62 protein-coding genes and 1 tRNA gene (1 of these 63 cut by a window edge) are annotated in these 57484 nt (G+C 40.6%); 51 read left to right on the top strand and 12 right to left on the bottom strand.

The window, feature by feature from the left end:
• A protein-coding gene (murB, locus tag AC4J95_RS08930) for a UDP-N-acetylmuramate dehydrogenase (RefSeq protein ID WP_494549573.1) crosses the window boundary here: on the top strand, positions 1-893 show its 3' portion. The gene continues 13 nt to the left of window position 1, outside the view; 893 of the gene's 906 nt are visible here — the last part of the coding sequence; the start codon falls outside the window, past its left edge; the stop codon is at positions 891-893.
• A gap of 45 nt (positions 894-938) precedes the next feature.
• Here the strand turns inward: murB and AC4J95_RS08925 are convergent, their stop codons facing one another.
• Genes AC4J95_RS08925 through AC4J95_RS08910 form a run of 4 tightly spaced genes read right to left on the bottom strand, consistent with a single transcriptional unit; the run spans position 939 to position 3822 of the window.
• The gene (locus AC4J95_RS08925; protein WP_494549572.1) at positions 939-1562 is read right to left on the bottom strand and encodes an ECF transporter S component; all 624 of its coding nucleotides are present in this window, start codon (positions 1560-1562) and stop codon (positions 939-941) included.
• A gap of 3 nt (positions 1563-1565) precedes the next feature.
• The gene (gene coaC, locus AC4J95_RS08920) at positions 1566-2108 is read right to left on the bottom strand and encodes a phosphopantothenoylcysteine decarboxylase (RefSeq protein ID WP_494549571.1); all 543 of its coding nucleotides are present in this window, start codon (positions 2106-2108) and stop codon (positions 1566-1568) included.
• A complete protein-coding gene (locus AC4J95_RS08915; protein ID WP_494549570.1) occupies positions 2105-2830 on the bottom strand; it encodes a phosphopantothenate--cysteine ligase in 726 nt (241 codons plus the stop codon). The genes coaC and AC4J95_RS08915 overlap by 4 nt, the downstream gene beginning before the upstream one ends.
• Entirely contained in the window at positions 2827-3822 is a 996-nt protein-coding gene (locus AC4J95_RS08910) for a YhdH/YhfP family quinone oxidoreductase (RefSeq protein WP_494549569.1), read from the bottom strand. The genes AC4J95_RS08915 and AC4J95_RS08910 overlap by 4 nt, the downstream gene beginning before the upstream one ends.
• Positions 3823-4551: 729 nt before the next feature.
• On the opposite strand from AC4J95_RS08910, the gene AC4J95_RS08905 reads away from it, so the two are divergent.
• The 9 genes from AC4J95_RS08905 to AC4J95_RS08865 all read left to right on the top strand — a co-directional run bounded on the left by AC4J95_RS08905 (position 4552) and on the right by AC4J95_RS08865 (position 11919).
• Positions 4552-5094, top strand: a complete 543-nt coding sequence (locus AC4J95_RS08905; protein ID WP_494549568.1) for a helix-turn-helix domain-containing protein — start codon at positions 4552-4554, stop codon at positions 5092-5094.
• 17 nt (positions 5095-5111) lie between these two features.
• The gene (locus AC4J95_RS08900) at positions 5112-6200 is read left to right on the top strand and encodes an ABC transporter ATP-binding protein (protein WP_316403845.1); all 1089 of its coding nucleotides are present in this window, start codon (positions 5112-5114) and stop codon (positions 6198-6200) included.
• Between the two features lie 12 nt (positions 6201-6212).
• Positions 6213-7022 (top strand): ABC transporter permease, encoded by an 810-nt coding sequence (locus AC4J95_RS08895; protein ID WP_316403844.1) that lies wholly within the window; start codon positions 6213-6215, stop codon positions 7020-7022.
• Positions 7019-7864, top strand: coding sequence for an ABC transporter permease (locus tag AC4J95_RS08890; RefSeq protein WP_494549567.1), 846 nt, complete (start codon positions 7019-7021; stop codon positions 7862-7864). The genes AC4J95_RS08895 and AC4J95_RS08890 overlap by 4 nt, the downstream gene beginning before the upstream one ends.
• Positions 7861-8931 (top strand): ABC transporter substrate-binding protein, encoded by a 1071-nt coding sequence (locus AC4J95_RS08885; protein ID WP_494549566.1) that lies wholly within the window; start codon positions 7861-7863, stop codon positions 8929-8931. The genes AC4J95_RS08890 and AC4J95_RS08885 overlap by 4 nt, the downstream gene beginning before the upstream one ends.
• A gap of 190 nt (positions 8932-9121) precedes the next feature.
• On the top strand, positions 9122-9325 hold the full coding sequence (locus AC4J95_RS08880; RefSeq protein WP_316405599.1) for a hypothetical protein: 204 nt from the start codon (positions 9122-9124) through the stop codon (positions 9323-9325).
• A gap of 151 nt (positions 9326-9476) precedes the next feature.
• On the top strand, positions 9477-10766 hold the full coding sequence (locus AC4J95_RS08875; protein ID WP_494549565.1) for a GHKL domain-containing protein: 1290 nt from the start codon (positions 9477-9479) through the stop codon (positions 10764-10766).
• 2 nt (positions 10767-10768) lie between these two features.
• The gene (locus AC4J95_RS08870) at positions 10769-11512 is read left to right on the top strand and encodes a LytR/AlgR family response regulator transcription factor (RefSeq protein ID WP_494549564.1); all 744 of its coding nucleotides are present in this window, start codon (positions 10769-10771) and stop codon (positions 11510-11512) included.
• Positions 11513-11682: 170 nt separating this feature from the next.
• Positions 11683-11919, top strand: coding sequence for a hypothetical protein (locus tag AC4J95_RS08865; protein ID WP_494549563.1), 237 nt, complete (start codon positions 11683-11685; stop codon positions 11917-11919).
• 182 nt (positions 11920-12101) lie between these two features.
• Here the strand turns inward: AC4J95_RS08865 and AC4J95_RS08860 are convergent, their stop codons facing one another.
• Positions 12102-12794, bottom strand: coding sequence for a PRD domain-containing protein (locus tag AC4J95_RS08860; RefSeq protein ID WP_494549562.1), 693 nt, complete (start codon positions 12792-12794; stop codon positions 12102-12104).
• Positions 12795-12935: 141 nt separating this feature from the next.
• Here AC4J95_RS08860 and AC4J95_RS08855 point away from each other — a divergent pair, with 141 nt between their 5' ends.
• The 3 genes from AC4J95_RS08855 (at position 12936) to AC4J95_RS08845 (ending at position 15707) form a co-directional block, all read left to right on the top strand.
• Positions 12936-13748, top strand: a complete 813-nt coding sequence (locus AC4J95_RS08855) for a MerR family transcriptional regulator (RefSeq protein ID WP_494549561.1) — start codon at positions 12936-12938, stop codon at positions 13746-13748.
• Between the two features lie 280 nt (positions 13749-14028).
• Positions 14029-15183 (top strand): hypothetical protein, encoded by a 1155-nt coding sequence (locus AC4J95_RS08850; RefSeq protein WP_494549560.1) that lies wholly within the window; start codon positions 14029-14031, stop codon positions 15181-15183.
• A gap of 263 nt (positions 15184-15446) precedes the next feature.
• Positions 15447-15707: a hypothetical protein gene (locus AC4J95_RS08845; protein ID WP_494549559.1), complete on the top strand. Its 261-nt coding sequence runs from the start codon at positions 15447-15449 to the stop codon at positions 15705-15707.
• A gap of 24 nt (positions 15708-15731) precedes the next feature.
• Here the strand turns inward: AC4J95_RS08845 and hxlB (AC4J95_RS08840) are convergent, their stop codons facing one another.
• Positions 15732-16289 (bottom strand): 6-phospho-3-hexuloisomerase, encoded by a 558-nt coding sequence (gene hxlB / locus AC4J95_RS08840; RefSeq protein WP_494549558.1) that lies wholly within the window; start codon positions 16287-16289, stop codon positions 15732-15734.
• Positions 16290-16616: 327 nt separating this feature from the next.
• On the opposite strand from hxlB (AC4J95_RS08840), the gene AC4J95_RS08835 reads away from it, so the two are divergent.
• From AC4J95_RS08835 to trhA, 21 genes are all read left to right on the top strand, one after another.
• Positions 16617-18077, top strand: a complete 1461-nt coding sequence (locus tag AC4J95_RS08835; RefSeq protein WP_494549557.1) for a PTS transporter subunit EIIC — start codon at positions 16617-16619, stop codon at positions 18075-18077.
• Positions 18078-18145: 68 nt separating this feature from the next.
• The gene (locus AC4J95_RS08830) at positions 18146-20137 is read left to right on the top strand and encodes a BglG family transcription antiterminator (RefSeq protein WP_494549556.1); all 1992 of its coding nucleotides are present in this window, start codon (positions 18146-18148) and stop codon (positions 20135-20137) included.
• A 16-nt stretch (positions 20138-20153) separates the two neighbouring features.
• Complete coding sequence (locus AC4J95_RS08825; protein WP_494549555.1) at positions 20154-20585, top strand: PTS mannitol transporter subunit IIA; 432 nt, start codon at positions 20154-20156, stop codon at positions 20583-20585.
• Positions 20586-21746 carry a mannitol dehydrogenase family protein gene (locus AC4J95_RS08820; protein ID WP_494549554.1) on the top strand — a complete coding sequence of 387 codons (1161 nt, stop codon included), beginning with the start codon at positions 20586-20588 and terminating at the stop codon, positions 21744-21746.
• 6 nt (positions 21747-21752) lie between these two features.
• On the top strand, positions 21753-22403 hold the full coding sequence (gene dhaL, locus AC4J95_RS08815; RefSeq protein ID WP_494549553.1) for a dihydroxyacetone kinase subunit DhaL: 651 nt from the start codon (positions 21753-21755) through the stop codon (positions 22401-22403).
• A 5-nt stretch (positions 22404-22408) separates the two neighbouring features.
• The gene (locus AC4J95_RS08810; RefSeq protein WP_494549552.1) at positions 22409-23401 is read left to right on the top strand and encodes a dihydroxyacetone kinase subunit DhaK; all 993 of its coding nucleotides are present in this window, start codon (positions 22409-22411) and stop codon (positions 23399-23401) included.
• Positions 23402-23421: 20 nt separating this feature from the next.
• A complete protein-coding gene (hxlA, locus tag AC4J95_RS08805) occupies positions 23422-24057 on the top strand; it encodes a 3-hexulose-6-phosphate synthase (protein ID WP_494549551.1) in 636 nt (211 codons plus the stop codon).
• A 10-nt stretch (positions 24058-24067) separates the two neighbouring features.
• A complete protein-coding gene (gene hxlB / locus AC4J95_RS08800; RefSeq protein ID WP_494549550.1) occupies positions 24068-24628 on the top strand; it encodes a 6-phospho-3-hexuloisomerase in 561 nt (186 codons plus the stop codon).
• A 49-nt stretch (positions 24629-24677) separates the two neighbouring features.
• Entirely contained in the window at positions 24678-25322 is a 645-nt protein-coding gene (locus tag AC4J95_RS08795) for an HAD family hydrolase (RefSeq protein WP_494549549.1), read from the top strand.
• Between the two features lie 113 nt (positions 25323-25435).
• Entirely contained in the window at positions 25436-26557 is a 1122-nt protein-coding gene (locus AC4J95_RS08790) for an aminotransferase (protein ID WP_494549548.1), read from the top strand.
• Positions 26558-26714: 157 nt separating this feature from the next.
• Positions 26715-27794 carry a helix-turn-helix domain-containing protein gene (locus AC4J95_RS08785; RefSeq protein ID WP_494549547.1) on the top strand — a complete coding sequence of 360 codons (1080 nt, stop codon included), beginning with the start codon at positions 26715-26717 and terminating at the stop codon, positions 27792-27794.
• Positions 27795-28154: 360 nt separating this feature from the next.
• On the top strand, positions 28155-28460 hold the full coding sequence (locus AC4J95_RS08780; RefSeq protein ID WP_316405530.1) for a PTS sugar transporter subunit IIB: 306 nt from the start codon (positions 28155-28157) through the stop codon (positions 28458-28460).
• Between the two features lie 3 nt (positions 28461-28463).
• Positions 28464-29735 carry a PTS sugar transporter subunit IIC gene (locus AC4J95_RS08775; RefSeq protein ID WP_316405529.1) on the top strand — a complete coding sequence of 424 codons (1272 nt, stop codon included), beginning with the start codon at positions 28464-28466 and terminating at the stop codon, positions 29733-29735.
• A gap of 39 nt (positions 29736-29774) precedes the next feature.
• Positions 29775-30116 (top strand): PTS lactose/cellobiose transporter subunit IIA, encoded by a 342-nt coding sequence (locus AC4J95_RS08770; RefSeq protein WP_316405528.1) that lies wholly within the window; start codon positions 29775-29777, stop codon positions 30114-30116.
• Positions 30117-30157: 41 nt separating this feature from the next.
• On the top strand, positions 30158-31600 hold the full coding sequence (locus tag AC4J95_RS08765) for a glycoside hydrolase family 1 protein (protein ID WP_494549546.1): 1443 nt from the start codon (positions 30158-30160) through the stop codon (positions 31598-31600).
• Between the two features lie 54 nt (positions 31601-31654).
• The gene (locus AC4J95_RS08760; RefSeq protein WP_494549545.1) at positions 31655-33550 is read left to right on the top strand and encodes a BglG family transcription antiterminator; all 1896 of its coding nucleotides are present in this window, start codon (positions 31655-31657) and stop codon (positions 33548-33550) included.
• On the top strand, positions 33543-34181 hold the full coding sequence (locus tag AC4J95_RS08755; protein WP_494549544.1) for a YczE/YyaS/YitT family protein: 639 nt from the start codon (positions 33543-33545) through the stop codon (positions 34179-34181). Before AC4J95_RS08760 ends, AC4J95_RS08755 begins: the two co-directional genes overlap by 8 nt.
• A gap of 343 nt (positions 34182-34524) precedes the next feature.
• Positions 34525-35556, top strand: a complete 1032-nt coding sequence (locus AC4J95_RS08750) for a proline racemase family protein (RefSeq protein WP_494549543.1) — start codon at positions 34525-34527, stop codon at positions 35554-35556.
• Positions 35557-35800: 244 nt separating this feature from the next.
• Positions 35801-36466: a TetR/AcrR family transcriptional regulator gene (locus AC4J95_RS08745; RefSeq protein ID WP_494549542.1), complete on the top strand. Its 666-nt coding sequence runs from the start codon at positions 35801-35803 to the stop codon at positions 36464-36466.
• A 71-nt stretch (positions 36467-36537) separates the two neighbouring features.
• Positions 36538-37476, top strand: coding sequence for a DUF4097 family beta strand repeat-containing protein (locus AC4J95_RS08740; RefSeq protein WP_494549541.1), 939 nt, complete (start codon positions 36538-36540; stop codon positions 37474-37476).
• A 214-nt stretch (positions 37477-37690) separates the two neighbouring features.
• Positions 37691-38356, top strand: coding sequence for a PAQR family membrane homeostasis protein TrhA (gene trhA / locus AC4J95_RS08735; RefSeq protein WP_494549540.1), 666 nt, complete (start codon positions 37691-37693; stop codon positions 38354-38356).
• Between the two features lie 282 nt (positions 38357-38638).
• Here the strand turns inward: trhA and AC4J95_RS08730 are convergent, their stop codons facing one another.
• Entirely contained in the window at positions 38639-39487 is an 849-nt protein-coding gene (locus tag AC4J95_RS08730; RefSeq protein WP_494549539.1) for a MurR/RpiR family transcriptional regulator, read from the bottom strand.
• A gap of 293 nt (positions 39488-39780) precedes the next feature.
• Between AC4J95_RS08730 and AC4J95_RS08725 the strand changes: the two genes are divergently transcribed.
• The 9 genes from AC4J95_RS08725 to AC4J95_RS08685 all read left to right on the top strand — a co-directional run bounded on the left by AC4J95_RS08725 (position 39781) and on the right by AC4J95_RS08685 (position 47448).
• Positions 39781-40779, top strand: a complete 999-nt coding sequence (locus AC4J95_RS08725; RefSeq protein ID WP_494549538.1) for a D-isomer specific 2-hydroxyacid dehydrogenase family protein — start codon at positions 39781-39783, stop codon at positions 40777-40779.
• Between the two features lie 15 nt (positions 40780-40794).
• Positions 40795-41895 carry an iron-containing alcohol dehydrogenase family protein gene (locus AC4J95_RS08720; RefSeq protein ID WP_494549537.1) on the top strand — a complete coding sequence of 367 codons (1101 nt, stop codon included), beginning with the start codon at positions 40795-40797 and terminating at the stop codon, positions 41893-41895.
• A gap of 124 nt (positions 41896-42019) precedes the next feature.
• A complete protein-coding gene (locus AC4J95_RS08715; RefSeq protein ID WP_494549536.1) occupies positions 42020-42862 on the top strand; it encodes a PTS mannose/fructose/sorbose/N-acetylgalactosamine transporter subunit IIC in 843 nt (280 codons plus the stop codon).
• A 25-nt stretch (positions 42863-42887) separates the two neighbouring features.
• Positions 42888-43745 (top strand): PTS system mannose/fructose/sorbose family transporter subunit IID, encoded by an 858-nt coding sequence (locus tag AC4J95_RS08710; protein WP_316405516.1) that lies wholly within the window; start codon positions 42888-42890, stop codon positions 43743-43745.
• 22 nt (positions 43746-43767) lie between these two features.
• On the top strand, positions 43768-44274 hold the full coding sequence (locus AC4J95_RS08705; protein WP_316405515.1) for a PTS sugar transporter subunit IIB: 507 nt from the start codon (positions 43768-43770) through the stop codon (positions 44272-44274).
• Between the two features lie 34 nt (positions 44275-44308).
• A complete protein-coding gene (locus AC4J95_RS08700; RefSeq protein WP_494549535.1) occupies positions 44309-45181 on the top strand; it encodes a hypothetical protein in 873 nt (290 codons plus the stop codon).
• Between the two features lie 17 nt (positions 45182-45198).
• The gene (locus tag AC4J95_RS08695) at positions 45199-45642 is read left to right on the top strand and encodes a PTS sugar transporter subunit IIA (RefSeq protein WP_494549534.1); all 444 of its coding nucleotides are present in this window, start codon (positions 45199-45201) and stop codon (positions 45640-45642) included.
• Between the two features lie 72 nt (positions 45643-45714).
• Complete coding sequence (gene uxuA, locus AC4J95_RS08690) at positions 45715-46782, top strand: mannonate dehydratase (RefSeq protein ID WP_494549533.1); 1068 nt, start codon at positions 45715-45717, stop codon at positions 46780-46782.
• A gap of 27 nt (positions 46783-46809) precedes the next feature.
• Entirely contained in the window at positions 46810-47448 is a 639-nt protein-coding gene (locus tag AC4J95_RS08685) for a bifunctional 4-hydroxy-2-oxoglutarate aldolase/2-dehydro-3-deoxy-phosphogluconate aldolase (protein WP_494549532.1), read from the top strand.
• A gap of 234 nt (positions 47449-47682) precedes the next feature.
• On the opposite strand, the gene AC4J95_RS08680 is transcribed toward AC4J95_RS08685, so the two are convergent.
• On the bottom strand, positions 47683-48345 hold the full coding sequence (locus AC4J95_RS08680) for a C39 family peptidase (protein ID WP_494549531.1): 663 nt from the start codon (positions 48343-48345) through the stop codon (positions 47683-47685).
• Positions 48346-48412: 67 nt separating this feature from the next.
• Complete coding sequence (locus tag AC4J95_RS08675; RefSeq protein WP_494549530.1) at positions 48413-50332, bottom strand: ABC-F family ATP-binding cassette domain-containing protein; 1920 nt, start codon at positions 50330-50332, stop codon at positions 48413-48415.
• Positions 50333-50534: 202 nt separating this feature from the next.
• On the opposite strand from AC4J95_RS08675, the gene AC4J95_RS08670 reads away from it, so the two are divergent.
• Positions 50535-51173: a redox-sensing transcriptional repressor Rex gene (locus tag AC4J95_RS08670; RefSeq protein ID WP_316405508.1), complete on the top strand. Its 639-nt coding sequence runs from the start codon at positions 50535-50537 to the stop codon at positions 51171-51173.
• 26 nt (positions 51174-51199) lie between these two features.
• Here AC4J95_RS08670 and AC4J95_RS08665 read toward each other — a convergent pair whose 3' ends face one another.
• Both AC4J95_RS08665 and AC4J95_RS08660 read right to left on the bottom strand, forming a co-directional pair.
• Positions 51200-51538, bottom strand: coding sequence for a thioredoxin family protein (locus tag AC4J95_RS08665; RefSeq protein ID WP_494549529.1), 339 nt, complete (start codon positions 51536-51538; stop codon positions 51200-51202).
• 33 nt (positions 51539-51571) lie between these two features.
• Positions 51572-52246 (bottom strand): methyltransferase family protein, encoded by a 675-nt coding sequence (locus AC4J95_RS08660; protein ID WP_494549528.1) that lies wholly within the window; start codon positions 52244-52246, stop codon positions 51572-51574.
• A 185-nt stretch (positions 52247-52431) separates the two neighbouring features.
• On the opposite strand from AC4J95_RS08660, the gene AC4J95_RS08655 reads away from it, so the two are divergent.
• Both AC4J95_RS08655 and AC4J95_RS08650 read left to right on the top strand, forming a co-directional pair.
• Positions 52432-52502 (top strand) — tRNA-Gly (locus tag AC4J95_RS08655).
• A gap of 447 nt (positions 52503-52949) precedes the next feature.
• Positions 52950-53297, top strand: coding sequence for a DUF1648 domain-containing protein (locus AC4J95_RS08650; RefSeq protein ID WP_494549527.1), 348 nt, complete (start codon positions 52950-52952; stop codon positions 53295-53297).
• Positions 53298-53317: 20 nt separating this feature from the next.
• On the opposite strand, the gene AC4J95_RS08645 is transcribed toward AC4J95_RS08650, so the two are convergent.
• Positions 53318-54007 (bottom strand): CPBP family intramembrane glutamic endopeptidase, encoded by a 690-nt coding sequence (locus AC4J95_RS08645; protein ID WP_494549526.1) that lies wholly within the window; start codon positions 54005-54007, stop codon positions 53318-53320.
• A gap of 133 nt (positions 54008-54140) precedes the next feature.
• Here AC4J95_RS08645 and AC4J95_RS08640 point away from each other — a divergent pair, with 133 nt between their 5' ends.
• The 5 genes from AC4J95_RS08640 to AC4J95_RS08620 all read left to right on the top strand — a co-directional run bounded on the left by AC4J95_RS08640 (position 54141) and on the right by AC4J95_RS08620 (position 57452).
• The gene (locus AC4J95_RS08640) at positions 54141-54356 is read left to right on the top strand and encodes a hypothetical protein (RefSeq protein ID WP_494549604.1); all 216 of its coding nucleotides are present in this window, start codon (positions 54141-54143) and stop codon (positions 54354-54356) included.
• On the top strand, positions 54343-55287 hold the full coding sequence (locus AC4J95_RS08635) for an SPFH domain-containing protein (RefSeq protein ID WP_316405656.1): 945 nt from the start codon (positions 54343-54345) through the stop codon (positions 55285-55287). Before AC4J95_RS08640 ends, AC4J95_RS08635 begins: the two co-directional genes overlap by 14 nt.
• Before the next feature lie 43 nt (positions 55288-55330).
• Positions 55331-56038 (top strand): DNA/RNA non-specific endonuclease, encoded by a 708-nt coding sequence (locus AC4J95_RS08630; protein ID WP_494549603.1) that lies wholly within the window; start codon positions 55331-55333, stop codon positions 56036-56038.
• A 222-nt stretch (positions 56039-56260) separates the two neighbouring features.
• Positions 56261-56722: a DUF3788 domain-containing protein gene (locus tag AC4J95_RS08625; protein ID WP_494549525.1), complete on the top strand. Its 462-nt coding sequence runs from the start codon at positions 56261-56263 to the stop codon at positions 56720-56722.
• A gap of 88 nt (positions 56723-56810) precedes the next feature.
• The gene (locus tag AC4J95_RS08620) at positions 56811-57452 is read left to right on the top strand and encodes a lactate utilization protein (RefSeq protein WP_494549524.1); all 642 of its coding nucleotides are present in this window, start codon (positions 56811-56813) and stop codon (positions 57450-57452) included.
• The last annotated feature ends 32 nt before the right edge of the window (positions 57453-57484 follow it).

Raw genomic sequence — 57484 nt, 5'->3', positions numbered from 1 at the left:
AATTATCAAATGCACTACCAAACGTGAAAATCCTTTTGGATGAACCTTTAATGAATTATACTTTTACAAAAACCGGCGGACCTGTGGACGCTCTAGCATTTCCAAAAGACAATGAGGAAGTTAAGTCGTTAGTTGACTACTGTCGTGAAAATGACGTTCCATGGATCGTTTTAGGCAATGCCAGTAATCTCATTGTTCGTGATGGCGGAATTCGTGGTGTAGTAATCATGCTGACCGATATGACAACGATTCGCGTAGGAGAAGACACAATCACGGCTCAAGCAGGGGCGAAATTGATCGATACTACTTATGTAGCGTTAGATCATTCGCTGACGGGGGTTGAATTTGCCTGCGGCATTCCTGGCAGTATCGGCGGAGCGGTCTTCATGAATGCTGGAGCCTATGAAGGACAGCTTGAAGATGTTTTTGAATCGGTCGATGTATTGTTAGCTGACGGAACTTTCGAAACGTGGTATAAAGATCAGATGAATTTCTCTTACCGTCATTCGGCGGTCCAGGATCAACCCGCGATCGTATTGAGTGCCAGCTTCAAGCTAGTGCCGGGTGATCACGATCAAATCGAAAAACGCATGAAGGAATTAACGGAGTTGCGTGAGTTAAAGCAACCATTGGAATACCCATCATGCGGTAGCGTCTTCAAACGGCCAGTCGGACATTTTACCGGGAAGCTGATCCAAGATGCCGGCTTACAAGGCTTAGTATGGGGTGGAGCGCAAATTTCTGAAAAACATGCTGGCTTTATAGTTAACATCAATAATGCCACAGCAACCGACTATATCGAGTTGATTGCGCATATCCAAAAGACGATCAAAGAAAAATTTGATGTGACTCTAGAAACAGAAGTGCGGATTCTCGGAGAAGAACCGAAATAAAAAATGCTTGGTTGAAATCAATCTTGATTTCCGCCAAGCATTTTTCTATTTTTTCATCAATCGCAATAACACGGCACAGACACCCATAGTCGCAATACCAGCAACTGCCGCCTCAACTAATCCGCTGCCGAAAATAATTCCTAAAATGACCCCATACACAGCATCCGCTGTAACCTGCAGGACATTGGCATAGCTGTCTTTGAAGAAGAAGAAGATCAAATTCATTACTAGAATCGTATTGGTCATTGATCCGGCTAATCCAGCGATAAACAAGCTAACAGGACGCGCTTTTTGTTTCATGAATTTATGTAGCCCTTTGTAAACGAAGTAAGGGACGACACCAATCAAAATACGTGGAATAATTGCTACGATAACTGCACGCCAGTCGCCTTGATTCGTCAATGGATTTGCAATAAAGGGTGAAAAGACAAACGACATCGGAGTGATAACGACAGTAGCTCGTGCTAAACTGATTACACCGAAGACGGCTCCTAGTCCAGCCCCAATCCGCGGTCCTAACACGATCGATGCGATGATGACTGGGATATGCATCGTTGTTGCATTAATTGGACCAATCGGGATAAAGCCTAGGGGAGTGACCGCTAAGATAATCATGATGGCTAAAAACATCGCAGTCAAAGTAAAACTTTTAACATTTTTCTCTTTCATTTGTTACTCCTTTAATTTTGAATTTACGATATGCACGATTTCCGCGATATCTGCTAAAGCACCGCGACCATAATCACCGCAAGCTAACAAGGCTTCTCTTGGTTCGATTTTTTGATAGCCCACTTCCTTTAATGTAGCTAAGTTTCTTTGGACGATCGGGTTTTGATACATATAAGTATTCATTGCTGGTGCGATCACTTTTGGTGTATCTGGCAGCAATGCTAAAGCTACGGTTGATAATAGGTCATCAGCAATTCCGTTGGCTAATTTACCAATAATATTGGCTGAAGCAGGAGCGACTAGAAAAAGATCAGCTGCTTTCGCTAAGGCAATGTGATTGATCAAGGCGGCATCTGGTTCTTCGATCACATCAAGATGCACACGACGGTGGGATAATGATTGAATCGTCAATGGTGTGATAAATTCCGTACTGCTTTTGGTCATCACCACATCTAAGTTATAGCCCAGCTTTGTTAGTTGGTTAGTAATATCAGCTGCTTTATAGGCTGATATACTACCGCTGACACCTAAAAGGATATTTTTCATTTCGCTTCCTCCAGTTTCATGACTTCTTCTTTGATTAGCTCCGCGATTTCTGTTTTCGTGTGGGCTTCTTTGACTTTCTGCTGTTTATTGATCAGATAGCCATGATGCTTTTCCCCGCGAATCTCAGCTAAGTCATTGGCTAAGATGAAATCGGCTTGATTTTTTTCGAGACTGGCTTCTGCAACATTCAATAGTTCGATCATCGGCACATCAACTAATAGTTTAAACCCTACTAAGATTGTTTGGGGCTGCAATTTTTTGATCAAAGAAATAATTTTTGGATTTTTCTTTAGTACCACCACTAGATGATCGGTATCGGAAGAGATTTTTTTCTCTGTCCGTTCATTGGCTATACTAACTAATGCGTTTGGTAAATCAGCTGGTTGTGCAGCGATTGCTGATTCCAAATCTTCCAGCGTGACCGAGCTTTCTGGTGTGAAATCACTGACAGCCATACTGTGAATCACGGCGTCATAGGCATTTTCGGTCATTAATTCCTTCAAGGTTCTTTCTAAATCAGCTGTCGATTCAATCAGATAGTGATGGATTAATTTTCCTTCTGGTTTGACAGCGTGACGGGTAGTGATTATATCAATCACGACATCGTCTTTGGCAAAACTTTCCGCGATTGCTTTACCTAGTTTACCACTGGAATGATTCGTAATGGCACGTACATCATCGATTTTTTCTGAAGTACCGCCTGAAGTAATTAGGATTCTCACTGTTTTTTTCCTCCTAGAGCCACGATTGTGCGACCTACATGTTTCCCAGCTAGCAGGGCGTCCGCAGTTTCCTGCACTTGCCCCAATTCAATTTGTTGGACTTGGAAATTTGCTGGCAGTGACCATTCGTTTGCCATTTTTCTCCAAAGCTTTTGCCGTAGGTCCATCGACGCTTCTACCGAGTCGATGCCTAATAAATTAACACCTCGTAAAATAAAAGGCAAGACAGTTGTACTCAATTTGATGCCCCCCGCATTTCCACACAATGCAGCACTACCACCGTAATTAACAAAGGGAAGGATTTGAGCTAAGGTTTCTCCGCCAACGGTATCCACTACAAAATCAAAGAGCTGTTTATTTAATGGACGATTTTTTTCTGGAAATAGTTCGGCAGGGGATAAAACAGAGGTTGCACCTAACTGTTTCAAGTAATCCGTTTGATCCTCTTTGCGACTCAAAGCAGTGATTTCTTTACAGCCGATCTGTTTAAGAAAATGCAGCGCAAAACCGCCAACACCACCAGTTGCACCAGTAACGAGAACACGACTATCGGCATTTAGGCCATGGGCCTGTAAGGCATCAATTGATAAAGCAGCTGTAAAACCAGCCGTGCCAAAAGTCATTGCCTGTTTTGCAGATAAGGCTTCCGGTAGAGAAAGGACCCAAGCAGCTGGCACAACTTGGAGATCGCTCAATCCGCCATCTTGTTTGACACCTAAACCATAGCCAGTGACTAACACATCATCACCAACGTTGAATTTCTCATCTTTACTTTCAACGATCGTACCAGCTAAGTCAATGCCGGGGGTCATGGGATAATCTCGTAAGACACCCGTATTCGCTTTGGTTGCCAAGGCATCTTTATAATTGATGCCAGAATATGCTACTTTTATCAGAACTTCGTTTTCCTCAATTTCAGGTTTGGGAAAGGTCTCAATCTCCGTGTGAAGGGTTTCATCATTTATTACACGAAAGTGGCGATACTTGGTCATTGCTCGTTTCCTCCTATGTCTGTTGGGTTGTTTATTTTTAGTGGGTAGTCCCATGTTTTTGTATTTATCAAACTCGCAGCTAGCTCACGAGTATAGGAAGTATTTTTCCAAGAACGCGAAAAATACTCAGATCTTCGTACGCATACCATTCTGCTAAACTGCTCTTATTATTTATTGAAAAGAATTCATTGATCAATTTCGAACCTAACGAACTGCCAAAAGCAGAACTGGCAGCTAGCTCATAATAAGGAAAGAATTTTTCTAAGGACGTGAAAAATTCATTGATCTTCGCCGCGCATACGATCCAACTAAACATCTTGTTATCAAGAATGTTTCAAAAAATAAAATTCGCCTCAATCGAAGCTAACTGCGAAAAGTTGGACTCGCAGCTAGCTCATAGTAAAGGAAGTATTTTTCCAAGAACGTGAAAAATACGATTATTTTCGTACGCATACCATTCTGCTAAACTACTAGCTCTCTTTAATAATTAGAAACAATTTATCCAGTCCACGCTTAGTAAACTGCCAAAAGCAGAACTGGCAAATTCGGTTATATATATCTTAGCGGAAATGAAAGAAAAAGCAAATTTATTTTCTCCTCGATTTCCACAGAAAATAAGAAAAAATTTCTTTCAGAAAGCTTGATTTTTAAGCGAAAGTTCGTATACTAAAATGGTGCTATTAAACATCAAGTTTACTATTAGCAAACAACGAATGGAGGACTGAGAGTATGGAGATTGGTGAGAAGCTGCGAAATCTTAGAATCCAAAAGAATTTGACACAAGAAGAGTTAGGGGAACGAACGGATCTTACCAAAGGGTATATCTCTCAGCTAGAACGTGACCTAAGCTCTCCTTCAATGGAGACTTTTTTTGATATTTTGGAAGTTTTAGGCGTGACACCGGCAGAATTTTTCAAGCAAAAGACTGGTGATCAGAAGATCGTTTATACAGATGAAGACACAACTTTTTACAGCGATGAAGAACACGGTTATCATATTAAGTGGTTGATTCCTGAATCAAATGAAAAGGAAATGGAGCCGATTTTACTTACGTTGGACAAAAAAGGCCAATATAAACAATTTACGCCTTCACAATCGGAGACATTCATCTATGTATTAGAAGGAAAAGTTGCCTTACAATTCGGCGAATCATTATATGAAGCAGGAGCGGGCGAAAGTATTTATTACGAAGCGAGTAAACCTCATCGTTTACAAAATCAAGCGAATAGCATCAGCAAAGTGCTGATCGTCGCTACAGAATCTTATTTATAGAAGAAGGACGTGAAGTCATGGCAAATACAATTATTTCATTTAAAGATGTGATCAAACAATACGACGATGATGATCCCGTATTGAAAAAAATAAATTTTGATATTGAGGAAGGGCGTTTTTATACGTTATTAGGGCCTTCTGGCTGCGGGAAGACAACGATTTTAAGAATTATCGCCGGTTTCACAGACGTTAGTGAAGGCGATATTTTTTTTGAGGGAAAACGGATGAATGACATTCCCGCCAACAAACGTCAGGTTAACACGGTCTTTCAGGATTATGCCTTATTTCCGCATATGAATGTCTTTGACAATGTTGCTTTTGGCTTGAAGATCAAAAAGCTGTCAAAAAAAGAAATCGAGAAAAAAGTTCTTGAGGCTTTAAAGCTGGTTCAATTGCCTGGCTATGAAAACCGCGAGATCACTGAAATGTCTGGTGGCCAGCGTCAACGAGTGGCAATTGCACGGGCAATCGTCAACGAACCAAAAATTTTATTGTTGGATGAACCATTATCAGCTTTGGATTTGAAACTGCGTACGGATATGCAATATGAATTACGAGCGCTGCAAAAGCGTCTAGGTATCACCTTTATTTTCGTGACCCATGACCAGGAAGAAGCTTTGGCCATGAGTGATGAGATTTTTGTCATGAACAAAGGAAAGATCGTGCAAAGTGGCACGCCCGTTGATATATATGATGAACCGATCAATCATTTCGTGGCAGATTTCGTTGGCGAAAGTAATATCGTTGCGGGCGAAATGGTGGAGGATAATCTGGTGAAATTTGTCGGCAAAACCTTTGAATGTGTCGATGGTGGGATGCGTCCAAATGAACCAGTGGAAGTCGTTCTACGTCCAGAAGATTTGACATTGACCACACCTGAAAATGGCAAACTGGTGGTTACAGTGGATACGCAATTGTTCCGTGGGGTTCATTATGAAATGAATTGTATCGATGCGGATGGCAATGAATGGATGGTCCATTCGACCAAAAAGGCTAAAAAAGGCAGCAAGGTCGGGCTGTACTTTGAACCAGAAGATATCCATGTTATGCGCTTCAACGAAAGTGAAGAAGATTTCGAAGCGCGCTTGGAAAGCTACGAAGATTAGGGAGGGATTGTAATGAAAAATATGCGTCGCTTTTACTCGATTCCTTATTTCTTTTGGCTGCTGTTCTTTGTGATCGCGCCGGTGATTTTGATCGTCTATCAATCCTTCTTTGATATGCATGGTAATTTTACTTTCATGAATTATCACACGTATTTAACATCAAAGACCTATTTGATGATGACGGTCAACTCAGTACTGTTTGCTTTTCTGATTACCTTGATGACATTATTGATCAGTTATCCAACGGCGTACTTCCTGTCAAAATTGAAACATCGTCAGTTATTGCTTTTGCTAGTCGTCTTACCGACATGGATTAATTTATTACTGAAGGCTTACGCATTTATCGGGATTTTCAGTGCGAATGGTTCGGTCAACGATTTTCTGCGTTTTATCGGAATAGGTCAAAAGCAGCTGCTGTTCACGGATTTTAGCTTTATGTTTGTGGCGGCCTATATCGAGCTGCCCTTTATGATCATGCCGATCTTTAATGCATTGGAGGAAATCAATCCTTCCTTGATTAGCGCGAGTCGTGATCTGGGAGCGAATAACTTTGAGACGTTTCGTCGCGTGATTTTTCCGCTTTCATTAAACGGGGTAAAGAGTGGAGTACAGGCTGTTTTCATCCCATCACTATCCTTATTCATGCTGACTCGTTTAATTGGTGGAAATCGTGTGATTACTTTGGGGACGGCGATCGAAGAGCATTTCTTAGTCACGCAGAATTGGGGGATGGGCTCGACGATTGGAGTGATTTTGATTGTGGCGATGTTCATCGTAATGATGCTGACTGGCGAAAGACGTAAAGGAGGTCGGGTGAAGTGAGAAGAAGAAAATTTTCTTGGGCCAATGTTTATTTGATCTTTGTATTTGTCCTATTATATATTCCGATCTTTTATTTGATTTTCTATTCCTTTAATCAAGGCGGCAATATGAGTTCATTTACCGGATTTACTTGGGAGCATTACCAGAGCCTGTTCTCTGATCGACGATTGATCAGTATCGTAGTGCAGACCTTCGTTTTAGCCTTTTTGTCGGCATTGCTTGCGACGATTATTGGAACCTTTGGCGCGATGGGGATCTATTATACCCGTAAACGCAATTCACGCAATATCCTATTGGGGCTAAATAATATTTTGATGGTTTCGCCGGATGTTATTATCGGTGCCAGCTTTTTGATTTTATTTACGATGCTGGGCGGTGTCTTGAAGAACTTCCAACTGGGCTTTGTCAGTGTGCTGCTTTCCCATATTGCCTTCAGTATTCCTATTGTAGTACTGATGGTCTTGCCGAAGCTGAAGGAAATGAATGATTCTATGATCGATGCGGCTCGTGATTTAGGGGCCAATAATTTTCAAGTATTACGGAATATCATTCTGCCATATCTGACACCAGGCATTATTGCCGGCTATTTCATGGCATTCACCTATTCGTTGGATGATTTTGCGGTGACCTTCTTTGTCACAGGAAATGGCTTTACGACCATGTCAGTGGAAATTTATTCCCGGGCACGCCAAGGAATCAGTTTAGAGATTAATGCGCTGTCGACGTTAGTCTTCATTTTCTCTCTGATTTTAGTAGTAGGCTATTACTTTATTAGTCGTGATACCTCGAAGAAAGCGAAGAAACGGAAACGCGAATTTGAGGAGGTGGCAGTACTGAAATGAGAAAATTACAATCTCTTTTTATCGGTGTTGTGGCCATAATTCTGTTGTTAACATTTTGGGTAGTTCGCCTGAATCATTCATCTAACGCTAGTTCCAAGGTATTGAACATTTACAATTGGGGCGATTATATTGATCCAGAGCTGATTAAGCAATTCGAGAAAGAATACGGCTATAAGGTTAATTATGAGACCTTTGACTCGAATGAGGCGATGGAAGCCAAGATCAAACAAGGCGGAACGGCTTACGATATCGCCATTCCCAGTGAGTATATGATTCAGAAAATGAAAAAGGAAAAATTATTGCTGCCGTTGGATCATTCCAAGATTCATGGTTTAGAAAATATCGATCCGCGCTTTTTAGATTTGGATTTTGATAAGAATAATCAATATTCAATTCCTTACTTCTGGGGAACACTGGGAATCGTCTACAACGACAAATTTGTTTCCAGCGACAAGATCAAGCATTGGGATGATCTGTGGCGGCCTGAGTTGAAGAATAATATCATGCTGATCGACGGTGCCCGGGAAGTGATGGGCTTATCGTTAACGACATTGGGCTATTCTATAAATAGCAAAGATCAGGCGCATTTGCGTCAAGCGACAGATAAATTGGCAAAGCTGACGCCGAACGTCAAAGCGATCGTTGCCGATGAGATAAAAATGTATATGGCAAACGAAGAAAGCGCGGTGGCGGTAACTTTTTCTGGTGAAGCAGCCGATATGATGGCTGAAAACGAGCATCTTCATTATGTAATTCCGCCGGAAGGATCGAATCTGTGGTTCGACAATATCGTGATCCCTAAGACTTCCAAGAATCAGGAAGGCGCTTATGATTTTATCAACTTTATGCTGAAACCAGATTCAGCGAAGCAAAATGCCGAGTATATCGGCTACTCTACACCGAATAAAAAAGCGCTGGCGATGCTTCCGAAAAGCATCTCTGGTGACAAACAGTTTTATCCCGATGACGAGACAATCAGTCACTTGGAAGTATATAAAGATTTAGGCCCGAAGTATTTGGGGATCTATAATGATCTGTATTTGGAATTTAAGATGTATCGGAAGTAGTAGTAAAACTCAGTAAAAACGGCATAAGATCAATAAAAAGGCTGAAATAAAACCATTATTTTTACTCTTCATTTTCATTCGAAGGATTTTCTCCTCCGTAAGACTTAGAAAGAATCAATCTTCCGCTTGAAGTAAAAAAGGCAAGAAGTTGATAAACTAAGTTCATACAAAACAAGTGGAGGAATGAAAAATGAAAACGGGGTTTGAATTAGTAAAAACAATTTTTATGGGTATGTTGGCTGTGTTTGGCGCAGTGCTTTTGATTACGATCGCAGGACACATTATTTGGAGCTTGTTAAAAATAGCCTTGGCAATATTCTTGATTTGGCTGTTTGTTGATGCGGTAACTCCGCATAAAACTAGAAAAGTTCGGAATATGTATCGAGGAGTATAATTTAGAGTAGATGGTTAATAGAAAGCGGCTCAGGGTGAGCCGCTTTTTATTTTGATGTTTTTGATTGGTAAGAAGATTATTGAAATTTCAATTTTCATCCCTTTTTATTTTGGTATACTTGTTATAACTGAAAAAAGGAAGGGCAAATCAAATGCTGCCAATGATTAATTTTTTATCTTATTCACATTTATTATCGTTCGGAATCAACTATTTTATTTTGGACGATATCAAAAATAAAAAAAGGATCAACTATCTGTTGATCTCGTTGATTATATTCTTTGGAGTTATTATAGGCAGATATTACTCGTATATGGACACAGTAGTGACGTATATCTTTTTTCTGATTTTGTCATTAAAAAATGTGGAGGAAAGAAACGTCGTATTTTCGCTGTTAATCGTTTCTAGTGCATGTGCTATCGATTCAGTAGCCAGTCAAGTGACTAAACCGCTTCTTTACTTTGTTATAGAAAAACAAAGTAATCTGCTCTTTTTCATGTTTTTTTTGTTCTATTATGGTCTTTCGATTCTTAGTAGTGTCGTCTATAAAAAATGGGGATTGCCTTTGATCAAAAGAAAGAAAAAGGTAAATCTAATTGCGTATTTGTTAACGATCTCACTACTTGTCTACTTTTCGTATGGGACACTCTCTCTTTATGCGCCTACTTTTTTTTTAAAAGCATTTGTTGCTGTTTTTTTTCTAGTTTTTGCTATTTTTGGTGGAGTAATCATTCAATCCATCTCGAGTAATCAAGATTTAAAAATCGAGGCGGAGAAAAGGCAGCTGGAATATAATATTCACCAACGATATATCGAAGATCTAAAAAATCAATATCAGGGGATTCGCGAATTTCGGCATGATTACGTCAACCTGCTGACATCGATCGAATACTATATTGAAAATGATGAGTTTGAGGCGCTGAAGACATTTTTTAATACCAGTGTTAAAAAAACGAAGAACCTTACTGGCACTGATATCCTGCATGCGGATGAGTTGAACAAAATCGATTCATTAGATATCAAAAGTATTTTAACTATGAAATTGCTGGCTGCTCAAGAGAAAAATCTCAATGTGCAGATAGAAGCGGATGAGGGAATCAGACTCAATCAGAAAGTGGATTCAGTGCTGTTGATCCGCATACTAGGCATTTTATTAGACAACGCGATTGAAGAAGTCGAAACGATTGAAGGCGGAAAACTGCTGATCGGTATTTTCTCTGTCAAAGGTGACACGATTTTTGTAATAGAAAATACAGTGCGACAAAAGATCGAACCGATGCAAGTGTTGAAACAGAAAGGGTTTTCGACAAAGGGCGAAGGCAGAGGGCTTGGTCTTTCCAACATTGACGAGCTAACAGCGATGGAGCCGAATATTTTGCTGGAGACAATCATATCTGAGCAGCGCTTCATTCAAAAGGTGATTGTGATTGGTGAGGAGGGGTAGTTGTGTTAGGAGTTTTTATTTGTGAGGACAATGAGGTTCAGCGAAATCAAATAGAGTCTTTCATTAGAAAATATCTGCTGATTGAAGAGCTGGATATGGAGATCAGGGTTAGTACCGGCGATCCGAAACGGATTATAGACTATTTAGAGAGGCATCCTGACAGTCGAGGCATTTATTTCTTAGATGTTGATTTGAAATGTGAGATGAACGGTATTGAATTAGGAGCCAAAATTAGGGAAAAAGATATTCATGGCAAAATCATCTTCATTACCACTCACGATGAGCTGCTGTCTCTAACTTTTAAATACAAAGTCGAAGCGATGGACTATATTTTAAAAGAAGGGGAAATCGCGGATGTCCGAGAAAGAATTCAAGAAGCCTTAGATCAGGCTCAACGGCATTTCCTCAAGGAAGCCCAAAAAGCGGATGACTTTATTCAACTAAAGATCGGTAGTCAAATTCGAATATTAGATTTGCAACAGGTGATGTTTTTTGAAACGGCATCGACACCCCATAAGCTAATCCTGCATCTTACCAACAGCACATTGGAGTTTTACGGGAAAATCAATGATATCGCTGAATTGTCTCCTAAATTGGTTCGAATCCATAAATCCTATGTGATCAATTCTAAAAATATCCAGCTGATTGATAAGAAAAAAAGAGAGGTCACCATGACCAATGGAGAGAAATGTTTACTTTCTATCCGACTAATTAAGCAGTTAGAATCAGCGATTAAGACAAAATAATGTTCGTTTAGGATATTTTTCGAACAAAACCTAGATTAGCCTTTATAATTTGATTTATTGGATGTCAATTCAACTATTTGGAAAGAAAACTTTCTAGCAGGACAGTTAGTTGATTGTTCAAATACTTAGTTGAGTGATATACGGTATTCGAATAAGGAGGTTGATTAACGATGAAAAGAAAAATGATTGCAGTCTTTTTATTGACGGTATTGGCAACGACTCCAGTATCGGCGTTGGGAGCTGAAAACGACTATGTGGGTTCTGATAATCAAACAGGAGATATCGGAACTCGGGCGGTGACCATAAAGCAATGGTTTAAAGGAGTCCCGCCAAAAACCTATCGCGGAAAGCAAAGAATCAATTATTATAAAGCCTTTGGCGGTGGGTATATCGGCGTTTATCTATGAGAAAAAGGCTGTTCCTCGTTGCCTGCTGTTTAGGATTGCTGGTGATTTTCTTCATATTAAAGATCAGTATTCACATTCGAATAATCCTTGTACTGGCAACCATGCTCTATCTTTTGATAGACGGGACGCTATAGGGGAAAGATCACCGCATGATGAGCGGTGATTTTTTTGTTTAATTAGGCTTAACTTTGGTCTTCTTTATACTGTCGTCCAAGTTCACGAAAATGCATCGCGAGATAGCTGATTTCGTCATTCGATAGATCAAAGTCAAAGTTCTCCGTGATAAACACGCGCATCTGATTTGCGGTGTGAAATTCTTTAGAGTAATGTTCGGCAACATAGAAATAGAGGTCATTATCGGAATCGGCAGTGTCATACTTATTTTTCAAAATACGCAGGGATAAAAATTTAAGGTGGCGCACCAAACGGGCAGCTTCAACGAATAAATAGGAACGAGGCAATTGCAAGTTGGCTGTGATTTGCGATAGCAGACAATGAATCAACTGAATAAACTTCTCTTGTTCATGAGCATTGATATTTAATTGATAGTTAGCTGCGATCACAGCTTCTGCCAAGACCAAATAATCCGTCTTTTTCAACGGTCGTTGAATATACTCCTCGATTCGTCCAGCTGCTTCTTTTGAAAAATCAACCTCTGTTCTAAAAAGATTTTCCATGATCTCAATCGTGGTCAGTGGATAAGTATAAGTCATAGGAATATTTTCAGTGGCATTAAAGAGAAAATAGGACAAATTATTGGTTAATAAGAAATTGTCGGCAAGTGTGTACTTTTGCGTACCCAGCTCGATTAAAGATGCTATAAGCTGGCGATCTGATAGCGCTGAGTAGGACGCAGTTGTCTCTGTGTTGTTCATCAAAATTTCCCTCCTTAAATTGATGTATCTTCAAATAATCGTCTTTTTTTAGATAAACAAGTTTATTGGTATGATGCTATGATAAACTGTCTAGTAACTAGACAGTCAAGTAATTGGCTTGTTATAAAGGAGGTTTAAATTTTGGATATCAGTAAATACCTTTCAATCGGTGATTTCGCCAAGCTATCTGGGATTAAACGGAAGACATTAATTTATTATGATCAAATCGATCTATTAACCCCCGTGTATACAACTGAAAAAGGGTATCGTTATTATGATTATCCGCAGCTCTATAAGGTGAATATGATCAATCTGTTCAAAGAAATAAAAATGCCTTTAGCTGAAATCAAGAATCATCTACAAAATAGTACACCTGAGCAAGCAACCATTTTACTGAAACGTCAACGTGAATTGATTCGTCAGAAGCAGGAGTATTACAAGCAAATGGCTGGAATGGTGGACCGTCAGTTGTCTTCATTAGAAGAATACGCCACAGCGGATCGGTTGAAGTTTTCGGTTGTTCATTTGGAACAGCAGCCACTCTTTTTCAGTTCAACGGTTTATCAAGCATCGACATTTCGCGCATCGATTCCACTAAATGATATTTATCAGCAAAGCTTTGCCGCAGGATATGAGTTTATTTATCCGGCTGGATTTATGTTTGAAAATACGAGTTCATTATTAGATGCAGACGTACTCTATGCCGCAGATGTTCATCCCTACATCAAGGTTCCAGAAGCAGCTGAAGCACGGCCAGCTGGAGACTATTTAATTTGCTATTTTCATGGGAAAACCTATCGAGCGATTGTTTTTCAACAGATGATCGACTATATCAAGCAGCAGCATTTGAAAATTCAAGGAGATATTTACATTGATGTGATTTTGAACGGCCTGTCCGCTCAAAAATTTGACGAACTCTTAATGAAATTAGTTGTACGGATTTTGGATAAGTAAAAAATCTAAATTTTTAAAAAATTGAAAAAACCTGACCACAATTAATTATTTTTATAAAATTAATAATTGATTATGTTTGTAAAAAAACGGATATTGTTGGCTTTACTCGAGGGAAATTGAGGTAAGATTTGTAAAATTGTTTTTTATTAATTTTGATGATGATAAATAGTATAATTTATTAATTTCCTCCAAAAAATAGGGCTTTAAAAAAAATTATTCTTGTTGCAAAATAGAGATAGTTAATAAATTAGATGTACAACTAGAGAAGGGAAGAGTCAGCATGGAAGTATCAGCCTTGAATCAACGTCAAATTTTCGTAACTAAAAGATCTACCTTAGAATTGAAAGCGCTTAGTTATTTTGATGAAACAAAAAATTCAGCTAGCTTGATTGAATATGTCGTAGCAGTTTTGGTGAAAAACGCGATTGTTGTAGGAGATTATTCGTTGTTTTTATATGACTTGATTCGAGAGCTGTATCTTTCTGCTGAACCAAATGCCGCAATGCGGACGTACATGCCCTATTTCCAAAATTATTTCTCGAAAAAAGAATGGAACGGAATTATCAATCGCCTGTTTAAGAGCAAGAGCAATTATTTCCAGAACTCTAAAGCGGCACGTGATTCCTATGCGCAATTGATGAAGCCAACGACTGCTAGAGAGCTTCTTGAGGAAGAAAAGAATCGGAAAGTAAACATTGAATCAGTTTTTGAAGATGAAAACGGCAAGCGTCATAGATGGGTTTTAAGTGATGTCGATCCGTTAAAAGATAAGAAAGATTTTGGCCCAATCTTGGAGATTTTGACGACGCTATCAATTTTCGAAGATAATGGAACCCGAAAATTCACTAAACTTGTCAAGTCAAAACGGGTGTTTAGCGAAGATGAAGACTTGGTAGTGGAAGAACCAAAACCGAAAAAAACGAAAACTGAAAAAGCACAGCAGAAGTCTGCCCAAATGCCTTCTGTTCAATCGAAGAAAAATAATGTCAAACAAATTAGTAAAGCCAGTCTGCCCACAGATATTGATCCAAGAAGCTTGAGCAAGCAAGACATTGAGGAACTAGCCAGAGCAGTCATTCCGAAAGACGCCAATCTGAAGGATTATTACTTTGAAGTGACCGATCCGGAGACTGGCGAAGTGAGCAAGGTTCAGCTTGATGGTGAGAAAATAGGTTCGAATACTGAGGCAGATTCGATGGAATCGATTCAAAAAAAGACAAAGCAATCGAAGTCTGCCCAAAAAGCCGCAGTAGCCCCAACGGAAAAAACGAAAAGTAAGACATCAACTTTGGCGTCAGTTAGTAAAGAAGCAGAAAAACCAATCGCAGCAGCGGAAGAAGAAACGCCTGTACATGAACCTGTTAAGCCAATAGGCAGGTTGATCGGATTCTTCTCACGGAATAAAACTAAAGAAAAGAACACGATTGATTATTAGTGATGACTTGTATAAGTCGGATAAAAACAATTGATTCGAATTCTATAGTTGTGGGAATTTGTCCGTCATTTTTATAGTGATCAAAAATTAGGTTATACCCAATAAACTGATGATAAAGATAGTGAAATCCTTAATGCTAACCAGTATTGTAACAAAGTTGAGAGGGATTCCTATGTAAGAACATGCCCATGAAAATATTGTCTTGCGCAGTAATCTCGTGGGGTATCTTAGAATAACCAGCAATAATCTGCAATCAGTACTAGGTGCCGAATGCTTATTTAGCTGTGGCGTTAAGAGCACAGTCCGCAGATTATCAAACCGCGATTGAAAACGGCATCGCCAAAATCAATTATTATAATTATGCGAATCAGGCTGGTGCTGTTGCATTGAAGGATTACTTGAAACAAGATTATTTCTTAGAGGATTGCATTGATGTTGCAACAAATGCGTTGAAGGGAGACTATGTGAGGACACTAAAGATTTTAGCCGAAAATAAGAAAATGAAGCGGTGCGTAATCAGCTAGTAATGATTACGCACTGTTTTTTTACTATTCCAAATCTGTATGTCTCTCTAGCATACTCTCGCCAGTTTCTGCCAATCTCTCCATCAACTCTAGAATAATTCCGTCATAGGTCAGGAAACTAATTTGTTCAAAGGCGGAGCCCATCGGTTGGATTGAAGTTAAATTGTTTTCCTTCAATTTCGGTGATACGCCAGGGAGCACGACGACCACATCCGCTAGCTGAGCAATTTCGGACTCTTTATCCATCGTCATCAGAGCGAGGGTCACGTTGTTTCTTTTCGCCTTCTTAGCAAGGGCGACTAAGCTTGGGGTGGTACCAGAACCGGATCCGATAATCAATAGATCGCCCTCTGCCGTTCTTGGACAACTAATTTCACCCACAAGGCTAACCGCCAAACCTAAATGAAGTAGACGATTCGTAAATCCAGTGATGGCGACACCCGATCGGCCGGCACCGGAAAGAAAAATGTTGTTGGCACGTAAGATTGCCTCTACTAATTGATCAAGCTCCTCATCATTTTCGTAATCTACAAAGGCCAATAACTCTTCAATAATTTCCCGCGTGTGTTTTTTTACAGACATACAATTCCCTCCAATAATTATTAGTATCCAAAGTCTAATGAATATCGAAAAGGTCTACAAGAGTATTTTTGACAGAGGCAGCCTGACAAAGCTGTCCTTTCATCCGATAGCTTTTCTGAATAACGCCCCCTATAATGAATGTCAGAAGGCGCTTTCGAAAATGATCATTCTCAAGGATGTCCGTTCAACTTTGCCAGTTTTTCTTTAAGCTATAGCGAAATTAGAAGAATGGTATGCATGCACTTTAGTTGAATGATCGGACATTCGATTCAACCTAATTTATTCTTTTTGAAAAATGATTACTATTTATACGAGGAGGAATAGAAAATGGAGTTTCAGCAACCTGCAAATGCGAACAGCTGGCGAGCAAAGATTCAGCGGATGGGTGGATTTTTAAGTTCGATGGTTATGCCGAATATTGGTGTATTTATTGCTTGGGGTTTGATGGCAGCATTCTTCATCCCGACTGGATGGACGCCGAATGAGCACTTAAATGAGTTGGTTCCGCCGATTTTGAATTATTTATTACCTGTTCTGATTGGTTACACGGGCGGATACAACGTTTATGGGAAACGAGGCGGCGCAATCGGAGCTTTGGCAACTATGGGGGTAGTGGTCGGAGCGGATATCACGATGTTGATCGGCGGCATGATCATGGGACCGATCGGCGCGATCTTAATGAAGAAAATTGATGAACTGCTTAAAGGAAAAGTAAAACCCGGTCTGGAAATGCTGGTGGACAACTTCTCTCTCGGCTTTCTTGGCTTCGCGATTGCCTTAATCGGATTTGTCGCAGTTGAACCGATTTTTGCGGTGATTCTATCCTTCATCTCTGGTGGAGTGGATTGGTTAATGGCGCGGAACCTGATTCCTTTAACCAGTATCTTTGTTCAACCGGCACAGGTTTTATTCCTAAACAATGCCGTTAACCACGGAATCATGATTCCATTGGGTACGCAGCAAGTATTAGAAACAGGCAAATCGCTCTTATTCTTAGTTGAAGCAAATGGCGGCGCTTGGGTTGGTTTGTTGATTGCCTTTTCAATGTTTGGCACAGGCATGGCGAAAAAATCAGCACCGGCATCAATGTTGATCCAATTCTTGGGCGGGATCGGTGAGGTGGCCTTTCCTTATGCCATGATCAAGCCGATTACGATTTTGGCACCGATCGCTGGAAATATGACGGCCTTGGCCATTGGACAAATCTTTGGCGGTGGAACGGTCGGGGCGGTATCTCCCGGAAGCTTCTTAGCCTTACTCATGATGACACCGCGGGGCAACTTTATCGTAAATATCGCGATGTACGCGTCAGCGGTTCTAGTTTCCTTTATAGTCGGCGCGTTCTTCTTAAAACTAAGCTTGAAAAAGGATCTTGCGGCGGAAGCCGATGCGGAGGAATTAGCTTTGGAAGGAGCCGGAGTCACGACTACAGAAGCCTTTGAAACGGCCGTACCGGAACCGATCGTAGCGGGAAATGCAGTCCCAACAGGCAAGCTGATCAAGAATGTCATTATCGCCTGTGATGCCGGTATGGGTTCCAGCGCGATGGGGGCGTCCATGCTGAGCACCAAAGCACGTAAAAACATGCTGGAGGTTACGGTCAAAAATGTTTCCGTCGATAACATTCCCGATAATGCTGATTTGATCATTACGAATGAAATTTTACTGGAGCGAGTAAAAGGTCTGACAAGTGATAAGCAAGTTCCAATTTTGACAATCAAAAACTTCTTGGACAACAGTGAGTACGATCGCTTCATAAAATTTATCAGAGAAAATAATGGTGAATAAATCGTATCCGCTTTCATTTTAGTGTAGTATGATGAATTCTACTAATTAATAGTTGGGGAGGAAGCTAGATGTATTTATCTACCAGAGAGAGCTCTATCTTAACGATTTTGTTAAATAGTAGAAACAAGCATACAGCGCAAGAGATCAGTGAGCAGCTGAACATCAACGAACGGACCGTCTACAGAGAATTGAAGAATATCAAGGCGACGCTGAAGACCTTCCAGCTAGAGCTGGTGACGATTCCTTCAAAGGGCTTTGAAATCCAAGGAAAGTCTGAAAATCTAGCGGCGTTAAATCAGGCATTTCAAAAGCAGAACATTCATCAAATTTTAACTGTAACGGAACGGGTCGATCTGGTCACGCTGATTCTATTATTGGAGGAGGATTTCATTAAAATGCAGGCAATTGCCGCAGAATTGCAGGTCTCTCTTTCAACGATCAAGAAGGATGTTGCCTTTCTAACGGATAACCTGCCGGAAAAAGGCATTCGCATCATCTCGAAAAAAGGTGAAGGCATCATGCTGGAGGCGGATGTGATCAATCGTCATATCCTGACCTTGGATATCTTGACGAAGCACGTTACTTCTTCGGAATTTATTGCATGGTTTTTACTAAAAAATTCGAAGGACTCCTTTTATAAGAAGATTTGTTTTCAAAAAATCAGTGATCCGCTCCATTTTGTTTACGAGCAGCTAGGTCAGTTAAAGGTGGATATTGACGATAATGATCTGCAGGAATTAGTTATCTTACTAGCATTATGGCTCAATATCTGTCATCTGACTACGCTGCCTAATAATTCGATTGATACAATCGCGATCGAACTGAATCAGACGGGCAATCGGCTTTATCATCGAATGATTGAAAAGCAAAAGAGCATTCTGGCTGAAAAAACGCATCCTGAAGCATTTTTAGATTACTTAAAATGGATCATTCATTTGTATTTTCAACGAGATTATACAAATGAACTCGACCTGCCGCGTTTCGACAATGATATCGCGATATCTGTGAAGGAAATGGTGAACAATGTCGAAGCGCAGTTAGGTGTGAAGCTTCACGGGAATGAACGACAAGTCCGTGACCTGTCGACCCATTTGAGAAAAGCGGTCACGCGGATCAACAGCGGTCTATTTGTCAGAAATCCGATGAAGGATGAGATTAAGAAAAATTATCTCTTCATTTTTGAGATCGTGAGTCATGCGGCGGCGGAAGTTTTTGGAAAAGATTTTTTCCCAGAAGATGAGCTGTGTTTTCTAGTGCTGTACTTCGTCATGATGATCGATAAATTGTCGAATAAAGCTTTTCGCGTGCTGATCGTGTGCTCCAGCGGGATGGGCTCATCCAAAATGCTGACGAGCCGTCTGGAGTATGAAGTCCCAGAAGTCTATGTCAAGGACATTATTTCCCTCACCGATCTGCAAAATAAAGATGTCCATGACTACGAACTAGTCTTATCAACGATCCCGTTACCCTTAGCGCCGGAAGATTATTTGAAAGTATCTCCTTTGCTGAATGAGCAAGAATTGGCGTTAGTCCAGACGAAGATTAACAACCACAAGTACTCTGATCTAAAAACCATTCAACGGCAGAAGCAGATGAATGTGGCGGATTTTGAGCAGCATCTGATGCAGAAACTTTTCTACGCGAAAAAGATTTTAGAGCTGATGAAGCACTGCTGCTATACAGAAACACCGATATTTACGACAAAAATCAAGAAAAAGCGGGATGTATTCAAACGCTTAGCTGAATTTTTAGAGGTTGACGAGGCCAAGCTGACTAACAGTATTCAAACGACTGTGCAGCAGGAACAAACAGTGCTCTTCATTATCCGTAAAAATCCAGAACTTTCAGCAGATCGGATGCAGCTGATATCCGAGGCTTCCAAGCAATTGGGGAACTACTATTTAGTCGTCATAGACACTGGGGAAAATCTTTCAGGGATTAGCCAAAAATTTTATCGACAGGTCAAGGAAATCTTTTTTGACCATGTCTATGAATTGACCAAAATCGGATCAGCGGATGATTTGAAAACCTATTTAGTAAAAATGAATGAAATTGTATAGATTGCGAGATGGTAAAATGAAAATTTTTAAAGATGAGAACATTCAATTAAATCAGCACTATGAGAATAAGATCGAGGCCATTTTAGCTGCCGGAACGATTTTAGTTGAAAATGGCTACGTGGCTGAAAGTTATCTTCAAGACATGCTGGCGCGAGAAGAAGAAGTATCGACGTATATCGGCAACAATATCGCCATTCCCCACGGTATCGTGAAGTCGGTGGAAAAGATCCATTCTTCCGGTATTTCACTACTGCAAGTACCAGAAGGCGTCGACTTTGATGGCAATACCGCGTATTTAGTATTCGGGATCGCGGGAAAAAATAATGAGCATCTAGAGATTTTGGGGCAGATCGCGACAATTTGCTCCGAGATGGAAAATGTCGAGATTCTTCGTCAAGCAACATCAAAAGCAGAGATTCTGAAAATTTTTGAGGAGGTCGTCGTTTAAATGAAACAAGCATTGCACTTTGGCGGAGGAAGTATCGGGATCGGCTTTATCGCTGACCTGTTACATGATTCCGATTACGAAACTACGGTCGTAGATATAGATAGCGAGTTAGTTAAGCAAATCAACGAAACCGCAACTTTTGATCTCTATTTGATCAATGAAAACTACAAGAAAAAACAACTGACAGACATCCACGCATTGTCTTCGATCGAGGATCAGGCAGCGATTATTGAACAAATCAGCAGGACAGATTTGATCACGACCGCAGTCTGGGCTGAAAATTTACCGAAAATCGCGCCGGTTCTTTTACAAGGGTTGAAAAAACGTGCGGATATTGGCGGAAAGCGCGTAAACATCTTAGCCTGTGAAAACGCGATGTTTAACAGCGAGATTTTACGCAAAGCGATCCTTGCTTTAGATTCATCGGCGGAGCAGTGGCTGGACGCTATTGCGGCATTTCCGAATACCGCAGTTGATCGGATGGTCCTTGCATCTGAGCATGACGGGAAAAAGACCATCGACATCGGGCGTGACCATGAGCTAGTGATCGAAGAATCAAAACTCGTCGATCCGGAAGAGAAGCCGATCAGGGAAGCCATATATACCACCAATTTGAAAAAGTACATCGAACGCAAGCTCTACGTAGTGAATTGCGGTCATGCGTGGGCAGGTTATATTGGTTTTGTCCATGGCTATTCGATTATGTCTGACATTTTCCATAATGAAGAATTAGTGAAAATGATTCGTGAGACGATGTGGGAATCGGCACACTTATTGATGGAAAGATACGGCTTCACTGAACAGGATATGACTGATTACATTGATTTCATTATAGATCGTTATCAGACACCTGGCATCAAAGATATGATCACTCGGGTGTCCCGCTCGCCGATTCGCAAGCTGCAGCCGGAAGAACGCTTGGTTGGTCCATGTGTTCAATGCGAAGAATTAGGTTTGGAAAATAATCGCTTATTGGAAGGGATCGCGGCCGCTTTTCTCTTTGACAATCCAGAGGATGAACAATCCGTGGAACTCTTAGCATATGTGAATGAGCATGGGATCGATGAAGCGATCACTCATTTCACCAGCATACCGTCAGATCATCGGGTGCATCAGGTGATTAAAGAGAATTATCAGAAATTTCTGAAAATGAGAGGGTAAGCTGACATGATAACGGAATTTTCCAATCAAGCAGGAAGTCAAATTGTAGATGCGGTTATTACAACGATCCAAGCCAATAAAGAATATTTAAGCGAAGTCGATAGTCACGGCGGTGATGGCGATCACGGCATCAACATGAACAAAGGCTTCACCTTTGCCAGACAAGAGCTGGATGAGCTGACTAGCTACACTATGAGTGAGGGCTTCAAGGTGATCAGTCAGGTGCTGGTTAATAAGATCGGCGGCTCGATGGGACCTTTATATGGCAGCTTTTTCAGGGGACTTAGTGTAGCATCCAGAAAGAACGAAACAATCAACAAGGAAGTAGTATTAAGTATGCTGACGAAAGCCTATCAAAATCTTTCTGATTTAACTGATGCCAAAGTCGGTGATAAAAGCCTGCTGGATGTGCTGGTGCCAACAGTTGAAGCCTATGAAGGCGCTCTTGCTGATGACAGCTCCTTCGAAGACTGCCTGACGAAATCATTAAGTGCCGCCAAAGTAGGGCTGGAATCAACTAAGATGATTCCAGCAAAGATCGGACGAGCCAGTCGGATCGGTGATCGTTCGATCGGGCATCAGGATGCTGGAGCGACGTCCTGTTATTTGATTATTGAAGCGCTGGTAACCACGATAAAAGAATTGTTGGAGGAATAAAAGCGATGCAAATTTTTGTGAATGATCCAGATTTTATTGTTGAAGATATGCTGAAGGGCTTTACTGCGGCGCACCCTGAAATTATGATCTCACCATTGAATGATCGGGTAGTCGCCCTCAAAGATAAGAAGGAAAAAGTCGGCGTCATTACTGGCGGCGGCAGCGGACACGAACCAGCTTTTCTCGGTTATGTGGGTGAGGGCATGCTGGATGCGGTAGCGATTGGTGAAGTTTTTGCCTCGCCGCCTGCCCAAGCATTTTTAGATGCCATGATCGAGGCTGATAACGGTCAGGGTGTCGCGTGTCTTTTCGGCAACTATGCTGGAGATACTATGAATGTCAAAATGGCGATCCAAATGGCCGAAGATGAGGACATTGAAGTGAAGTATGTGGTCGCGACAGACGATATTGCCTCTTCGCCTAAAGAAACTCGTGAAAAACGTCACGGAATCGCCGGTGGCTATTTCATGTGGAAGGTTGGCGGAGCCAAAGCAGCGGCCGGCGGAACATTGGATGAAGTCATCGCGGTGGCACAGAAAGTGGTCGATCGAACGAGAAGCATTTGTGTTGGGGTCAAGCCTTGTACGATTCCAGCTGTAGGGAAGCCGAATTTCTTGATTGATTCGGGAACGCTGGAGTTTGGGATCGGTCATCATGGTGAGACGGGAATTGAAAAGCAACAACTAGGCAGTGCCAATGAAATTGCGATTGAAATGACAGACGCGATTTTAACTGATTTTGTTTTTGATGGAAATAAGAAATTAGCCGTGATGATCTCAGGTTTAGGCTCGACCATGCTGATGGAACAATATGTGGTGTGCGGACAAGTTCTGGAAACATTGAAGGAAAAAGGTCACAGCGTCGAAAAAGTCTATGTCGGTAATTTTGTCACCTCGCTGGATATGGGCGGTATGTCGTTGACAGTCGTCGATTTAGATGATGAAATCACGGAATTAATGGAAGCTGAGGCACAAGCAGCAGGGTTGAAAAACTATTAAAGGATAGGGTGGACGAAAAAATGAAATTACAACTAGCTTTGGATGAGTTAAAATTAGAGGAAGCACTGGTTTTTGCAGAAAAGGTCCAAGAACACGTCGATATTATTGAGATCGGCACACCGTTTGTGATCGATTCTGGGATGGAGGCTGTGCGCCGCTTTAAAGAAAAATTTCCCAATAAAGAAATTTTATCTGATGAAAAGATTATGGACGGCGGTTATTACGAATCGCAGTTAGGCTTTGAGGCTGGCGCTGAGTATGTAACGGTTTTAGGAGTAACCGATGTGGCGACGATTAAACAATGTGTCAAAGCTGGTACTGACTTTGAAAAACAAGTCGTGGTTGATATGATCTGTGTCGCAAATCTTGAAGAAAAAGTCGCTGAGATGGAAGAACTGGGTGTGGATGTATTAGCGGTTCACACAGGGGCAGATCAGCAAGCCTGCGGACGGACGCCACTTGATGATTTGAAGATCATGACTTCTTGTGCGAAGAAAACTAAGATTGCTGTAGCAGGCGGCATCAGCAGCAAGACGATCGATAAATATGTCGCGTTGAATCCAGATATTATTATCGTTGGCAGCAGTATTACTCACGCGCCGGATCCTGTAGAAGAAGCACGCTTGATCAAAGAAGCGATGCTGGCGAAAGCGTAGGTGATAGCTGATGACACCATCAAAAAACTTATCGGCTATCTTAACCGAATTGACAGAAGATGCACAGCAGATTGATCAAGCCCAATTGGAAAAGGTGCAGGCGTTGATCTTACGAGCAAAAAGGATTTTTATCGCGGGCGCCGGACGTTCTGGTTTTGCCGCGCGGGCGTTTTCTAACCGCTTGATGCACTTAGGCTTTACTGTATATTTTGTAGGTGAGCCAACCACTCCTTCCTTGCGTGAGAACGATTTGATCATTATCGGCTCAGGTTCAGGTCGAACCTCTGGATTGGTAAATATGGCGGAAAAGGCTAAGAGTGAGAAAGCACAGTTAGCGACGATCACGATTCATCCAAAGAATCCGATCGGAACAATGGCGGATGCGGTGATTCAAATTCCCGGTATCTCAACAGGGGACAAAGCGACTGAAAAGGCGCCATCAATTCAGCCCAACGGTTCGTCCTTTGAGCAGTTATCTTGGTTGGTTTATGATTCAATAATCGTTGATTTGAAAAAGGAGTTAAATCAAGATCAGACGGATATGGATTACCGTCATGCAAATCTTGAATAAAAATCGGCATCGAGCTTCGGCTCGGTGCTCTTTGGGTAGGGAGGACATAATGAAAATCGCATTGTTTGATTTGGATGGAACATTGATTGATTCTGAGCGCTATTATTTTTCTATTTGGCAAGAATTGATGGCTCAAGAAGGGTATTGTTTACAAAAGGATTTTTATCAAAGTGTGGTCGGTTCGCCAACATCGATCTTGAAGGAGAAGTTTCAACAGCATTTCGGGGAGCTTCCGATGTTTGATCGCTTGTTCGAGGAATTTATGGACAGACGGAAACAGGCACAGAAGAATGCAGTTTTTCCCATAACCGAAGGCTGTCATGAGTATCTGGATTATCTAGCAAAAGTGAATATCACCTGTGGAATCGTTACTTCCAGCTATCAAAAGGAGGCGGAGGGAATTCTGGAAAGTATGGCACTTGCCTCCTACTTCTCTTTTGGTGTTTATGGCGATCAGGTGAACAAGGGAAAACCTGATCCGGAAATCTATCAAAAAGCGATCGAAATCGCGCAGCAACCAATCGATGAGATAGTGGTCTACGAAGATTCTCCCAATGGGATGCTATCCGCAGTCAATGCTGGTTTGACTTGTGTTCATATCAAAAATTTTGTTGACCCAACACCTGAGATCGAAGGTCTGGTCCAAAACAGCTATTCTAACTTTTTTGAGGTCATGGAGCTATCAAAGATTTGATTATTTAAAACCTAAAATCCAGCTAGCTACCGGGAATGTTATCCTCTATAATAAAAAGACGATGAAATTTTGCTAATAAAAACTTCATCGAGTATGGGTAGAGGAGCGATAGGATGAAGATAGAACCATTTAAAGTAGAATTGTGGATGAACGAACATGAGGATAAAGCGATTTATAATACAGGAGAGACCTGCGTTGACTCCATCAGTATGGACGAGCTGTTTGAGATCGCTGGACTGGATAAGCAGGAAACACTGAATGAACTAACGCAAAAACGTCTGACTTACGGACATATTTTTGGCAATCCGAAGTTCAAAAAGGGGATCGCGTCTTTATACGAAACAATCCAAGAAGAGGATATCACAACGACTCATGGAGCGATCGGAGCGAATCATTTAGTCTTATATTCATTGGTTGAACCAGAGGATGAAGTCGTTGCCGTACTGCCGACCTATCAGCAATTGTATTCCATTCCGGCATCCTTCCGTGCAACTGTGAAGCAGCATGTTTTAGCACCGGAAAATAACTTTCTGCCTGACTTAACAGAACTGAAAAAACAGGTCAGCCAAAAAACGAAAGTAATCATCATCAATAATCCTAACAATCCATCTGGTTCATTAATGGATCATAAAATGTTGACGGAAATCGTTGCGATTGCCAAAGACGCTGATGCTTATATTCTTTCAGATGAAACCTATCGCGGGCTGACGCAAGCTGATATCGAGAGCCCGTCCATTGCCGATCTGTATGAAAAAGGAATCAGTGTCAGCAGTATGTCTAAGGTTTGGTCACTGGCTGGTCTGCGATTAGGCTGGATTGCCACGAAAAATCAAAAAGCTTTACAACAATGTCTGCTACATCGTGATCACAACACCATCAGCTGCGGCATGATTGATGAAGAACTAGCGTCGATTGCCCTACTAAACAAAGAGAAGCTATTGGCGCGGAGTCAAAAAATCATTCGCGAAAATCTAAAAATCTTAGACGAGTGGGTAGCAAAAGAACCTCATATTTCTTATGTGAAACCACAGGCTGGGACTGTGACCTTACTGTATTACGATTTCGATCGATCGAGCCGACAGCTTTGTCTTGATTTGATCGATAATCACGGACTGCTGTTCACTCCTGGTGATTGTTTCGAGTTTGAGAACTGTGTTCGAATCGGCTATGGCTGCCGAACAGAAGCGTTGATCGCCGGCTTGAATAAATTCTCTGAGTACTTAGCGAAAATATAAATGTAAGAGCGTAATGATCTTATCGGGTCATTACGCTTAATTTGTATCAAAAAGTATCTTGCTGGTTAATAAAATCCTACTATTCGTTAACAACTGCTCCATTATCATTCTCGCGCAACGATGGTACACTAAAGGTGATCAGAGAGGGGCGATTAAAATGACATTATTGATGGGAAAGACGATCAAAAAGCTCAGAAAAGAACAGGATTTGACCCAAGAACAAGTTGCAGCGGCTTTGGGAGTGACTACTGCGGCTGTTTCCAAGTGGGAGACCGACAGCACCTATCCCGATATTTCACTGTTAAGTCCGTTAGCCCGTATGTTAAGGACCAATGTGGATCGGCTGGTAAGTTTTGAAGAGAAGCTAAGTGATATAGAGGTTGCCAATTTTGAGAAAAAAGCCCGAGTGATCTTTGAAACAGGGGATAGCCGAAAAGCGATGGATTATTGCAATGAGTTATTGAAGGAATATCCCACTGATGATTTGTTAAGATTTCGTTTGGCTTCTACGTCCTTTTTCTATATAGGTGCTTCTGGTGATGAGGAAGAGGCAGCGCAGCAGCTTGCAGAAACGATCAGACTTTTTGAAACCATCCGTTCGTCAGAGAATCTTGAACTTCGCCATGCGTCACTTCATGTATTGGCGAGCCTCTATACTATGAGCGATGATCTGGACAAAGCTGAAGAAGCGATAGAAGAACTGCCTACTGCCGATTATGATACTCGAATGATGAAAACCAATATTCTTTATATGAAGAAAGAGTACGAAGAATCGCGGAAGCTGACACAAATTTGCTTGTTCCAGCAGCTCCGTGATATCGGACTTCATCTATACACTCTTGCAAAAATCGCTTGTAAATATGAACAGTACGAGAAGGCGATGACAATCGCAGACGTTGGTATTAAACTTGACAAGCTGCTTCATGTTGATCAAATCACCGGCACGAATGCCAATTACTATTTATTCAAAGCCGAGATTTTAGCCAGAGTTGGAGAAAAGCAATCTGCACTGATGGAGCTAGAGAATTTCATCCCTGCGTTGCAGGCTGCATTCGCGATAAAAGAAACCAGTGGTGACTTGCTGTTTGATACCATCCAATTAAAAGATTCATCTGTTTCAACCCAGTATATCGCTGAGCGTATGGCTGATCTGATTGAGCAATCGGATGAGTTTCAGCCGCTGTTGGCGGAAGAACGATTTATTGCGTTATTGGAGAAATTAAGAAGTTTAGAATAGAACTGGAATAGAAAGGATCATGAAAAATCTGTCCTTTCTATTTTAGTCAGTCAATTGAAAAAGCTGCAAAATGACTAGTGGCTTAGATTGCTTCTTATGTGGTCAACACGATTTCAACAAAACTTTATTCAAGTTTCCTATTTTTTGTATCTACTGAAATAGATAGATGACTCCGTATAAAGTGTCAGGCATCAAAGCTTCGTGAACATTACAATGAATCATGCGCTGGACTAGAGATAGTTCAGCGTTTTTGTGTGCTTGAATTATACTTTTTCCCATCAGTAGGAAAAAAGTAAGTTTGTAGGACCGCTCCTAGATTTCCTATAATGAACATGTAAATAAATGAAAGCGGTGAAGAAAATGAAAAATATTTTGTTAATTTGTGGTTCAGGAGCCTCAAGCGGATTTATGGCAGCATCAATCAGAAAAGCGGCTAAAAAAAGAAAGCTTGAGTTCTCAGTCAAAGCAGCCAGTGAATCTCAATTGGATGATCGCATCGACACAATCGATTACTTACTGATTGGTCCGCATCTGTCTTATATGCTGAATGATCTGCAAGAACAGACCAAAGATAAAAATGTTAAAGCAGCAGTTATTCCTCAATCGGTTTACGGCACGTTGAATGGAGAGAAAGCATTAGATTTAATTTTAAAGTTGGAGGATTAGACGATGGATAAAATTATGAACTTTATGACGAATTCTTTTGCGCCAAAAGTGAATAAGGTAGTAAAAAATCCTTGGATTTCAGCAATTCAGGATTCGATTATGATTGCACTGCCGTTAGTTTTTGTTGGTTCGTTAGTGACAGTCGTTTCTTTGCTGAAAAATATTTTCAGCGGAATGCCTGACTTTTCCATGATTAGTAATTTTTCATTCGGTATGTATGCATTAGTAGTTGCTTTCTTAATTCCTTATTACTTGATGGAGAAGAAAGGATATGGCGGTCAAAAACTAATTTCCGGTGCGGCTTCGTTGGTACTATTTATGATGCTGCTGTTTCCAACTATGACTGCTGATGGAGAAGCGGTTTTCATTCTTTCTCGTTTCGGTGCTACAGGCATGTTCCTTTCAATGATTACGGGCTTGTTTGTTGCATTCGTTATGAATTTTGCAGTGAAATATTCGTTCTTTGATGAAGATACACCGATCCCTGATTTTGTAGTCGGCTGGTTTAATAGCTTGCTGCCAATTACGTTCGTCTTACTTGTTGGCTGGTTGATCACTTTCCAATTCAAGATCGACTTTTTCGACGTGGTACTACTGGTTTTCAGCCCATTGGCGAATATCGTTCAATCCTATCCTGGTTTTGTTTTATCGGTCTTTATCCCAGTATTCTTGTATACATTTGGAATTTCTGGCTGGGTCATGATGCCAGTAGTGTATCCAGTCTATATGTCCGGATTGGCTGCAAATGCAGAAGCGGTAGCTAACGGCGGACAAGCACTAAATATTGCTACTCAGGAAACCTGTTACGCATTCTCATCAATGGGAGGAATCGGAACCACCCTGGCTTTGTCCTTTATGATGTTGCTGCTAAGTAAATCAGCGCAATTAAAGGCAATTGGGAAAGCAGTTATCATTCCGTCTATTTTTAATATTAACGAACCCTTAGTCTTTGGTGCACCGATCGCCTTCAATCCGTATCTGATGGTGCCGATGTGGATCAATAGTATTATCGTTCCAACAATCGCTTATGTCACGATGTCCTTAGGCTTAGTTAATGTACCATCAAGTACTTTCCTATTGTGGTACATGCCGTATCCGATTACTTCCTATTTGGCAACGCAGGATTGGCGGGCAATTGTCGTCTGTGCTCTGATTTTCGTGATTACTTGGCTGGTCTTTTTGCCATTTTTCAAAGCCTATGACAATTCATTAGTGAAACAAGAAGCACAAGAGGCTCTGGAAGAAGCCGAAGCAGAAGTCGAGGCTGCACATTAAAAAAATTATATGTCGAAGGGAACTAGCAGGAGGTCGCTTATGGAAAAGACAACATATTTAGAGGAAAATGACCAATTGAATCAATTGTCCATGAACATTTTAGTACATGCCGGCAATGCACGGGATCATTTGGTTCATTCATTAGAAAGTTTAGAGAAGATGGATTTTGAAACAGCCAAAGAAGAGGTGAAGGCAGCGCGCAAGGAGGTTGTTGTCGCACACGGATTACAAACGGACACTTTACAGTTAGAGGCATCTGGCGAACAGATTCGCTATTCAACGCTCTTTTGCCATGCACAGGATACCTTGATGACTGCACAAAGCGAGATTTTAATTGGTGAACATTTAGTTCGACTATTTGAAGCCTTTAGCCAAAAATAGCAAAAAGATCTTACCACAGGAGTATATGAGGAGGAGTTTCATTGAAAATTTATCAAATGCCTAAGGATTTTTTATGGGGCGGAGCGATCGCAGCCAACCAAGCAGAAGGTGGATACAAAATTGACGGAAAAGGAGTCAGTTTAGCAGACTTGCACAAATACTATCCAGACAAGAGCAACGCTGAAATTGCTGAAGAACAGCACAAAGGCATGTCGATGGCTGATGTAAAAGCGAACTTAGCCGATACAGGAGGGTACTATCCAAAGCGTCACGGGATTGATTTCTATCATACCTATGAAGCGGACTTAGAATTACTTAGTGAAATGGGCTTTAAAACCTTTCGCACATCGATTGATTGGACGCGTATTTTTCCTACTGGTGAGGAAGATGAGCCGAATGAAGCTGGGTTAGCTTATTATGATCGTTTAATCGATAAAATTATTGAATTAGGTATGGAGCCGATTATTACGATCCTTCACTATGAAACGCCGGTCGAAATCACCTTGAAATACGGCGGCTGGAACAATCGTAAAGTGATCGATCTATTTGTCAACTATGGGAAAGTCGTCTTGGAGCGTTATCAAGCAAAAGTAAAATATTGGATCGTCATCAATCAAGTTAATTTAATTCAGTTTGAACCGTTTAATTCAACAGCAATCCCTTACGATACGGTGGATAATTATGAAGAAGCCAGCTTCCAGGCGGTTCACCATCAATTTGTCGCTTGTGCAAAATTAGCAGCCTATGCGAAAACGATTAATCCTGATATGATGATTGGAACAATGATGGCCGATTGTACAGCCTATCCGTATTCTTGTGATCCGGATGATGTGAATCTAGCTTTGCGTCGTAACCGGATGCAGTATTTCTATACAGATGTGCAATTCCAAGGGGAATATCCGCAATATGCATTGAACTATTTTGCTGAAAATGAGATTCATTTAGACATTACAGCTGAAGATAAAAAAATATTGAAGGATCATCCGATGGACTATTTGGCACTCTCTTATTACTATTCACAAATGGTTGACGCCACTAAAAACACGATGAATCCATCATCGGTGACTCCAAATCCGAATTTGAAAGCCAATCCATGGGGCTGGGCAGTTGATCCGCAAGGACTGTACAATTCCTTATCGCAATATTGGGATCGCTATCACAAATCGATTATTATTGCCGAAAACGGCTTTGGTATGTATGACAAGTTAGAAGACGGACAGGTGCACGATGATTATCGCATTTCTTATCTTTCGGAACACATCGCCCAGATGAAACGGGCGATGTATGACGGAGTAGATGTAATTGCCTATTGCGCTTGGGGACCAATCGATATTATCAGCTGTTCATCTGCTCAAATGGAGAAACGCTATGGTTTCATCTATGTTGACTTGGATAACGAGGGAAACGGCTCCGGTAAACGAATTAAGAAAGACAGCTTCGAATGGTATAAACAAGTGATCGCGTCGAATGGCGACGCATTATAATCAATTGAAAAGTTGATCCTCGTGGTCAACTTTTCTTTGAATGGAGGTGCAAAAATGCTGACTAAAAAGGAAAAAGAATTGATTGCCTATTTAGATAAGAAGGATCGTTGGATAACTTCTGACGAATTAGCTGAATATAGCCTGTGCACGACACGCACGATACGTAATCGCGTCGCCAAGATCAACCAAAATAATCCAGAACTTATTTTAACCAGTCATTTAGGTTACCAGCTGAATCCACATGCGAATTTACCTACGGATGGAACGGAGGATCGGAAATCGCGGATCTTTTTAGAACTATTGAAGCATTCCTCTGACGGAGTTGACTTTTTTGACCTGGCGGAGATGCTCTTCATTTCCGAATCCACATTGAAAAACGACATTCAGCAATTAAAAAAAGAAATCACCAACGATGCAATTCAGATTGTTTTTGATCAGGATTATATCAAACTGACGGGACCAGAGCGGGCAAAACGGCGCTATCTTATTTCACTTCTTTATAATGAAAGTGATGTTCAAGAAAAACTGAAGGTCAGCATTCAGCAAATGATCGGCTATATCTCGCTGGAAAAATTGCAGCAGACGATTCAAGAAGTTTTGGCAGAGCACACGATTCAGATCAATCAATACTCATTGAACAATATCGTCCTGCATTTTGCCATCAGTATCGAACGGATACGTCAAGGCCACAGCTTGAAGAAAAGTTTGAACAATAACCAGCTGCAGAGTAATTCTGAATTTTTGATTGCTGGAGAAATCAGTGATAAATTAGCCCAGCAATATGATATTCATTTTTCGCATGCTGAGCTGGAGCAGTTATCCTTATTATTTATCGGAATGCAAAATGAAACATTGACTAATCAAGACAGTCAGCAGCTTTCCAGCTTTGTTGATCCAACGATCATCACTGCATTGAAGGATGTTTTAGCCGAAGTAGAACGAACCTATCTAGTCGAATTGCATGATGAAGAGTTTTTCAATAAGCTGGCAATCCACTTGCAAAGTCTTTACTACCGTTCTCATTATGAAACGTTCACGCGTAACAGCAGTTTGCTAGATTTGAAAACAGCCTATCCATTGATTTATGATTTGGCGGTTTATATTTCTTCTTTGATCCAAGATCGTTTGGATATTTGGTTTAATGACGATGAGATTTCCTTCATTGCTTTACATATCGGAGCTTTCCTTGAAACGCAGAAGCACTTCCGAGATCAGGTGACGATCCGGCTGATCGTGAATGACTATCATGATATTGGCAGCAATCTAAGTAAACAAATTGAAGAACATTTCGGTGAGAGTATTGATATTGTAGTGACAGAAAAATGGAAAACAGCAACGAATGACTATGACTTGCTGTTGACGACTGATCGCGAGACGGCGTCAGATTATGCTGGCTCTGTCTTCATCCATCCATTTTTAACCAGCAAAGATGTCAAAAAAATAGAGAAGCGGATCGATTCCTTGAAGTCACAGCGTGAAAAGCGAAAAATGTATCAGGCGATTGAAAAATTTATTTTGCCTGAACTCTATTTTAATCAGATTGACCCGGCTGGCTTAAGGCCGAGGGAAATCCGCAAACAATTGAATCAACGGATGGTGCAAACTGGCTTTGTCGATGAGAACTTTTCACACCGGGTAGAAAAGCGTGAGCGCATGTCTCCGACGAGCTTTCCTTCGGGCATCGCCGTGCCTCATTCAGTCGAATTAGAGGCCATAAAAAGTGGCGTTGCCATCATGACCTTGCAGGAATCATTAATATGGGCGGATCATCCAATCAATTTGGTCGCCTATATTGCGATCAATAAGGATGAAGCAAATGACTTTAATGAGTTTTTCGAAAAGTTTATCGAGATCGTCTCAGAACCCATCAATACCAAACAATTAAGCATGAGTGAGGATTTTGATGAATTCATTTTGCGATTGAAAACGATGGTTGATGCAGATGAGTAAAAGCCTTTTATGTCGCTTATCTTTGGTGATTGTGGGCACGATTTTAATGGGAATCGGGATTGAATTGATCGTGGTCGCAGATCAAGGATTCGATTCAGTCAGTACCCTGATCTTGGGATTAATGAACCATTCCGCGCTGACGTTTGGTCGCTGGAGTCAACTGATCAGTGTGCTGTTTCTACTGGTTACCCTTATTTATAAGCGCAGTATGTTGGGGATTGGTAGTATCATTAATACATTTTTAGTAGGGGAAACGATCAGTCGGACAGCGCCAGTGATTCAAGCTGTCGACTCTCTCGGGAACAATCCTCTTATCTGTCTGGCAGGTTTTTGCACGATGGCATTAGGAACAGCTATCTATTTAACAGGTGGATTGGGATCAGGTCCTTTGGAGGGAATGATGTTTTGTGTCTGCGATCTTTTACATCTATCTCTGCAAAAAGGCAGAATCTTGTTGGACTTTATGATTGTTGTTATCGGTGTTTTACTTGGAAGCTCCTTTGGCTTAGGGACCTTTTTCTCCATTTTTTTATTAGGACCAATGATCCAATTTTTTCTTGCTGTCTCTAGACGTGAAAACTGGAAGAAATTTCGATACAGAGGAAAAAGAAAGAAAATGACAGAGGAATAACTTATTCTTCAGAGAATGCATTTAGTATCCTGCATTCTCTTTTTTTGTTCTTTAAGGGAGTATAAAATTTTCACATGCAAAAAGCTTATGAAAGCAAGGGTATCCATGTCCGGCTTCACGAACTAGCTTTATCGGCAATAAGCAAAAATATTTCGAAATTTGAGAAGCAATTTAGAAATATTTTGGTCTTATTGCTCAAAAGCTGAGCGAGTTCGCGAAGCCTTTCTTATTGAAGCAAGAATCGTCAAATGACAGCAATTAACCTATAATTGAGTAAGAAAAGGTTCTTTTGTGACTTTGTTGTACATAGTTTCTCATTAACACACAAAGGAGGATAATTTTGATGGCTAGAAACAAGCAGGTGAAGCTTAACAAGAATCACTTTGAAGCAAGCATTAAGGCGATCGATACCCATACACAAGGCGAGTTTACCCGAATCGTGATTGATGGGTTTCCTGAACCAAAAGGGGAGACGATGCTGGAAAAAATGGATTATGTCGCTGAATATTTTGACCATTATCGCAGTGCTCTAATGAACGAGCCACGCGGCCATAAGGATATGTTTGGGGCATTATGGACAGAGTCAGTAAATCCGGAGGCAGATATTGCCGCCATTTTTATGGACGGTTCCGGCTACATGCCGATGTGTGGTCACGGTTCGATGGGGTCAGCCACAGCATTAGTGGAAGCAGGACTAGTCGAAATATCTGAACCCTATACTTATGTGAATATCGATGCGCCAGCAGGTTTGATTAGAACTAAGGTCAAAGTTGAGCACGGTAAAGCCAAAGAAGTCAGCATCATCAATGTCCCATCATTCTTATACAAAGAAAATCTTCTTGTTCAGGTCGAGGATCAGGAGATAGTCTATGATATTGCCTTCGGCGGTAATTTTATGGCCTTGATCGATAGCGTCCAGCTAGGCTTGAAGATAACCAAGGAAAACCTTGCTGAAATCACAGATATCGGCATAAAAATGCTGGATAAAATCAATCAAGAAGTAGAGATTCAGCATCCAGAGCTGGCTATCAATAAAGTAGTGACTTGCGAGTTCTACGAAAAAATAAATTCAGCAGAAATCAATAATCGAAACGTTGTCGTGTTCGGCAACCATCAAGCAGACCGCTCACCCTGTGGAGCAGGAACCAGTGTGATAATGGCAGCGATGCATGCCCGAGGTGAATTAACTCTAAATGAACCCTTCATCAATGAAAGTATTATTGGCAGCCGCTTCATCGGAGAACTCTTAGAAGAAACGAAGATCGGTGAGTATTCAGCGGTTATTCCCCAGATCACTGGCAGCTCCAATATCACTGGTTACGCCACTTATTTAATTGATCCAGACGATCGGTTGAAATATGGCTTCCAGCTATAATAATCAGCAAAAAGCTCTATAGAAAAGAAAAATTCCATAGAGCTTTTTCATTGCTTAAATTATTTTATAATAGACTTGCTGATAATTCCTGTCTCGAGCAATTGAGACCGTTGACTCAGGTCATAAAACCTTCCTTTTTAGAATCTATAAACAAAATAATCACAATTTCCTTTGACGAAGCAGAAAAAATCAAGTACACTAAAATTGAACGAACGGTTCAATTAATGATTGGAGGCGAGTTTTTTTGGAAAATCGTTTGGAACTAATCTATGACGCAGCGAGTCAATTGTTTATCAACAAGGGCTTTGCACGGACACAAATCCGCGATATTGCTAAGGAAATCGGACTATCAACAGGGATGATCTATCAGTATTTCAGCGGAAAAAAAGATATCCTTAGTTTTATTTTGAAGGGGACGATTGATCCGGGATTTTTTGAACGAGAGCTACATTTCCCCATTGATTCTAGTGTCTTTGACAATTTGGATGATGAGATCATGGAAACCTTTGAAAAGAACCAAGAAAATTTCGATAGCCATTTAAAAGACAATGCCGAAGATTATTCACTAGCGGAAATGCTCTCTGACGCGTTTGATATTGTCTCAAAATACTCAGTCAGCTGTTTGATCATCGAACATAATGAAGCAGATCTGCGAGATTTAAGCTTCTATTACCGTGACTATCGGAAGCGTTACTTTAGTCAGGTTCAGCAGTACATTAAGCTATTTATTGAGAAGGACGAGTTTCGGGAAGTAGATAATCTTTTTTATACGACTCGAGCTGTTGTTGAAAGTATTGCTTGGTGGGGAATGCATATAAAGTATGATGCCTTTGAAAAAGACAGCACAATCTCAATGCAGCAGGCAAAGGACATTTGTTTAGATTTACTATTGCATGCATATCAAGCTTAACAGAGCAGGGCTCTGTTTTTCTTAAAGCATTTCATTGAATGAATGGTTCAATTAACAGGAGGGGTGAAAGGATGAAAGTACAGCGAAAATTATTTTATTTAATGGTAGGAGGAATACTGAGCAGCTTAATGGCTTGTGGTTCTGATAAAGAGGCAGAGCTTGTCAACACGCAGACGGTTGAAATCGGTGCAGTCTCAAAAATTGTTTTGGATTATGACGCGGATGATCTGCTAATCAAAAACTCAAGTAGTAAAAAGGTTGTTTTAGAGGAATATTTAAACAAAGACAAGCGTAAGTATTATTCGAAGGTTTCAAAGAATGGTGATACCTTGTCGATCCAAGAAGGTAGACGACCGATAGGAACAGATTTTAAAAGCAAAATGGTCTTATCATTACCTAAAAACTACTCTGATGAGCTGCGGATTCATTCAACTAGCGGCAAAGTTGAAACTCATCTTTCAAATAAATCGATGTCCAGTCTCACCTTACACACGACGAGCGGAAAAATTTATGGAGATGATCTAACAGCAGATACGATTAAGCTGACTACGACCAGCGGCTTGATTTCTAGTCGTTCATTAACCAGTAAAGGAACACTTCGGATCAAAAGCACCAGCGGAGAAATAAAACTGCACAAGTCTAAAGTGAAGCGGCTCGTACTCCACACGACAAGTTCAAAAGCAACCTTGGATGAGCTCAAAGGACAGGTAGAATACGAAACAAAAAGCGGTAATTTAACTGTAACGGATTTTTCTGGCGCAGGCGAATTTACAGCTAGCGGCGATGGAAGTCTCAATCTTGGAGTAAATCATTTAGCGGATGATCTGTCTGTATTCTCCAAAAATGGCACTGTCACTGTGTCTTTACCAGACTCACAGACACCTCAGCTTGATGTAAAAACAAAAGAAGGTAAGGTAGATAATCGCTGGGAAGGAAGGACGAAAAAAGCGAAGTTATCTACTCCTCGAGTCACCATTGAGACAAGAAATGGTGACATTACAGTGAAGTAAATTTTTTTACTGTCTTATTGAATGAACGGTTCAATTATTTTGTGATGATTTTGTACATTGCGGCGGAGTGAACGGTAGTCTGATGAGTTCGCTAAAAAACAATGTGAGCAAAGGCTTGATCCACACTTTGCCGACCATGTTTGGAGCGAAATTCATATCAGTCTGGAACAGAGCCACTAACAAAACAGAGAACGTGTAGAAATGGAGGAACTTAATGATGGAAAAAAAGCAACTGTATTGTGATACAGAAAGTGTAACCAGCGGGCTGTTGCATTTGTGGGGAGCATTGCTGTCAATTGGCGGAACGGTTCTGTTGATTTTGTTATCGGTCAGACAAGATAGTGCGCCAATCAAATTAGTTTCGTTTTGCATTTATGGTGCAAGCCTGATTTTATTATTTTCGGCATCGACAATTTTTCATATTTTTTATATTTCGCCGAAGGTTCACCGGATTCTGCAAAAGATTGATCATTCGATGGTCTTTTGCCTGATTGCCGGAAGTTATACGCCTATCTGTCTGCTTTGTTTAAAAGGCTTGCTAGGGTGGATCAGTCTGATCTTGATCTGGTCGTTGGCATTCGTGGGGATTATCGGCAAAGTAATTTGGTTCAAAGAATCAAAATGGTTCAGTGCGATCATCTATTTAATCATGGGATGGGGGATTGTTTTTCTGATTAATCCACTAGCACAAAATTTGCCAGTCACAGCAATCGCTTGGCTGTTTATCAGTGGGATCTTGTATTCGATCGGAGCTTTTGTTTATGCCTCAAAAAAATGTCAATTCCATCTTCCGGCATTTGGCAATCACGAACTGTTCCACCTGTTCGTCTTAGCAGGTGCGGCAAGCCATTACTATATGATTTTTCAATATGTGTTGTAGGATAGTCATATGAAAAGATACTACTATTCTCAAAACGCGCGCGATCTCGACTGCAAGGCTATCAAGTCGATATCTGAACATCCAAGCGGCTTTCATTAATTAGATTCAGCTTCTGATTATTCAGGACAGGGAGTGCTCCGCTGCGATAATTCCTATTACTATTAATAGATCAGTTAGCTATCAAACAATCAAAAGGGTTAGTTCAGCCAACAAAATAAAGAAGCCTCTCTTCAATTAGTCTGTACAACTACTGACTAATTGAAGAGAGGCTTCTTCTGTGGTCTATTCTTTAATGCTCAAAATGACTTCTCGAACTTTGGAAATCGTTTCTTGGGCGTGTTTGCGGTGATTGAACATCAGAATCACATAGAGCGAATCGATGATACTTAATTGAGCGATCCTTGAAGCCAACGCCTCAGAGCGGAACTCAATTTCCTCAGAGATCGAAATAAAGACAACATCACCTAGTTTGGCTAAAGGTGAATTGATTTGACTAGTCACCACGATTACCTTCGCGCCATTCTTTTTGGCTACTTCAGCGATATGAATTGTTTCCTTCGACTTACCTGAGTGAGAGATGAACATGGCGCAATCCTCTTCAGTAAGCAAGGTGGCTTCCATTAATTGAATATGATAATCCGTACTATGACCTACAGGAATAGGAGAGCGTAAAAACTTATGGTAAGCGTCAGTGGCCACGATTTCTGAACCGCCGACGCCGAAGAAATAGAGTCTGCGAGAATCAGAGATCATTTTCACTGCTTTTTTCAAATCTTCTTCCTTCAACAGCTTTTTTGTGTCAGTTAAAGTTGTCATATTTGAATTGAAAACTTTTTGAGCCATCACCAATTCAGAATCGTCCTTTTGAACATTCTCGTGAATCGTAACAGCTGTCAAATCATTTTCCTGCTTCAGCAGCGCCAGCTTAAAATCCTTGAATCCGTTGAAGCCTAACTTTTTTGTGAATTGAAAAAAAGTTGAGTCAGCGATACCTAATTCAGCAGCAAGATCACTAATAGAACTGTGACTTACCTTATTGGGATTTTCTAAAATGTAATCGGCAATGGCTTGTTCCTTCTGACTAAAATCTTTATACATCGATTTGATTTGTAAGTGAATAGGGCTAGACATGGTATCCCTCCTTCCTAGATTATTCTTTAACCATAAGATACTAGGAAACAAAATAAAAATCAACAAAAATATTTTTTATTTTTCCTATTTACAAAAAAATATTTTTTTGTATAATAAAGGCATAAGGTTGAATGCGTTATCATAAACCGGTTTCCGAATCAATTCTTATTATGCATGACGTTTAAGTGTTCTGAATGAAAAGGAGATGGATGAAAGAGAAGCTAAATCAGTTCAGTAAGGAGAAGAAGTCACTGTGTCAGTACTATAGAACATGATTAGAAGGAGCTTTAAAGATGGGAAAATACAAAATAGCGATCGTAAATTCAAGCAGTTTCGGCAAAATATTCCATGATCAGCTGGAACGACTTGAAAAAATCGGTGAGGTTCAATCATTTACCTTTGATGGAGAAATCGGTGGTCGCGAATTAGCGGAAAATTTACAAGGCTACAATATCATTATTGCAAGTGTCACACCATTTTTTACTCAGGAATTTTTTGATCATAAGGATGAACTTATTTTGATTACCAGACATGGGATTGGTTACAACAACATTGATATTGAAGCCGCACGTGAACACGATACGCTCGTTTCGATCATTCCAGCTTTGGTTGAGCGGGACGCGGTCGCAGAAAACAACATCACAAATCTGTTAGCGCTTTTAAGAAAAACCGTTGAAGCTGATTTGAGTGTAAAAAATGACAGCTGGGAAGATCGTGCCAATTTTGTTGGTCGGACTTTATTCAATAAAACTGTCGGTGTGATTGGTGTTGGAAATACTGGCAGCTGTGTCGTCGAAACACTGCGAAATGGTTTTCGCTGCAACGTTTTAGCTTATGATCCTTACAAGTCAGCGTTGCATATTGAAAGCTATGGGGCAAAAAAAGTTGAACTTTCCCAACTATTGCAGGAATCAGATATCATTTGCCTTTGTGCCAGTTTAAATGAAGAGAACTATCATATGATTTCCACTGAAGAAATCGCGCAAATGAAGGACAATGTCTATCTTTCCAACAGTGCTCGCGGTGCCTTATTAGATGAAGAAGCAATTGTTAGCGCTTTAAAATCCGGCAAAATTGCGGGAGTAGCGACAGACGTCTTAGAAGAAGAGCCAGGACGCAAAGATCATCCGTATCTTGCCTTTAGTAATGTAGTCATGACTCCTCATACTTCGGCTTATACAATGGAATGCTTACAAGAGATGGGCGCAAAGTGCCTGCGAGATGTGGAGGATGTCGTAGCTGGAAGGATTCCTGAACGATCTGTTCAGGCGCAAAGCAAAGCTGTCAGCTAGTTAGGGGTGCAAAAAATGTTAACAGATTTGAAGGTAAAGGTAGGACCTCAATTTTATCGGTATCATGTTGGTGCGATCGATTTTGTGCCAGAACTGTTACAAGAGTTTTCAGCGAAACAGGTTTTGATCGTTCATGGTCAGATTTCTTTTGAAAAGGCAAAACCCTTTCTAAGCTTTCTAGAGCACTCAGCCTATAGCTTCGATTTCCTGCAATACACCGGTGAGTGCAGCTATTATGGAGCTGACAGAATCGCAGAAGTTGTTAAGGAAAAGAAGATTGATTTCATCATTGGAGTCGGTGGTGGAAAATTAACCGATCTAGTTGGGTATGCCTCCCATACGTTAAATGTAAACTTTGGAGTAATCCCAACACTCGCCAGTAATTGTGCACCCTGGACACCTCTTTCGGTGATGTACAAGGAAAGTGGTGAATCAGAAGGTAAAAGTGAACACTTCCTGCGACAAGCATGCTTTTTCATTACCGATCCCAAATTAGTGATTGATGCACCTGTAAATTACTTTGTTGCGGGACTCGCTGACACAATCGCGAAATGGTATGAATCAGATGCCATATTACAGCAAGAGCATTTAAAAAATGAACCCTTTTTACAGTTGGCAGGCTATACTTCCACCCTTTGTAAGGAAGCTATTTTGAAGGATTCGGCGAAGGCGATTAAAGATATGAAATCCGGCGAAGTCACCGAAGAATTCATCCGCCTATCAGAAATCATTTTTGCAGTGGCAGGTTTAGTCGGAGGGTTAGGTGACAAGTATGCTAGAAATGCGATCGCCCATGCGATGCATGACGGCATGAGCAAATTCATTCCTGAAAGTCATGATTTCTTACATGGAGAGAAGGTTGCCTATGGTATCTTCTATCAGCTAGCTGTCGAAAAGAAATGGGATCAAATAGAGGCGCTGCTGCCGTTTTATCAAGAGCTGTGTCTGCCAATGTCGTTAAAACAGATGAAAATAACTCCAGATGAGACAACGATTGATCAAATCGTAAATTTTGTCGATTCGAAAGAAAAGGTACATCTGTTGCCGATACCGATCACGATAAATTTATTGAAGGAATCAATTTTTGAACTAGAGGACTATATTAATAATCGTTAAAAGGATGTCAGTTTCTTTTTCGGCAATTTTATTATCATTGAAATACCAGAAATAAGTCGTAGCTATCTAACGCCAACGCAACTAGTGGAAGAATCTACGGCATGAAGACAATAAGGAGGAACTTATGGATACTTTAAGTGTAATGCAGAGCCTATTAATTGCTCTATGGGTCGCTGCGGTAATGTCACGTTGGCTAGGAGGAGGGGCAACCCTAACCCTGCGTTTTTCACCTTTGATGACCGGATTAGTTGTCGGTTTGGTAATGGGTGACGTTGCTCAAGCAATGATCGTTACTGCTGCTTTGCAAATGATCTATATGGGGGTGTTCTCACCAGGTGGATCAATGCCGGCGGAACCATCGATCGCAGCGGCGATTGCTGTTCCAGTAGCTTTACTAGGAAACTTGAAACCAGAAGCGGCGATCGCAGTCGCTGTACCCGTTGGACTATTAGGAAGTTACTTATATCAATTCCGGTTCTTTATCAACACATTTTTAGGTAAATATACAGACAAAGCGGTTGAAGATTTGAATGCAAACGCGATCAAACGCTCAATTATTCTTTATCCGACGATTGCCTCGTTCGTATTGTTTGTACCTTTAGTATTTATCGCACTTTATTTAGGTGCTCCAGTCATTGCAGATGTTATCAATGCGCTTGAAGGAACAGTGGTTATCCATATCCTTGAAGTAGTCGGCGGCGGATTGGCTGCAATCGGGATTGCGACGACAGTGTATGTCATTGGACGTAAAGATTATATGGTCTTTTTCTTCCTTGCTTATTTCATGAGTGTGGTATTGAAATCTCTAGAAATCACAATGGTTACTTATGCGATTTTCGGAATTTTGATTGCCTTGATCTTTGTACAGTCACAAAAAGGAAAAGGAGCCGCACCGGCAGCGGAGTCTGCATCGCCTAGCTCTGGCGCGACCTTTGATGACGACGATGATTATGATGACGGATTTTAATGAATAGAAATAGGAGGGAAAAAACATGGCGGAAGAACGAACAAATAAAAATATGGCACCTGAAGAAATTACTAGTAAGGATGTCACAAAAGCATATCTGAGATGGCACTTTGCGAATGAAATACCTCATTCCTTTGAACGTTATTTGGCACCATCATTACTCTATGCGATGATGCCAATCTTGAAGAAATTATACAAAGACGATGATGCCTTAAAGGCAGCCTATAAACGTCAGTTACTATTTTTCAACACACAGTTAAGCTGGGGTGGCGGTGTTATTACTGGTTTGATGTCATCCATGGAGCAGCAACGCGCACAAGAAGAATACGAGAAAAAAGAAATCTTGATGCAAGATGATTTAATGTATAACACGAAGGCTGGCTTGATGGGAGCACTCGCTGGGATCGGAGATGCCATTGACTCGGGAACCGTACAATATATTTTTATTGCGATTGCCGTACCATGGGCACAACAAGGAAGTGCCTTAGGAGCCTTATTCCCGTTTGTTTTCTTCGCAATTTATCAAGCGGCGTTAGGTGTCTTCTTTGCGAGACAATCCTTCACAATGGGACGAAATGCAACTGGCTTGATGCAAAGTACCGGTGTTCAGACAGCAATCGAAGCACTCTCGGTACTGGGGCTGTTTATGATGGGCATTCTTGCAGGAAATTATGTAAAAGTTGAATCGACACTGAAGTTTGCGATCTCGGGACGGAAGTTCGTCATTCAAGAAATTCTTGATCAGATCGTACCAGGTATTTTACCGCTAGCAGTCGTTATGGGCGTTTATTGGTTCTATACGAAGAAAGGCCTGAAAGTAACCCAAGCATTGCTGTGGCTAACCTTAATCTTAATCGTTTTAGCCGGAGTCGGAATCTTATAATGATGAAAAGGAAGTGTAAATCATGGGCGTAATTAATTTAGCTCGAGTGGATGAACGGTTGATCCACGGACAAGTAATGATGACTTTATCACAAAAAAGCGGAGTTAACTCAATTTTTGTCGTAGATGAGGTGGTCGCAAAAGATAAGTTCATGCGTGATCTATACAAAAATGCTGGGAGTCGTACCGGTCAGAAAACGATCGTGATAACTCCGGAAAAGGCGAAATTTTATTGGGATGAGTTCAATTTCAAAGAGTATAACTGTATCTTGATTACAAAAACGGTGAGTGTTATCTATGACCTGGTCAAACACGGGGTACCAATGAAAGAGTTGAATATCGGGGGGATCGCGCAAAAAGACCCTGATAAAGATATTTTGGTAACGAAATCTGTTTACTTAAACAAAGAGGACGCTGAACGTTTGAAGGATATGCATGACAATTATGGGGTCGAAGATATCTATTTCCAAGCCACACCATCAGCACCAAAATCAAGCCTAAAAGATGTCTTAAAGCAATTTGATCTGTAACAATCGTTGAATCGAAGGACAGGAGAGAGAACAGATGGAGCAAACAGAAGCATTCAAAGATTGGCTATTCCGTTATCAATACGTTTATCGGCTGCGGCGAACAGAAAAAAGCAAGAAGCGGTTTCTAACAGCCTTGGTGACAGATATAGCGAAAATGCGGGAAGATATTCAAGTCATCGAATACGATCAGCAAAAGAAGTATGCTTCACGGAATGTCTACGTTGGCAATATCAAGCAAGCGGATCGCGTGATTTGCACCTTCTATGATACTCCTCCTGAAAGTTTTGGCTCCTATCAGCTGTTCGATCGAAAGGATCAAGCGAAAAAGACGACTACCTTCATTTTGGCTAGCACGATTATTGCGATTCTTTTGGGAGTTATTGGGACCTTGATTTATATGCGGTTTTCACCAAGTTCATTTCAATTGAACTCGCTGAGTACATTCGTAATCATCGCGATTTATGCAGGCTATTTTATCCTGCTTGGGAAAATCACGAAAGGTTTGTCCAATCGAAAAACGCTCGTCCGCAATACATCATCAATACTAGCAATGCTGAAAATGATCGCGGAAAACAAACAAAAGAAGATTGCCTATGCCTTTTTAGATGAAGGCAGCTATGGCAATAAAGGTCTAGAAGAGCTGCAAAGGCAAGTCAAGGGACATTGCGAAATCTATTATTTAGATAGTGTGGGGGCCTCGGCTCCGTTACATTTGGTCGGGAAATCTCCAAACAATAGCGAAGTAACTGAAAAGCTAGACTATCTAGCATCTGATCAAAAGGTGAGTTATCTCTTTAGTGCAAGAAAAGATCAAACAAAGGATGCTTTCTATTTGAATCCAACCGATTTAAAAGAAAAGCAGTTGAATATGGAAAATATTGTCGCTGTCACGAGTTTGTTTCAGTGAGAGAAATGGAGGGTCATATGTTAGGAATCGTCATTGCCACACACGGGAAGTTAAGTGACGGCTTGAAGGATGCCGCGGAAGTAATCGTAGGCACAACCAATAACATCGCTACAGTCAATCTTAATCCCGGAGAGGATGTTCAAGAATTAGGAGCAACGATCGAATCTGCGATCAAAGAAGTAAATAAGGATGCTGGGGTCATCGTATTAACAGACTTAGTCAGTGCCAGTCCTTATAATCAGTCCGTCTTGATCACAAATGGACTAGATTCAGAGCTTCAAGATAAAGTCTATGTGATCGGTGGAGTGAACTTGCCGATGCTGCTGGAAACGATCAACCATCAAATCTTGAATACCTCGGTTGAAGAAATTGCGCCAGCCGTATTGGCGCAAGGCGCAGATAGCCTTGACGTTTGGCATGCATCGGAAGTAACCGAAGAGGACGATGAAGACGACTTTTAAACATTTAGCAAAAGCGTACTCAAGGTTTAATGTAGAAAAAAACACTTAATTAGGAATAGGAGACTAGAATAAATGAAGTGGGGCTTTAGATGGTATGGAGAGAAAGGCGACTCCATTCCTTTAAATCATGTAAGACAAATTCCCGGTATCAATGGGGTAGTCGGTACATTGCTGAACAAAATGCCAGGCGATGTTTGGGAAGTTTCAGAGATACGCGAATTAAAAGAATCCATTGAAAAAGAAGAATTGGAATTACTAGGAATTGAAAGTGTTGCGATTCACGATGCGATAAAAGCTGGAACAAACGAACGTGATCACTACATTGACAACTATATCCAAACCATTAGAAATCTTTCTGAATGTGGGGTTCATTTGATCTGCTACAGCTTTAAGCCAATTTTTGGTTGGGCCAAAACTACTTTGAATTACGAAAATGAAGATGGTAGTTTAGCTTTGTTGTATGACCAAGCAGTTGTAGACAACATGGAACCCGGCGATATGTACAAATTAATCAGCAGTCAGTCAAAAGGTTTTCAACTATCTGGTTGGGAAGAGGAACGGCTAAACAAATTCAATTCGTTAGTTGAAATGTATGAGGGAGTAACCGAAGAGGTTTTATTTGATAACCTTAAATACTTCCTTGAACGAATTATTCCGGTTTGTGAAGAGGCGGATGTGAAAATGGGGATTCATCCGGATGATCCACCTTGGGAAATCTTTGGCTTCCCTCGGATCACCAAAAATTTAGCCGATTTACAACGCATCATCAGTATGGTTGATTCTCCGTATAACGGTGTGACTCTGTGCACAGGAGCTCTAGGTGCTGATCCAGACAATGATATGGTAGAAATCGTTCATGCCATTGGCGATCGTATCAACTTTGTTCATTTCCGGAATGTTGAGTTTCTAGGTTACCGCAAGTTTAAAGAAACTGCGCATCTATCTACGGAAGGGTCTCTTGACATGTATGCGATCATGGAAGCTTTGGTGGAAGTCGGATTTGACGGCGTAATCCGCCCAGATCATGGTCGGACGTTGTGGGGTGAAGTAGCCAGACCGGGTTATGGTTTGTATGATCGGGCGATGGGAATCACTTATATGCAAGGACTGCATGAAGCGATTACCAAACGTAAAAAGTAAAAATTACGTAGAAAGCGAGAAAAAATAATGCCTGTAAACATGGAGCATAAAGTCTATCAACAAGTAATCCAAAGCAAACTATTACCACTTTATACCGCGACGGATTTGAGCTATTTACCGAAAGTAGAGGAGATTCTATTAGATAATAATGTCCCTTTGATCGAAGTGACCTTCCGAAGTGACCTTGCCGGTGAAGCCATCAAGCGATTAGCAGTATCTGGTAAGCTGATGGTTGGCGCAGGGACGGTACGAACACTTGCAGAAGCAAAGATTGCGATTGAAAACGGTGCGCAGTTTGTCGTTTCCCCGGCAATTGTTCCTGAGGTGATCGAATATTGTTTAGAGCGGGATATTCCGGTTTTTCCTGGAACTGCGACACCAAGAGACATTCAATCCGCAACCGAATATGGAATCAATGTCGTGAAGTTTTTTCCCGCAGATATTTATGGCGGCTTAAAAGCTATCAATGCGCTTAGCGCTCCTTTTTATGACGTAAAATTCCTACCAACTGGTGGAATCAACCAAGAGAATTTTGTCGAGTATTTGGACAATCCTCATGTCATTGGGGTTGGCGGTTCGTTTATCTTATCAGAAAAAGTTATCAAAGAAGATAATGGCAAAAAAATGAACCAGATTCTTCACTCGCTGGTTCAGCAAATAAATTAGAAAAAAACATTCATGAGTCTTTCCTGCAATCGAGAACTCATGAATGTTTTTTCTGTGAAAAGTTGGAGCGAGCAACTCTTCATAATTAAGCCACATTTTTTTCTTATTTTTGTTTAAAATGCTCATAGCTTTTTCAAATGTTTAGCGTAAGATGAACTTAACCCTAAAAATAATTCTTTTTCCCCTGTGAAAGCAGGAACCCCCAGAAATAAAGCTGGCGCATATGCGTCAGCTTTATTTTGTGTATGCCCATGCATTAGCGAGCTGGGGCATGAGATGGTCAAGGGAGTATTTTTGCATGTAGTGTTCCTTATCTGGATTGTCATTAGGATCGTAAACGATGATTTGATCGCTTTGCAGGTCTTTTTTGATTACCATGATATGCCCAACATCGGTAAATTCCCCTGGATTGACAGAGACAACAACTGGCTGGTTTTGATTTATATGTTCTTGGATTTTCGTTTGGTCTTTACCGAGGTCTTCCATTTTTAAGCCGTAATTCTGAGCAAAAGCAGGGAAGATCGACCAAGCTGTTCCTTGTCCGGCTTCATAATAATGATCGCCGCTCCATTGTAAGATTTCTGTAGGATAAACGGTTCGTTTTTCCTGATAGGAAAGAATCATTGCTAAAGAAGTGATGGCACAGCCGTTAGTAGCTAAATTATTTTGAGCAGAGCCGCTACCATAGGCTTGATCAGCCCAACGCGAGTCTGTCTGAATTAATAATGAAAAATCTTGTCCGTGCTCTTGCAGATATTGGTTGGCATCGGCAGAAAAGTCTTGTTGACTATTGACTTGATTATTAAAATGGAAAAATCGAGAAGAGAGGATCCCCAGACTAGCGATAACTAAAATACTGCCAAGTAAAATTGAAAAAGGACGAATTTTTCGTCGCATAAAAAACACCTCCACTCTATTATTAAAACGAAAAAAGAGTGAGGTGTCATCGGTCAAAAGTTGTAAGTTATTCGAATTCTTCTAGTTCTAAGCTGAGCTCTTCCCAACTAGAAAGTTGTTCTTCCTGCTCGGCCTTTTTGGCTTCTAGTTCATTGGTTAATTCTAATAGCTGAACATGGTCATTTAAAATATCTGGTTGACTCATTTGTGTTTCCAGTTCGTCGATCTTTTCATCCAAAGCAGAAAGATTTTCTTCAATCGTTTCGATCTTGCGACGTAAACTACGAATTAATTTCTGTTGTTCTTTGTCTTGGTAGAATTTCTTTTTCGGCGCCTCAACAGGAGTTGCTTCTTTTGCCTGTAATTCTGCGATCTCTTCTTCTTCTTTTTTCTTTTCCAAATAATAATCGTAATCACCAAGGTATAATTTGCTGCCCTCGGGAGACAACTCGATGACCTTATTCGCGATTCGATTAATGAAATAGCGGTCATGGGAAACAAACAGCAGCGTTCCTTGATAATCGATCAAAGCATTTTCCAAAACTTCTTTGTTATCGATATCCAAGTGGTTGGTTGGTTCATCGAGAATCAAAAAGTTTTCCTTATTCATGGAAAGCTTCGCTAATGCCACACGCGCTTTCTCTCCACCACTCAATAAGGGGATGGTCTTTTCAACATCTTCACCACTAAAAAGAAATCCGCCTAAAACATTTCGGATATCTTTTTCCGGAGTTGTAGGATGTTCGTCCCAAAGCTCGGCTAGAATTGTCTTGTTCCCATGTAGATCTGCCTGGCCTTGGTCATAGTAACCGATCGTAACATTCGTCCCAAAATGCGGTTTTCCTTTAATAAAGGGAATTTGACCGATCAACGATTTCAACAGGGTGGATTTGCCGATTCCGTTTGGTCCAACGAGCGCGATGGCATCTTCCCGTCGAATATCCATATCGATCGGTTCTGATAATGTTTCTTCATAACCGATGGCAGCTTCTTCTACTTGTAGAACGACGTTTCCAGAAACCTTATCGATATCAAACATAAACTTCGCTGATTTTTCTTTGCCGTCTGGTCGATCAAGACGATCCATTTTTTCTAGAGCTTTTCGCCGGCTCTGGGCGCGCTTGGTAGTCGAAGCACGAACCAAATTGCGGGCAACAAAATCTTCTAATTTTTCGATCTCAACCTGTTGTTTTTCATAAGCTTTCCAATCGCTGGCAAGCTGTGCGGCTTTCAAATCCAAATAACGAGAATAGTTTCCATTATAATGGCGGATTTTATGACGAGAAATTTCATAAATTTCATTGACGACACGATCTAAGAAATAACGGTCATGAGAGACGATCAAAAGAGCACCGGGATAGCCCTGTAGATAATCTTCCAGCCAAGCTAGTGTCTCGATATCTAAATGGTTGGTTGGTTCATCGAGGATCAAGATATCAGGTTTGATCAACAGCATCCGCGCTAAGGCCAGACGCGTTTTTTGTCCGCCTGACAAGGTACTGATCTCTTTGTCATAGAAGCTTTCGTCAAACTTAAATCCATGCAGGACGCTGCGAATTTCATTTTCATAGCCATAGCCATTTTGGTCATTGAAATCATGCTGCAGCTGATCATATTCCTTCAACAAAGAAGCGTAGCGACTATTACTTTCTGGAGTTTCACCGATCGCGACTTCAACTTCCCGCATCCGGGCTTCCATTTGACGAACTTTTTCGAAGGCCTTCAGCATTTCATTCCAGATAGTCTCAGTCGAATCCAGACCAGTATCTTGAGCCAGATAACCCAAGGAAGCCTGTTTATTTTTAATCACTTGACCCGCATCAGGAGCTTCGATATTAGCGATAATTTTTAAAAGAGTAGATTTGCCTGCGCCATTTCGTCCGACTAAGCCGATCCGTGCTTTGCTGGCGACTTCTAGATGAATGTTTTCAAACAGTGTGTCGGCACCAAAATAGCGAGCAATTTGGTTTGCTTGTAATAAAATCATTGGATATCTTCCTTAAATTTATTTTTCCGAATGGATTTAGTCTAACATATTTTCGAGGTCGTTGCGATTGGAAGCGGTCATTTCAATTAATCGTGATTTTTTCACAAATTTTCGAGCAAGTGCGTTGCAATTTCACTAAGATTCTTGCTATTATAGTGCAGTAGTCAACAATTACGAAATTTTTTGATAAAGGAGAGTTATTGTGAAAGAACATTCAATTCCAAAAGCGACTGTTAAACGATTGCCGTTATACTATCGGTATTTACGTATTTTAAATAATGCTGGAAAAACCAAAGTATCATCAACAGAACTAAGTGAGGCCATCCAAGTCGATAGCGCAACGATTCGCCGTGACTTTTCTTACTTTGGGGAGTTAGGCAAGCGTGGATATGGGTATGACGTGGAAGACTTGATGCATTTCTTCGGAAAAATCTTAAATGACGATCAATTGACCAACGTAGCACTAGTCGGTGTCGGTAATTTAGGGAGTGCCTTGTTGAAATTCAAGTTCCACCAAAGCAATAGTATCCGTGTCAGCTGTGCCTTTGATGTCAAGGAAGATATCGTCGGCCGCATTGTAGACGGTATTCCCGTTTATCCATTAGACAATATGGTTGAACAAATCAAATTACAGCAAATCGAGATCGCAATCTTAACCTTACCAGCTCAACAAGCACAGCAAGTGGTTGATCAATTAGCCGACGCTGGTATCAAGGGAATTCTGAACTTTACTGCCGCTCGTTTAACAGCGCCAGATGATGTCATTATTCAAAGCGTTGATTTGACCAACGAATTACAAACATTGATTTACTTCTTGCATCATAATAATGATAACAAATAAAAGACTGAGCGAGCGCTCAGTCTTTTTTACTTGAACAAAGATTGATAATCTGTTGTTTCCGTATCTTTTGGCAATTGCTGCAAGAGTTTTTCCATGGAATGAAAATCGATAAAACGTGCCTGACGTGCAATTTCCTTTCCTTCGTGATAAATCAATACTGCTGGCACTGTCAAAACTTCAAAAACGCCAGCTAATTCTGGTTCTTGCATGATATCCAAATGATGAAACGGGATTTCATAATCCTCAGCAAGTTTTCTTGCTTTCGGTTCGTCCACGTGACAGATACTACAAGTCTCAGAGGAAATGAAGACGATAGTATTTGTATTGTTGTTAATCGCTTGTTTTACGGTAGTTAATTTTTCCATTCAAACGCCTCCAATGAAGTGAACTCAATCTGTTTACCAAATATATGGAATTAATCGATATTTCGTCTTTTTTACATACTCTGAATAGCCTTCTAATTCAGCAGTCAATAATGCTTCCTCGTTTTTAATACGCAATACTAAGCCAACAGGGAAGGCTAACATAGGAATTAACGCAATATAAGATCCCAAAACGATGGGCATTGCCAGAAATAATAGTAGGCAAGCCGTATACATAGGATGACGAACCATTGCATAGAGCCCAGTATCAATGACAGCTTGATTTTTTTCTATCTTCACTACACGCGCGGCATATGAATTCTGAATCATTACGATGGCGTACATAGCATAGCCTGTGACCATAATAATGAGTGCAAGGAAGGATATAGCTGGCGAAACTTTCGACCAATCAAATCGCTGGTCTAATCCAGCAAGCAAAAAAGAGAAAATGAACAACAGCCCGATGAAAACGACATATTTCTTTTGAGAATCTTGAGCTTCTTTCCCATCGAGTCTTCTTTGCAACAGGGCGGGGTTTTTAAAAAAGAGAAAAATTCCCATCGCAATCATCAAAATTGCTAAAGTTAATAGAAATACCCAGGCATTCCAATAGTGAAAAGTTCCCACAAAGCCAAATAGCAATACTCCTAAGCTTAAAAACCCGCCAAGTATTTTTAAACTTCCTTGAACAATCAACTTGGACTTCTTCATGGATATTCCCCCGCGATCTGATTTAGATTTGTTGTCTTAATTATCTAATGCTCAGATTTCAGTGTCAAATAGAAATAGAAGCGCTATGTAAGAAGGATAGTCAGTAATGGTCAAAATGTCAATTTTATTGTTTGGAAGAAATAGTTGTTTGATTGAATAAAAAGCGTTATACTCTCTAATGTACTGCGGGTGTAGTTTAGTGGTAAAACAGAAGCTTCCCAAGCTTCCGTCGCGAGTTCGATTCTCGTCACCCGCTTCAGTGAAGAGTGCCGAAACCTTGATACAGCAGGGGGGATGGCACTCTTTTGTTTTGTAGTCCACAAAGAATCAAGATACCCAAGAAATGTCTAATAAAAAATGTCTCTAAATTCTTTTTGGTATTTATTACTTTTGTTGAAAAGCACCCTTGCTATTCAATCAATGGTTGATGTATGCTAAGGGTGAAACGGGAGGAAACTTTCGTTTAGGGTATTATATCCTGATTAAACCAACGTTTGTGGCTGAGCGTTGGTTTTTTTGTGTCTTGATGTAAGCGGATTATGCAAAAAAGAATATTTGTGGCTTAAGCTGATTCATTAGTACTGTTTACTTTAATGAAGGAATTTGTTCGTCATAAAATTAGTATATTTTGCACTTGAATTTACTAGAGTTCTTTTGAACGTAGGAATATACTATGTGCTAATCATCGAGGGAGGGAAGGGAAATGATTTTTGAACGAGTTTATCGCTTGGTATTTCGAGTCAGTCTCGCAATTTCTATAGTTCTCTATGGTTTAGGGATTTTTTTCTATCCCAGCTTGCCAGCAAAAATTCCAATCCAATTTGGTTTTGATGGAGGAGTAAATAGCTGGGGGAGCAAACTGACTGTTTTTCTTTTTCCAACACTGTTGTTAGTAGTTGCATTGATTAGTCGCAGTAAATATCTTGACGTGAAATATCCCGTAATGAGTGGTGAGAATCAACTGCACAAAATAGTATTATGTGGTTGTTTGTTACTGATATGTGGAGTTGGACTGTACTTGTTTTTCTTGTATGGAAAATTACTGGAATAAAAAAATCCTCACGCGGAGGATTAGATTTTGATACCGAATAGACTAAGAACTAGAAGCAGTAGAGCGGGTAACATTGCGTTCATTGTGTTTAGCATCCAATGAACCATAATGGAGCTCCAGATATTTTTCGATAACAGGTAAATTAAACCAAAATATACGCCTAGAACCATATAAGGAATCATGGCATAGATATTGCCATTAAAATTACTCCAATGAACGAGGCCGAATAAAATACCTTGAATGAAAAGCATAATAATGCGGAGTATTTTATTAGATATTTTTCCTAACAGTAAATAGCGAAAGGTCAACTCTTCCGCAAACGGAGCAATAAATGGCGCAACGGCTGCCATGACAGCCCAGCTTGGACTAAGCGGTTGCGAAGAATCGGTTGTCGAAGAGCGCAGTTCCAGTAACTCGCTGGGGATCAATCCACGAACAACGCGCAACAATAGAAAAATACCTGCTACTAATATAATACTTAACAGCAACCTGAGAAATAGTTTTTGACGATAGGATTTCCACTGCTCCTTTAAAAAATCGCGAAATAGATAAATCATGACCAAAAATCCAACTACAAAAAGCAGTGTGGAGGACAGCAGAGCAACCTTTGGATCTTTTGTTAAGTGAAAAATCGGAAAGATATAGTCGCCAATCAATAATTCTAATGGAATGACTAAAAGTCCTAACCATTGTTTTTTACTTGTTTCCATTTTTATCCCCCATTCTTTTCATAGTGTAAAAAAATAGACGAATTGTGTAAAGTAATATGAAACAAAGGGAAATTTACTTGTGAAAGATTTGGTATACTGGTATGAAGGGGGGGAGATTGTGTTGGATTATCAAATGCAGAAAACGATGGGAAAATGTTTTCGTAGTAAAGGGTCAGGTATAACTGGACTCATACGTATTTTGGGTAGCTGGTATGATTACAAAGTGATTAACGGACCACCGGAGCCTGATGATATGCTTGAGGTTGTAGACTTTACCAGTCGTGAATTGTTAGTCGTCATCAATAATAATCGAGAAGAAAGTGATGTGAACTATATTGTTAATACTTAATATCATCTTAATTGTGATCGCCATCATTGTTGTTCTATTTATCGTCAGTCAAATGGTCGTGATCGTGCAACAAGGGGAAGTCAAAGTCGTTGAAAGCTTCGGTAAGTATGTCAAAACCATCGAACCAGGCTTACATTTTATGATCCCGATCTTATACGTAGTTCGGCGTCGAGTGTCACTAAAACAAACACCGATCCAAATTGAACCACAAAGTGTTATTACACGTGACAACGTAATTGTTGAAATCGATGAAGCAATCAAGTATCACGTGACAGATGCTCGTGCTTTTGTGTATGATAATGAAGATTCTGTCACGTCTATGATCCAAGATTGCCAATCCAACTTACGCGGTATCATCGGTAAGATGGAACTGAATGAAGTGTTGAATGGGACGGAAGAAATCAATGTGAACCTTTACGAGAGTGTGAAAGACATTACTGCCGGCTATGGCTTGTCGATTGATCGGATCAATATTGGTGAAATTTCTGTCTCAAATGAGATTGTTAATTCGATGAACAAATTGATAACTGCCAGTCGTGATAAGGAATCTTTGATCACGATTTCTGAAGGGAAGAAACAATCCGTCATCCTTGAATCTGAAGCGAAGTCATCCGAGATGCAGATTGATGCAGAAGCTCGGGCCAGACAAACAAAGATTGATGCGGATGCTCGAGCAGAGCGTACCCGAATCGATGCAGCAGCAGAGGCTGATCGTATCGCAAAGCTGACTGAAGCAGAAACGGCGCGTATCAAGGAAATCAATAAGGCGATTGCCGAAAGCAATTTAACGGATGAAATGATCGCTTACTTAGGAATTGAAGCCTTTAAACATGTCGTTGAAAATAACGGGAACACAGTCATCATGCCGAGTAATCTGACAGAACTTGGTAACGTACCGGCAATCAAAGAAATTTGGCAGCAAACCAAATAATAGGATCAACGTGATGGGAAAAAGAATTAGGAGTTGAACTACCATCGCAGCAAAAAAACAAACACCCAAAATAATTTCGGCGCTAGTCGTATTATTAGCGGGAATTTACGGCGTTTACTCACAAGTAAAGCCTGATAGTGAACCAAGCAACACTACAAAAGAGGTAACGGTTAGTCAATTATCGGAAATACCGGATTATGATGGACAGCATCAAACGATCGAATTGAATCATAATCAGCCTGATTTCACTAAAAATGATCTTTCTTTGGATCAAGGAACATGGACTCGCTTTTCTGATTTAGATCAATTAAACCGCGTTGGTGTCGCGAATGCCATGCTGGGAAAAGAATTGATGCCTCATCAAGAAAGGGAACGCTTATATGTGAAGCCAACTGGATGGCGGCAAAAATTTTACAATGATGAACCTCTCTATAATCGTGCACATCTAATTGCCTATCAATTTTCGGGAGAGAACAACAATCTGAAAAATCTGATGACTGGAACAGCTTCGATGAATGACCCAGGGATGAATGATCATGAAAAGGAAATCGGAAACTACATTCGAAAAACGAATCATCATGTCCGCTATCGTGTAACGCCATATTTTAAAGGGGACGAGTTGGTTGCCAGAGGTGTGCAGATGGAAGCGCAAAGTATCGAAGACGATCAAATTTCATTAAACCTCTTTGTTTACAATATTCAAGAGGGGATCAAGATCGACTATCAAAATGGTTCCTCTCAAAAAGAATAGAACATGGAATCATCCAATTTTGTTGGGTGATTCTTTTGTTAGTGGGATAAGATCAGTTCAAGCTAAATCTCCTAAATAAAAATGCTAATTTTTTTTATCAAATAGGAATCCATCGATTCAAACTAGATATCAAAAAGAGCACTATCGAACAAGCACACAATTCAGCTTTCAAGTAAAATGAATAGTGTCTATCAACAAATAAATGAGAAAGCTGGTGTTACTATGCAATGGAGTGAACGATTTAATGCGGAGCAGGAGCCAACAGAACAACAAATCACGGATTTTATTTCCAACCCATTATGGCTTGAGTTGAAGAACCATTTAAAAGAAACCTATAAAGTAAAGCCTAAGATTGCTTATAGCGGATGTTCCATGGGAGAAGGATATTGGAAGGGGTGGAATGTAAAGTTCAAGAAGAGCGGAAAAGCCTTATGTACGATTTATCCTAAACAGGGCTACTTCGTTGCAATGGTCTCATTCAGTGCCAAGGAGTTAGATGATGCAGATGAGCTGATTCAGCTCTGCGATGAATATACTAGGAACAAGTATCAAGGGTCCAAATCAAGTAAATTAGGAAAATCTACTTCCTATGAGGTAACAAATGAAAAGATTCTACAGGATATCAAAGAGCTTGTAGCGCTCAGAGCTGCTTCAACAAAAAAGAATAAACTTCTAAATGCCTAAGATTATTTTCTTAGGTTTTTTTGATCTCCTATTGCTTATGTGTCCTAAAACCTTGAAAATGAAGATGATAAATCTAAGGAGGAAAGCAATGGAAGAATATCAACGCGAGCGTTATGCAGTTGCGGCAATGACGCTCAGTAAAAAATTAGAACGACGAAATTTTCTACCAATTATTTGCAGGGATTTAAATGAAGCGAAGAATAGAGCCTTAGAATTGATTACATCAGATAAATCAGTTGCATTTGGCGGATCAATCACTGTAGAACAATCTGGCATTATTGAAAATTTATATCAGCGGAAGCAAAAAATGATTGACCGCGAAAAAACGAATACACTTGAAGAACGACATCAGGTGATGAAGCGAGCGCTGACAGCCGATTACTTTTTGACTAGTATCAATGGAATTACTGAAGATGGAGAGTTGGTGAATGTTGATAGTGTAGGGAATCGGGTAGCGGCTATCACGTATGGACCAGATAAAGTTCTGGCCTTTGTCAGCATGAAGAAAGTTTATGGCGATCTGGATACAACTCTTGAAATGGTTAGAAAAAATACCGCACCGTTGAATGCACATCGATTAGGGCTTGAGAAAACACCGTGTATCAAAAAAGGTACCTGCGGAGATTGTTTGCAAGCTGAATGTATCTGCAACACGATCGTAATCACAAGACGGTCAATGATTAAAGATCGAATGATTATTTTTTTGATTATTGAAGAAGTGGGACTATAAGAATGCAAAAAACCGAGGAAGAATCCTCGGTT

Source organism: Enterococcus sp. GPZ-007, assembly GCF_059374735.1.
This window is presented reverse-complemented; position numbering and strand designations above follow the sequence as displayed.

Bases quoted from the DNA above. Each gene is read 5' to 3' on its own strand.
- AC4J95_RS08925 (WP_494549572.1), bottom strand. From the start codon at position 1,562: ATGAAAGAGAAAAATGTTAAAAGTTTTACTTTGACTGCGATGTTTTTA.
- coaC (WP_494549571.1), bottom strand. From the start codon at position 2,108: ATGAAAAATATCCTTTTAGGTGTCAGCGGTAGTATATCAGCCTATAAA.
- AC4J95_RS08910 (WP_494549569.1), bottom strand. From the start codon at position 3,822: ATGACCAAGTATCGCCACTTTCGTGTAATAAATGATGAAACCCTTCAC.
- AC4J95_RS08905 (WP_494549568.1), top strand. From the start codon at position 4,552: ATGGAGATTGGTGAGAAGCTGCGAAATCTTAGAATCCAAAAGAATTTG.
- AC4J95_RS08900 (WP_316403845.1), top strand. From the start codon at position 5,112: ATGGCAAATACAATTATTTCATTTAAAGATGTGATCAAACAATACGAC.
- AC4J95_RS08895 (WP_316403844.1), top strand. From the start codon at position 6,213: ATGAAAAATATGCGTCGCTTTTACTCGATTCCTTATTTCTTTTGGCTG.
- AC4J95_RS08885 (WP_494549566.1), top strand. From the start codon at position 7,861: ATGAGAAAATTACAATCTCTTTTTATCGGTGTTGTGGCCATAATTCTG.
- AC4J95_RS08880 (WP_316405599.1), top strand. From the start codon at position 9,122: ATGAAAACGGGGTTTGAATTAGTAAAAACAATTTTTATGGGTATGTTG.
- AC4J95_RS08875 (WP_494549565.1), top strand. From the start codon at position 9,477: ATGCTGCCAATGATTAATTTTTTATCTTATTCACATTTATTATCGTTC.
- AC4J95_RS08865 (WP_494549563.1), top strand. From the start codon at position 11,683: ATGAAAAGAAAAATGATTGCAGTCTTTTTATTGACGGTATTGGCAACG.
- AC4J95_RS08860 (WP_494549562.1), bottom strand. From the start codon at position 12,794: ATGAACAACACAGAGACAACTGCGTCCTACTCAGCGCTATCAGATCGC.
- AC4J95_RS08850 (WP_494549560.1), top strand. From the start codon at position 14,029: ATGGAAGTATCAGCCTTGAATCAACGTCAAATTTTCGTAACTAAAAGA.
- hxlB (WP_494549558.1), bottom strand. From the start codon at position 16,289: ATGTCTGTAAAAAAACACACGCGGGAAATTATTGAAGAGTTATTGGCC.
- AC4J95_RS08835 (WP_494549557.1), top strand. From the start codon at position 16,617: ATGGAGTTTCAGCAACCTGCAAATGCGAACAGCTGGCGAGCAAAGATT.
- AC4J95_RS08830 (WP_494549556.1), top strand. From the start codon at position 18,146: ATGTATTTATCTACCAGAGAGAGCTCTATCTTAACGATTTTGTTAAAT.
- AC4J95_RS08825 (WP_494549555.1), top strand. From the start codon at position 20,154: ATGAAAATTTTTAAAGATGAGAACATTCAATTAAATCAGCACTATGAG.
- AC4J95_RS08820 (WP_494549554.1), top strand. From the start codon at position 20,586: ATGAAACAAGCATTGCACTTTGGCGGAGGAAGTATCGGGATCGGCTTT.
- dhaL (WP_494549553.1), top strand. From the start codon at position 21,753: ATGATAACGGAATTTTCCAATCAAGCAGGAAGTCAAATTGTAGATGCG.
- AC4J95_RS08810 (WP_494549552.1), top strand. From the start codon at position 22,409: ATGCAAATTTTTGTGAATGATCCAGATTTTATTGTTGAAGATATGCTG.
- hxlA (WP_494549551.1), top strand. From the start codon at position 23,422: ATGAAATTACAACTAGCTTTGGATGAGTTAAAATTAGAGGAAGCACTG.
- hxlB (WP_494549550.1), top strand. From the start codon at position 24,068: ATGACACCATCAAAAAACTTATCGGCTATCTTAACCGAATTGACAGAA.
- AC4J95_RS08795 (WP_494549549.1), top strand. From the start codon at position 24,678: ATGAAAATCGCATTGTTTGATTTGGATGGAACATTGATTGATTCTGAG.
- AC4J95_RS08790 (WP_494549548.1), top strand. From the start codon at position 25,436: ATGAAGATAGAACCATTTAAAGTAGAATTGTGGATGAACGAACATGAG.
- AC4J95_RS08785 (WP_494549547.1), top strand. From the start codon at position 26,715: ATGACATTATTGATGGGAAAGACGATCAAAAAGCTCAGAAAAGAACAG.
- AC4J95_RS08780 (WP_316405530.1), top strand. From the start codon at position 28,155: ATGAAAAATATTTTGTTAATTTGTGGTTCAGGAGCCTCAAGCGGATTT.
- AC4J95_RS08775 (WP_316405529.1), top strand. From the start codon at position 28,464: ATGGATAAAATTATGAACTTTATGACGAATTCTTTTGCGCCAAAAGTG.
- AC4J95_RS08770 (WP_316405528.1), top strand. From the start codon at position 29,775: ATGGAAAAGACAACATATTTAGAGGAAAATGACCAATTGAATCAATTG.
- AC4J95_RS08760 (WP_494549545.1), top strand. From the start codon at position 31,655: ATGCTGACTAAAAAGGAAAAAGAATTGATTGCCTATTTAGATAAGAAG.
- AC4J95_RS08755 (WP_494549544.1), top strand. From the start codon at position 33,543: ATGAGTAAAAGCCTTTTATGTCGCTTATCTTTGGTGATTGTGGGCACG.
- AC4J95_RS08750 (WP_494549543.1), top strand. From the start codon at position 34,525: ATGGCTAGAAACAAGCAGGTGAAGCTTAACAAGAATCACTTTGAAGCA.
- AC4J95_RS08740 (WP_494549541.1), top strand. From the start codon at position 36,538: ATGAAAGTACAGCGAAAATTATTTTATTTAATGGTAGGAGGAATACTG.
- trhA (WP_494549540.1), top strand. From the start codon at position 37,691: ATGATGGAAAAAAAGCAACTGTATTGTGATACAGAAAGTGTAACCAGC.
- AC4J95_RS08730 (WP_494549539.1), bottom strand. From the start codon at position 39,487: ATGTCTAGCCCTATTCACTTACAAATCAAATCGATGTATAAAGATTTT.
- AC4J95_RS08725 (WP_494549538.1), top strand. From the start codon at position 39,781: ATGGGAAAATACAAAATAGCGATCGTAAATTCAAGCAGTTTCGGCAAA.
- AC4J95_RS08720 (WP_494549537.1), top strand. From the start codon at position 40,795: ATGTTAACAGATTTGAAGGTAAAGGTAGGACCTCAATTTTATCGGTAT.
- AC4J95_RS08715 (WP_494549536.1), top strand. From the start codon at position 42,020: ATGGATACTTTAAGTGTAATGCAGAGCCTATTAATTGCTCTATGGGTC.
- AC4J95_RS08710 (WP_316405516.1), top strand. From the start codon at position 42,888: ATGGCGGAAGAACGAACAAATAAAAATATGGCACCTGAAGAAATTACT.
- AC4J95_RS08705 (WP_316405515.1), top strand. From the start codon at position 43,768: ATGGGCGTAATTAATTTAGCTCGAGTGGATGAACGGTTGATCCACGGA.
- AC4J95_RS08700 (WP_494549535.1), top strand. From the start codon at position 44,309: ATGGAGCAAACAGAAGCATTCAAAGATTGGCTATTCCGTTATCAATAC.
- AC4J95_RS08695 (WP_494549534.1), top strand. From the start codon at position 45,199: ATGTTAGGAATCGTCATTGCCACACACGGGAAGTTAAGTGACGGCTTG.
- uxuA (WP_494549533.1), top strand. From the start codon at position 45,715: ATGAAGTGGGGCTTTAGATGGTATGGAGAGAAAGGCGACTCCATTCCT.
- AC4J95_RS08685 (WP_494549532.1), top strand. From the start codon at position 46,810: ATGCCTGTAAACATGGAGCATAAAGTCTATCAACAAGTAATCCAAAGC.
- AC4J95_RS08680 (WP_494549531.1), bottom strand. From the start codon at position 48,345: ATGCGACGAAAAATTCGTCCTTTTTCAATTTTACTTGGCAGTATTTTA.
- AC4J95_RS08675 (WP_494549530.1), bottom strand. From the start codon at position 50,332: ATGATTTTATTACAAGCAAACCAAATTGCTCGCTATTTTGGTGCCGAC.
- AC4J95_RS08665 (WP_494549529.1), bottom strand. From the start codon at position 51,538: ATGGAAAAATTAACTACCGTAAAACAAGCGATTAACAACAATACAAAT.
- AC4J95_RS08660 (WP_494549528.1), bottom strand. From the start codon at position 52,246: ATGAAGAAGTCCAAGTTGATTGTTCAAGGAAGTTTAAAAATACTTGGC.
- AC4J95_RS08650 (WP_494549527.1), top strand. From the start codon at position 52,950: ATGATTTTTGAACGAGTTTATCGCTTGGTATTTCGAGTCAGTCTCGCA.
- AC4J95_RS08645 (WP_494549526.1), bottom strand. From the start codon at position 54,007: ATGGAAACAAGTAAAAAACAATGGTTAGGACTTTTAGTCATTCCATTA.
- AC4J95_RS08640 (WP_494549604.1), top strand. From the start codon at position 54,141: ATGCAGAAAACGATGGGAAAATGTTTTCGTAGTAAAGGGTCAGGTATA.
- AC4J95_RS08625 (WP_494549525.1), top strand. From the start codon at position 56,261: ATGCAATGGAGTGAACGATTTAATGCGGAGCAGGAGCCAACAGAACAA.
- AC4J95_RS08620 (WP_494549524.1), top strand. From the start codon at position 56,811: ATGGAAGAATATCAACGCGAGCGTTATGCAGTTGCGGCAATGACGCTC.